43 protein-coding genes, 5 pseudogenes and 1 riboswitch (1 of these 49 running past the window's edge) are annotated in these 57,671 nt (G+C 72.5%); of the genes and pseudogenes, 16 read left to right on the top strand and 32 right to left on the bottom strand.

The features are described 5' to 3' along the window. On the bottom strand, nt 1-370 hold the 5' portion of the coding sequence (locus tag TU30_RS04750) for a helix-turn-helix domain-containing protein (RefSeq protein ID WP_042164972.1). The gene continues 11 nt to the left of window position 1, outside the view; 370 of the gene's 381 nt are visible here — the first part of the coding sequence; the start codon lies at nt 368-370; its stop codon lies off the left edge, out of view. 173 nt (nt 371-543) lie between these two features. Between TU30_RS04750 and TU30_RS04745 the strand changes: the two genes are divergently transcribed. The 3 genes and pseudogenes from TU30_RS04745 to TU30_RS04735 all read left to right on the top strand — a co-directional run bounded on the left by TU30_RS04745 (nt 544) and on the right by TU30_RS04735 (nt 3,201). Next, nucleotides 544-1,398, top strand: a complete 855-nt coding sequence (locus tag TU30_RS04745; protein WP_042164969.1) for an SDR family oxidoreductase — start codon at nt 544-546, stop codon at nt 1,396-1,398. Nucleotides 1,399-1,567: 169 nt separating this feature from the next. Continuing rightward, on the top strand, nt 1,568-2,656 hold the full coding sequence (gene rarD / locus TU30_RS04740) for an EamA family transporter RarD (RefSeq protein ID WP_042164967.1): 1,089 nt from the start codon (nt 1,568-1,570) through the stop codon (nt 2,654-2,656). A 102-nt stretch (nt 2,657-2,758) separates the two neighbouring features. Next, nucleotides 2,759-3,201 (top strand): annotated as a pseudogene (locus TU30_RS04735) (VOC family protein). 31 nt (nt 3,202-3,232) lie between these two features. Here TU30_RS04735 and TU30_RS04730 read toward each other — a convergent pair. Beyond that, a complete protein-coding gene (locus tag TU30_RS04730) occupies nt 3,233-4,690 on the bottom strand; it encodes a hypothetical protein (protein ID WP_042164963.1) in 1,458 nt (485 codons plus the stop codon). A 241-nt stretch (nt 4,691-4,931) separates the two neighbouring features. On the opposite strand from TU30_RS04730, the gene TU30_RS04725 reads away from it, so the two are divergent. Together TU30_RS04725 and TU30_RS04720 are read left to right on the top strand one after the other, a co-directional pair. Next, the gene (locus tag TU30_RS04725; protein WP_360617708.1) at nt 4,932-5,330 is read left to right on the top strand and encodes a hypothetical protein; all 399 of its coding nucleotides are present in this window, start codon (nt 4,932-4,934) and stop codon (nt 5,328-5,330) included. Between the two features lie 59 nt (nt 5,331-5,389). Continuing rightward, a complete protein-coding gene (locus tag TU30_RS04720; RefSeq protein WP_042164959.1) occupies nt 5,390-6,670 on the top strand; it encodes an amidase in 1,281 nt (426 codons plus the stop codon). A 269-nt stretch (nt 6,671-6,939) separates the two neighbouring features. Here the strand turns inward: TU30_RS04720 and TU30_RS36900 are convergent. The 3 genes and pseudogenes from TU30_RS36900 to TU30_RS04710 form a co-directional block, all read right to left on the bottom strand. Next, nucleotides 6,940-7,227, bottom strand: a pseudogene (locus TU30_RS36900) (ABC transporter ATP-binding protein); the annotation flags it as partial. Between the two features lie 141 nt (nt 7,228-7,368). Continuing rightward, nucleotides 7,369-8,625, bottom strand: coding sequence for an outer membrane lipoprotein carrier protein LolA (locus TU30_RS04715; protein ID WP_042164956.1), 1,257 nt, complete (start codon nt 8,623-8,625; stop codon nt 7,369-7,371). A gap of 255 nt (nt 8,626-8,880) precedes the next feature. After that, on the bottom strand, nt 8,881-9,891 hold the full coding sequence (locus TU30_RS04710; protein WP_042164952.1) for a polyprenyl synthetase family protein: 1,011 nt from the start codon (nt 9,889-9,891) through the stop codon (nt 8,881-8,883). A gap of 612 nt (nt 9,892-10,503) precedes the next feature. Then, nucleotides 10,504-10,666: riboswitch (cyclic di-AMP (ydaO/yuaA leader) on the top strand. A gap of 5 nt (nt 10,667-10,671) precedes the next feature. Here TU30_RS04710 and TU30_RS04705 point away from each other — a divergent pair. Beyond that, nucleotides 10,672-11,160 carry a transglycosylase SLT domain-containing protein gene (locus TU30_RS04705; RefSeq protein ID WP_042164950.1) on the top strand — a complete coding sequence of 163 codons (489 nt, stop codon included), beginning with the start codon at nt 10,672-10,674 and terminating at the stop codon, nt 11,158-11,160. A gap of 83 nt (nt 11,161-11,243) precedes the next feature. Here the strand turns inward: TU30_RS04705 and TU30_RS04700 are convergent, their stop codons facing one another. After that, nucleotides 11,244-12,113, bottom strand: coding sequence for an HAD family hydrolase (locus TU30_RS04700; RefSeq protein ID WP_042164947.1), 870 nt, complete (start codon nt 12,111-12,113; stop codon nt 11,244-11,246). Nucleotides 12,114-12,308: 195 nt separating this feature from the next. Here TU30_RS04700 and TU30_RS04695 point away from each other — a divergent pair, with 195 nt between their 5' ends. From TU30_RS04695 to TU30_RS04685, 3 genes are all read left to right on the top strand, one after another. Further along, the gene (locus TU30_RS04695; protein ID WP_234307780.1) at nt 12,309-13,379 is read left to right on the top strand and encodes a GNAT family N-acetyltransferase; all 1,071 of its coding nucleotides are present in this window, start codon (nt 12,309-12,311) and stop codon (nt 13,377-13,379) included. Nucleotides 13,380-13,492: 113 nt separating this feature from the next. Further along, nucleotides 13,493-14,869, top strand: a complete 1,377-nt coding sequence (locus TU30_RS04690; protein ID WP_052479746.1) for a glycosyltransferase family 2 protein — start codon at nt 13,493-13,495, stop codon at nt 14,867-14,869. Then, nucleotides 14,866-15,687 (top strand): polysaccharide deacetylase family protein, encoded by an 822-nt coding sequence (locus TU30_RS04685; protein WP_176726192.1) that lies wholly within the window; start codon nt 14,866-14,868, stop codon nt 15,685-15,687. The genes TU30_RS04690 and TU30_RS04685 overlap by 4 nt, the downstream gene beginning before the upstream one ends. A 52-nt stretch (nt 15,688-15,739) precedes the next feature. Here TU30_RS04685 and TU30_RS04680 read toward each other — a convergent pair whose 3' ends face one another. The 5 genes from TU30_RS04680 to TU30_RS33665 all read right to left on the bottom strand — a co-directional run bounded on the left by TU30_RS04680 (nt 15,740) and on the right by TU30_RS33665 (nt 23,406). Beyond that, the gene (locus tag TU30_RS04680) at nt 15,740-16,762 is read right to left on the bottom strand and encodes a glycoside hydrolase family 26 protein (RefSeq protein ID WP_234307779.1); all 1,023 of its coding nucleotides are present in this window, start codon (nt 16,760-16,762) and stop codon (nt 15,740-15,742) included. Nucleotides 16,763-16,923: 161 nt separating this feature from the next. Next, entirely contained in the window at nt 16,924-17,325 is a 402-nt protein-coding gene (locus TU30_RS04675) for a hypothetical protein (RefSeq protein ID WP_370626554.1), read from the bottom strand. A 23-nt stretch (nt 17,326-17,348) separates the two neighbouring features. Then, nucleotides 17,349-19,325 carry a glycosyltransferase gene (locus TU30_RS04670; protein ID WP_234307778.1) on the bottom strand — a complete coding sequence of 659 codons (1,977 nt, stop codon included), beginning with the start codon at nt 19,323-19,325 and terminating at the stop codon, nt 17,349-17,351. 219 nt (nt 19,326-19,544) lie between these two features. Further along, entirely contained in the window at nt 19,545-22,175 is a 2,631-nt protein-coding gene (locus tag TU30_RS04665) for a lipopolysaccharide biosynthesis protein (RefSeq protein WP_078878114.1), read from the bottom strand. After that, nucleotides 22,168-23,406, bottom strand: coding sequence for a DegT/DnrJ/EryC1/StrS family aminotransferase (locus tag TU30_RS33665; RefSeq protein WP_256082502.1), 1,239 nt, complete (start codon nt 23,404-23,406; stop codon nt 22,168-22,170). Before TU30_RS33665 ends, TU30_RS04665 begins: the two co-directional genes overlap by 8 nt. A gap of 365 nt (nt 23,407-23,771) precedes the next feature. Between TU30_RS33665 and fahA the strand changes: the two genes are divergently transcribed. Then, the gene (gene fahA, locus TU30_RS04660; protein ID WP_042164936.1) at nt 23,772-24,986 is read left to right on the top strand and encodes a fumarylacetoacetase; all 1,215 of its coding nucleotides are present in this window, start codon (nt 23,772-23,774) and stop codon (nt 24,984-24,986) included. A 270-nt stretch (nt 24,987-25,256) separates the two neighbouring features. Beyond that, nucleotides 25,257-26,204 carry a M56 family metallopeptidase gene (locus TU30_RS04655; protein ID WP_042164933.1) on the top strand — a complete coding sequence of 316 codons (948 nt, stop codon included), beginning with the start codon at nt 25,257-25,259 and terminating at the stop codon, nt 26,202-26,204. Between the two features lie 223 nt (nt 26,205-26,427). Here the strand turns inward: TU30_RS04655 and recQ are convergent, their stop codons facing one another. The 15 genes from recQ to TU30_RS04580 form a co-directional block, all read right to left on the bottom strand. Continuing rightward, a complete protein-coding gene (recQ, locus tag TU30_RS04650; RefSeq protein WP_042164931.1) occupies nt 26,428-28,479 on the bottom strand; it encodes a DNA helicase RecQ in 2,052 nt (683 codons plus the stop codon). A gap of 254 nt (nt 28,480-28,733) precedes the next feature. Further along, on the bottom strand, nt 28,734-30,383 hold the full coding sequence (nuoN, locus tag TU30_RS04645; protein WP_042164928.1) for an NADH-quinone oxidoreductase subunit NuoN: 1,650 nt from the start codon (nt 30,381-30,383) through the stop codon (nt 28,734-28,736). Next, nucleotides 30,380-31,951: an NADH-quinone oxidoreductase subunit M gene (locus tag TU30_RS04640; protein ID WP_042164926.1), complete on the bottom strand. Its 1,572-nt coding sequence runs from the start codon at nt 31,949-31,951 to the stop codon at nt 30,380-30,382. The genes nuoN and TU30_RS04640 overlap by 4 nt, the downstream gene beginning before the upstream one ends. A 5-nt stretch (nt 31,952-31,956) precedes the next feature. Then, the gene (nuoL, locus tag TU30_RS04635) at nt 31,957-33,930 is read right to left on the bottom strand and encodes an NADH-quinone oxidoreductase subunit L (RefSeq protein ID WP_042164925.1); all 1,974 of its coding nucleotides are present in this window, start codon (nt 33,928-33,930) and stop codon (nt 31,957-31,959) included. A 15-nt stretch (nt 33,931-33,945) separates the two neighbouring features. Then, nucleotides 33,946-34,245, bottom strand: coding sequence for an NADH-quinone oxidoreductase subunit NuoK (nuoK, locus tag TU30_RS04630; protein ID WP_003974374.1), 300 nt, complete (start codon nt 34,243-34,245; stop codon nt 33,946-33,948). Next, on the bottom strand, nt 34,242-35,084 hold the full coding sequence (locus TU30_RS04625; RefSeq protein WP_042164923.1) for an NADH-quinone oxidoreductase subunit J: 843 nt from the start codon (nt 35,082-35,084) through the stop codon (nt 34,242-34,244). The genes nuoK and TU30_RS04625 overlap by 4 nt, the downstream gene beginning before the upstream one ends. Then, nucleotides 35,081-35,740 carry an NADH-quinone oxidoreductase subunit NuoI gene (gene nuoI / locus TU30_RS04620; protein ID WP_042164922.1) on the bottom strand — a complete coding sequence of 220 codons (660 nt, stop codon included), beginning with the start codon at nt 35,738-35,740 and terminating at the stop codon, nt 35,081-35,083. Before nuoI ends, TU30_RS04625 begins: the two co-directional genes overlap by 4 nt. Then, on the bottom strand, nt 35,733-37,115 hold the full coding sequence (nuoH, locus tag TU30_RS04615) for an NADH-quinone oxidoreductase subunit NuoH (protein WP_042164921.1): 1,383 nt from the start codon (nt 37,113-37,115) through the stop codon (nt 35,733-35,735). The genes nuoI and nuoH overlap by 8 nt, the downstream gene beginning before the upstream one ends. Next, complete coding sequence (locus TU30_RS04610; RefSeq protein ID WP_042164920.1) at nt 37,112-39,637, bottom strand: NADH-quinone oxidoreductase subunit G; 2,526 nt, start codon at nt 39,635-39,637, stop codon at nt 37,112-37,114. The genes nuoH and TU30_RS04610 overlap by 4 nt, the downstream gene beginning before the upstream one ends. Continuing rightward, nucleotides 39,634-40,980: an NADH-quinone oxidoreductase subunit NuoF gene (nuoF, locus tag TU30_RS04605; RefSeq protein ID WP_042164919.1), complete on the bottom strand. Its 1,347-nt coding sequence runs from the start codon at nt 40,978-40,980 to the stop codon at nt 39,634-39,636. The genes TU30_RS04610 and nuoF overlap by 4 nt, the downstream gene beginning before the upstream one ends. After that, complete coding sequence (nuoE, locus tag TU30_RS04600) at nt 40,980-41,840, bottom strand: NADH-quinone oxidoreductase subunit NuoE (RefSeq protein WP_042164918.1); 861 nt, start codon at nt 41,838-41,840, stop codon at nt 40,980-40,982. Before nuoE ends, nuoF begins: the two co-directional genes overlap by 1 nt. Next, complete coding sequence (locus tag TU30_RS04595; protein WP_042164917.1) at nt 41,837-43,168, bottom strand: NADH-quinone oxidoreductase subunit D; 1,332 nt, start codon at nt 43,166-43,168, stop codon at nt 41,837-41,839. Before TU30_RS04595 ends, nuoE begins: the two co-directional genes overlap by 4 nt. After that, complete coding sequence (locus TU30_RS04590) at nt 43,165-43,914, bottom strand: NADH-quinone oxidoreductase subunit C (protein ID WP_042164916.1); 750 nt, start codon at nt 43,912-43,914, stop codon at nt 43,165-43,167. Before TU30_RS04590 ends, TU30_RS04595 begins: the two co-directional genes overlap by 4 nt. Beyond that, a complete protein-coding gene (locus TU30_RS04585; protein ID WP_042164915.1) occupies nt 43,911-44,465 on the bottom strand; it encodes an NADH-quinone oxidoreductase subunit B family protein in 555 nt (184 codons plus the stop codon). The genes TU30_RS04590 and TU30_RS04585 overlap by 4 nt, the downstream gene beginning before the upstream one ends. Nucleotides 44,466-44,478: 13 nt before the next feature. Continuing rightward, nucleotides 44,479-44,838: an NADH-quinone oxidoreductase subunit A gene (locus TU30_RS04580; RefSeq protein ID WP_042164912.1), complete on the bottom strand. Its 360-nt coding sequence runs from the start codon at nt 44,836-44,838 to the stop codon at nt 44,479-44,481. Between the two features lie 1,113 nt (nt 44,839-45,951). Between TU30_RS04580 and TU30_RS04575 the strand changes: the two genes are divergently transcribed. Then, entirely contained in the window at nt 45,952-46,821 is an 870-nt protein-coding gene (locus TU30_RS04575) for a C40 family peptidase (protein WP_042164910.1), read from the top strand. 369 nt (nt 46,822-47,190) lie between these two features. On the opposite strand, the gene TU30_RS04570 is transcribed toward TU30_RS04575, so the two are convergent. Next, the gene (locus TU30_RS04570) at nt 47,191-48,474 is read right to left on the bottom strand and encodes a geranylgeranyl reductase family protein (protein ID WP_042164907.1); all 1,284 of its coding nucleotides are present in this window, start codon (nt 48,472-48,474) and stop codon (nt 47,191-47,193) included. 98 nt (nt 48,475-48,572) lie between these two features. Between TU30_RS04570 and TU30_RS04565 the strand changes: the two are divergent. Beyond that, nucleotides 48,573-49,078 (top strand): annotated as a pseudogene (locus TU30_RS04565) (GNAT family N-acetyltransferase). A gap of 151 nt (nt 49,079-49,229) precedes the next feature. Next, on the top strand, nt 49,230-49,565 hold the full coding sequence (locus TU30_RS04560; RefSeq protein ID WP_234307777.1) for a PASTA domain-containing protein: 336 nt from the start codon (nt 49,230-49,232) through the stop codon (nt 49,563-49,565). A gap of 40 nt (nt 49,566-49,605) precedes the next feature. Here TU30_RS04560 and TU30_RS04555 read toward each other — a convergent pair whose 3' ends face one another. Continuing rightward, a complete protein-coding gene (locus tag TU30_RS04555; protein ID WP_042164901.1) occupies nt 49,606-50,301 on the bottom strand; it encodes a demethylmenaquinone methyltransferase in 696 nt (231 codons plus the stop codon). Between the two features lie 161 nt (nt 50,302-50,462). On the opposite strand from TU30_RS04555, the pseudogene TU30_RS04550 reads away from it, so the two are divergent. Then, nucleotides 50,463-50,958 (top strand): annotated as a pseudogene (locus tag TU30_RS04550) (hydrolase); the annotation flags it as partial. 174 nt (nt 50,959-51,132) lie between these two features. Here the strand turns inward: TU30_RS04550 and TU30_RS04545 are convergent. From TU30_RS04545 to TU30_RS04530, 4 genes are all read right to left on the bottom strand, one after another. After that, nucleotides 51,133-51,594, bottom strand: a complete 462-nt coding sequence (locus tag TU30_RS04545; protein ID WP_042164898.1) for a hypothetical protein — start codon at nt 51,592-51,594, stop codon at nt 51,133-51,135. Nucleotides 51,595-51,601: 7 nt separating this feature from the next. Beyond that, a complete protein-coding gene (gene mqnC / locus TU30_RS04540; RefSeq protein ID WP_042164896.1) occupies nt 51,602-52,801 on the bottom strand; it encodes a cyclic dehypoxanthinyl futalosine synthase in 1,200 nt (399 codons plus the stop codon). A gap of 186 nt (nt 52,802-52,987) precedes the next feature. Further along, nucleotides 52,988-53,767, bottom strand: a complete 780-nt coding sequence (locus tag TU30_RS04535; RefSeq protein WP_042164893.1) for an A24 family peptidase — start codon at nt 53,765-53,767, stop codon at nt 52,988-52,990. Nucleotides 53,768-53,774: 7 nt separating this feature from the next. Beyond that, nucleotides 53,775-56,771 carry a BTAD domain-containing putative transcriptional regulator gene (locus TU30_RS04530; RefSeq protein ID WP_078878111.1) on the bottom strand — a complete coding sequence of 999 codons (2,997 nt, stop codon included), beginning with the start codon at nt 56,769-56,771 and terminating at the stop codon, nt 53,775-53,777. A 478-nt stretch (nt 56,772-57,249) separates the two neighbouring features. Between TU30_RS04530 and TU30_RS04525 the strand changes: the two are divergent. Beyond that, a pseudogene (locus TU30_RS04525) lies at nt 57,250-57,671 on the top strand (IS5/IS1182 family transposase); the annotation flags it as partial.

The raw sequence follows: 57,671 nt of genomic DNA, 5'->3' as shown, positions 1-57,671 counted from the left end.
GGGCCTCGTCGCGCGTCCGCCGGGCCTCGTCGTACGCCTGGCGGGCTTCGTCGTACGTCTGACGGGCGGCCAGCACGTCGTCCATGCGCCGCTCGGTCCACAGGGCCAGCGCGCGCACCTGTTCGGCGGCCTCGCGCCCGAGGTCGGTGAGGGAGTAGTCGACGCGCGGCGGGATCACCGGTGTGGCGTCACGATGGACGAGGCCGTCGCGCTCCAGCGTCTGGAGGGTCTGGGTGAGCATCTTCTCGCTGACCCTGCCGATCGTCCGGCGCAGCTCGCCGAAGCGGTAGGACCGCTCCTGGAGCCGGATCAGCACGAGCACCCCCCAGCGGCTCGTCACGTGCTCCATGACCAGGCGCTGCGGGCACATCGCCTCCTGCGCGCTCCTCAGCGGTCCGGGAAAAGGCGCCGGTGCAGGCACCGGGGACACGGTCACACCCTCACTTACCGTCATACCAGTACCTTACTTCAAAGTGGGCACTTACGAAAAGTTAGCGATGGCTCTGGCGTTGAGGGCACCACACCCCACAAGGAGTTCTGATCATGAGCATCGTCGTCACCGGAGCCACCGGACACCTCGGCCGCCACGTCGTGGAACAGTTGCTGGAGAGGGTTCCGGCCGAGCAGGTCACCGCCGTCGTCCGCAGCCCGGAGAAGGCCGCCGATCTGGCGGAGCGCAGCGTACGGCTCGCGGTCGCCGACTACAGCACCCCCGAGACGTTCGACGGTGTGTTCGCGTCGGGCGACAAGGTGCTGCTGATCTCGGGCAACGAGTTCGACAAGGGCCGGGTGCAGCAGCACCGGGTGGTCATCGAGGCCGCCAGGGCGGCCGGTGTCGCCCTGCTCGCCTACACCAGCGCCCCCGGCACGCTGACCGCCGCGCTCGCCGACGACCACCGCGGCACCGAGAAGGCCCTGCTGGACTCCGGCGTGCCGTACGTCCTGCTGCGCAACGGCTGGTACCACGAGGTCTACACCGAGAACCTCGCCCCGGTGCTGGAGCACGACGCGGTCGTCGCCGCCGCCGGTGAGGGCCGTGTCTCCTCCGCCGCGCGCGCCGACTACGCCGCGGCCGCGGTCGCCGTACTGACCGGCGAGGGCCACGAGAACAAGACCTACGAGCTGGGCGGCGACGAGGCGTGGAGCCTCGCCGAGTACGCGGCCGAGCTGAGCCGGCAGACCGGCAGGGAGATCGCCTACAAGCCGGTCACGGTCGAGGAGCTCACCGGCATCCTGGGCGGTGCCGGACTGCCCGAGCCGATGGCCGCCGTCTTCGCGGGCGTGGACGCCTCCATCGCGAAGGGTGAACTGGTCGTCACCAGTGGCGACCTGGCCCGCCTGGCCGGCCGCCCGACCACGCCGCTCGCGGACGCCGTCGCCGCCGCGTTGGAGGGCTGACCTCCGCGCGGTCCCGCGGCCCGGACGCACCCCCCTGCCTGTCATGACCGTATTCCGATACGGGCATGACAGGCAGGGGGGTGCGGCGTTACCGTCGTCCGGGCGGGCGTCGGCCGCCCGGACGGCAGGCGTCGAACGCCCCGGACGCAGCAGGTGAGAAGGAGGACCCGTGACCGAGAAGTCGGCCAACGAGCGGCGCAAGGGACTGCTGAACGGCTTCGCGGCATACGGCATGTGGGGACTCGTCCCCCTCTTCTGGCCGCTCCTCAAACCCGCGGGGGCCGTGGAGATCCTGGCCCACCGGATGGTCTGGTCGCTGTTCTTCGTGGGCGCCGCCCTGCTCGTCGTACGCCGCTGGGCCTGGCTCGGGGAGCTGCTGCGGCAGCCCCGCCGGCTGGCCCTGATCACGGTCGCCGCGACGGTCATCACCGTGAACTGGGGCGTCTACATCTGGTCGGTGAACTCCGGGCACGTCGTCGAGGCCTCCCTCGGCTACTTCATCAACCCGCTGGTCACCATCGCCATCGGCGTCCTGCTGCTGAAGGAACGGCTGCGGCCCGTGCAGTGGACAGCGGTCGGGGTCGGCTTCGCCGCGGTGCTCGTCCTCACCATCGGTTACGGCCGCCCGCCGTGGATCTCGCTCTGCCTCGCCTTCTCCTTCGCCGTCTACGGGCTGGTGAAGAAGAAGGTCAACCTCGGCGGCGTCGAGTCGCTGGCCGCCGAGACGGCCGTCCAGTTCCTGCCCGCGCTCGGCTATCTGCTGTGGCTGGGAAGCCAGGGCGACTCCACGTTCGGCACCGAGGGCACGGGGCACGCGGCGCTGCTCGCCGCCACCGGGATCGTCACCGCGCTCCCCCTGGTCTGCTTCGGCGCCGCCGCGATCCGTGTGCCGCTGTCCACGATGGGGCTGCTCCAGTATCTGGCCCCGGTGTTCCAGTTCCTGCTCGGCATCCTCTACTTCAAGGAGGCCATGCCGCCCGAGCGCTGGGCCGGGTTCGCCCTGGTGTGGCTGGCGCTCATGCTCCTGACCTGGGACGCGCTGCGCACCGCCCGCCGCTCCGCCCGCGCGCTCACCAGGGAGCGGGCGAGGGTGGCGGCCGCAGCGGCGGCCGCCACGACCGGTGCAGTCGGTGCAGTCGGTGCAGCCACGACGGTCGTCGCCATGGCGACGGCGACGAGTCCTGTGGAGCCGGCGGGGGATGCGGCTGGCGCGGTGGAGTCAGTGAACACGGTGGATGCGCCGACAGTCGGACCGTAGGGCTGCTCGGGGCGCTTGAATGGCTCCATGACGCAGCCACCGGCATCAACCGCCCCCGACGGCCCCACCGATTCCGCCGGCCCCGTCGCCTCCGTGACTCCCGTGCGCCGGAAGCTCGTCATCGACGCGGCCGCCCCGCACGCACAGGCCGACTTCTGGGCCGCCGCCCTCGGGTACACGGTCGAGGACCACAGCGCCCTCGTCGAGAGGCCGCTCGGTCTGGGCGCCGTACCGGCCGAGCTGACCACCGAGCAGCACGGCCGCGCCGCCTGGCGTGACCTGGCCGCGGTGCGGCACCCCGACGACCCGTACCAGGAGGAGAGCGGCACCGGGCTGGGACGGCGACTGCTGTTCCAGCGGGTGCCGGAGCCGAGGACGGCCAAGAACCGGCTCCACCCCGACCTGCACCCCGGTGAGGGCGCCGCGAGGCGGAGGCGGCACGGCTGTAACGGCTTGGGGCGCGGGTGCTGCGGCGCGTGGAGGAACCGTCCGGTTCCTGGACGGTGATGACGGACCCGGAAGGCAACGAGTACTGCGTGCACTGAGGCCTTCACGGCCCGAGGGAGCCCCGCTCGTTCACCCGTGCCGGGCGCGGTCGGTCAGGCGGGCCATGCGGGCGTGGGCGGACTCCAGTTCCTCGATCTCGTCGGCGGCCGGACCGCCCTCGGTGGCGAGTTCGGTCCACCGCTCGATCAGGTCGCGCCCCAGTTCCAGCCCACGCAGCGGGTCGCGCACCGCGCGCCAGGCGGTGGCCGCGCTGCGGACGTTGCCGTAGGCGGCCTCCGCGTCGCCCGCCCGGCGGTGGATACCGGCGAGGTCGAGGGAGAGCCGGAAGGCGCGCAGCGGCTCGTCGCCGAGGTAGGCGATGTAGGCGGTCAGCTCGCGCAGCCGGAGCACCTCGGGGTGCTCCGGCCCCAGCGTCTGCGAGGCCTCGGTCAGCGTCTCCCCGGCCAGTCGGGCCGCGGTGTCGATCCGGCCCGCCCGGACCGCGTCGTTGATCAGGCCCATGGGCTCGGCCAGACGGGTCTCGCCCGGTACGGCCGGTGGCTCGTCCCCGAGGATCGCCTCCGCCACGGCGTCGAAGCCGCGGGGCGGGGTCGGTTGGGGGTCGGGATCGCTGCCGCTGCCGCTGCGAGTTTCGGTGCCGTACGCGGTTTCCGGAAGTGGTGCGGGCGTCCGGGGGCGGCCGGCTTGCGGCGCCGGGCCGGTCGGCGAAGGCAGCGGGCCCGGTATCCGGTCGACCGGAGGGAGCGGGTGTGCCGGGGGCCTCGGGGTTGCCGGCCGGGGCCCGGGGAGGCTGTCCGCCTCGGGGGCGTGGTGCGGGCGCGCGTCCATGGGCGGGGGCGGGCCGAACTCGCCGGTCGGCGGCGCGACCGTTCCCGGGGGTGTCGCTCCCGCCGCCGCCCCGGGCACCGGTCGCAGCCGGAAGGTGGGGGCGGGGTCCCGTACGGGGTCGGGTGCCGGCTCCCGGTCCGGGGCCGGTGCCCGTGGCGGGTCCGGTACGGGGCGCAGGACGTGGGCCGGCCGGTCGTGCCCGGGGCGCGGGGGCAGGACGGCGACCGGGCCCGGGGCCGGGACGGTGGAGAAGGGGACGGCGGTGTGCGGCGTCGCCGCTGATTCCTGCTGGGCCGTGTCCCGGCCCGCCGCATGGACCGGCGCCGGCTCCGGCTCGGACCCCGACGCGGGCGCCGGCCCCGGCTCCGGTTTCATCGGCGCCGGTTCCCCCGTGAAGTGGCTGGCACCGTCCGGGCCGACCTGGAGGGGGACGACGTAGCCGATGCGCTCGTCGTGGATGGTGGCCAGGACGGCACGCCCCGAGGCGAGGGCGATGCGGTGGAGCCGGTTCAGCACGGCCTGCTGAACCTCCTCACCGGGTCCGGCGACCACCAGCACCCCGTCGACGGACGCGCTCCGCGCACCCGCGCCGCCTCCCGCGGCAACGGGTATACGGACGTCGATCGGCACTGCCGCAAGGTGCGCCGCGTGTGCGGCCTGCTGCTGTTCCCGCTTCTTCTCACGGCTGAGTCGCGCCATCGTTCCCTCGTTCGGGTCGTGAACCTACCGACGAGTCTGTCCGCCGCCCCCCTGTTTCTCACGTCACCGCGTTGTCACAGGCTCGTCCCAACGGCCGGCATGAGGGCCGGGGTGGCGAGGCGGCGGAACGGGCATGCGTACCGGCATGCGGCAGGGACCGGAGATCTGGATCCGAGGAGCGGTGGGTGTGCCGGAACCGGGCCCGCCGGAACCCGCCCGCGCCCGGGCGACAACCCGGCGCTTGCCCTGGGCCGGCCTCCACGGCGGCGCCGGGGTCTCCACGCCCGCCGCGGTGCACGGTGGTCACGACAGTGGCCGCGCCCGGACCGGACCGGCCGGTCCGCAGGCGCTGCTGCTCGTCGCCCGGACCCACGCGTCCGGTCTGGAGACCGTCGTCCCGGCCGTGGAGACGTTCCGGCGCCGAAAGGTCCCGTACGGGCTCGATCTCGATGCCGTCGCCCTGGTGGCGGACGCGCCGGGTCGCCTGCCGCGCTCCCTCGCCCAGCGGCTCCGGCACCTCGAGTCGGTGATCGGCGTCCCCCGCGTGCCGTGGGTGCCCGAGTGGCGCCCGGGCGACCTGGGCGGCCCCCTGCCGCGTGGTGCCGAGCCACTGGCCCGTCCGACGGGATCGACGCGCTGAACGGCGGCCGGGACGCCACTCGGGCTTCGGCTTCGGCTTCGGCTTCGGCTTCGGCTTCGGTGGCGGAGATCGCCTCCGCGGTGCGCGCGGGAACGGTGCGGGCCGTCGATGTGGTCGCGGAGGCGCTGGAGCGGATCGAACGGGCCGACCCGGTGGTGTGCGCGTTCACCGAGGTGTGGGCCGAGGAGGCACTGCGGCGGGCGGGTGAGGTGGACGCCCTGATCGAGGCGGGCCCCACATCTGCCACATCTGCCACATCCGTCACGTCCGACGCGTCCCCCGCTTCCGCCGCGTCCGTCCGGCCCCGGCGTGGCCGAGGGTCCCGGAGCTCGCGCGGGCTGCCGCTGGCCGGGGTGCCCGTCGCCGTCAAGAAGGGGCGGCACGGGCTGCGGGCGGCGGGGCCGCTGCTCGCGGCCGGTGGTGTCGCGGTGGGTGCCACCGCGACACCCGGGCCCGGCACCTCCTGGCAGACCTGGGGTCTCGGGGCGCGCGGACGGACCGTCAATCCGTGGCGGGCCGACCGCACGCCGGGCGGTTCCTCCGCCGGTGCCGCGGTCGCGGTGGCGGCGGGCCTGGTGCCGCTGGCGACGGGCAGCGACGGCGCGGGGTCGGTACGCATCCCGGCGGCATGGTGCGGAGTCGTCGGCCTCAAGGCCACCAACGGCCTGCTCCCCTCACCCGACCGCACGGGTCTCGCGGCGCCCGGAGTCCTCGCCCGTACGGCGGCCGACGCGGCGGCCTGGTGGCAGGCGGTGTCACCGGCACCCACCGGCGTCGAGGCGCAGCCGCCTCTCCCGCGCACCGCCGTCTGGTCCCCCGACCTCGGCTTCGCCGGTCCCGGCCCGGAGCCCCTCGCGCTGGCACGGGCGGCGGTCGACCGGCTCGTCGACGCCGGAGTCGTACGGCTCGTACGGCCGTCGGCACCGCCGCTGCTCCTGGACCCTGCCCCGGCCTGGCTCGCCCTGCGCAGCCCCGGCACGACCTCCTCCGGCCTCGCCGGTGCCCACCGCGTCCGGGCGGAGAACGACCGGCGCCTGGCCGGCCTCTTCGCCGGCGCCGAGTTGCTGCTGACGCCCACGGTGCCCACCGCGCCGCACGGCCACGAAGGACCGGGGGACGTCTACTCCACCGCGCTCACCTGGGCGTTCAACCTGAGCGGGCACCCCGCGCTGAGCCTGCCCGCCGGGTTCGGCGCCGACGGCTGCCCGGCCGGACTCCAACTGGTGGCACCGCACGGGCGGGAGGCACTACTGCTCGCCGTGGCAGGGGCCGTGGAGAAGCCGTGCGGCGAAGGAGCTGAGAAGCCGAGCGACCGAGGAACCGTGCGGCGAAGGAGCTGAGAAGCCGAGCAATGAAGGAGCCGAGCAGCCGGGCGACCGAGGGGCGCCATCCGAATCCCCTCGGACATTGGCCTGCTCACGCATACGGCGCGCATACCTGCAATTGGCGCACGCCGACCATCTGGAGGGTGACCCTGACACGCCGTTTCCTCTTCGTCCCGGGGAGCGCCCGGCATGACGGCAACTCCGCATTGCCGGCCCGCCGAACAGCTGCCCGGCGGGTACGGGGTTTCGGCCGCGCCGTTCCCTCCGGCCCCCGGACGGTCTCGGCCCGCGACGTCGAGACCCTCCCCGGTCAGCGCCACGAACGCGTCCTCCAGTGAGGCCCGTTCGACCCCGAAGCCGCGGACCCGGACGCCGGCCGTCACCAGCGCGGCGTTCACCCCGGCGAGGTCGTGCTCGGGCACCTCACCGGTCGCCCGGTCGTCGGTGACCACGACTTCGCCGACGCCCTGTTCCTTCAGCGCCCGCGCCGCGTCCGCCGGGTCCGGTGCGGTCACCACCAGCCGGCCGCGGCTGCCCGCGGCCAGATCGGCGACGGGCCCCGGGGTGAGCAGTTCGAGGCCGTCGACGGCGAGCTGCCCGCCGCGGTAGCGCCCGGGGAGGGCACGGGGGACGATGACGCCGCCACCCGTGCCCCGCGTGGCGGACGCCCCGCCCCTCGTGCTCCCTCATTGCCTGTCGTGCCGCTGCCCGGGTTACTTCGCCTCGTCGGCCGCCTTCACCAGGGCGTCCTTGGTGACGGCGCCCACGTAGACCGTGCCGTCCTCGGTGAACAGGGCGTTGACCAGGCGGGTGCTGAACACGGTGCCCGTGCCGAACTCGCCCTTCACCTGGTCGCCGAGCGAGCCGAGGAAGCCGTCGAGGTCACCTCCTCCGGAGCCGGTCGGCAGACCGCCCTCGGCGCCGGTGCCGAAGGTGGCGACGGAGTTCCAGCCCTCGCCGAGCACCTTCAGTCCGTCGAGGCCCTTGGCCAGGTCCTCCTCGGACTTCGGGGCGCCCTCCGGCCTCCGGTGCTCCCCGCCCTTCTCGCCGCTGCCCTTTTCACCGCCGTCCAGCTCGCCCTCCTCGGTCACCTTGGCGCCCTTGGGCGGGGTGAAGTCGAAGGTCGAGGCGGCCGGCCGGTCGAAGCCGACCTTGGTGAAGCCGATGTCCACGACGGCGGCACCGCCGCTCGCCGGGGTCAGCGTGAACTTCAGCGGCGTACCGGTTCTGTGGTCCACCGCGATACTGATGGCGCCGACCGTGGAGCCGGCCTGCCGGGGCTTGACGACCAGCTTGTACGCGTCCCGGCCGGCCACCTGCGCGGTGCCGTCGACGGTGACGGACGTGGTGGCGTCGACCGACTTCAGCGCCTCTTCGGCGAAGTCCTTCGGCGTGGCCGGGGGCTGGTGCTCCCGGTCCTCGTCCCCGGCGGACTCGTCGGTGGTGCCGTGGAAGACCTCGTTGGACTCGCTGTCGTAGCCCCAGACGTCCTCGCCGTTGTGGATCAGGCTGTACTCGGACGCGTTCCCGAGCAGCGACACCTTCTGCCGGTCGGCGCCGTCGGCCGCGATGCGCAGGGTGTGCGTGCCGGACGCCAGCTCAGTGAGCCTGGCCGTCGGGTCGGCGGAGGAACCGCCGTCCCCGCCCCGGCCCATGGCGCCGGGGGTCAGGCTGCTCTCCAGGCCGCCGAGGTCCGGCAGCCCGAGGTCGGTGGTGATCTTCACGGTGCCGGACAGCTGCTCGACGTCCGACTGGGCCATTTTCTCGATGAGCTGCGCGGCGGTGATCTTCGGCAGGTCCGGGTCGCCGGAGTCGGCGAGCGCGGGGACGAGCCCGATGGTCGCGGCCGCCACTCCCATCACCGTGACCGGGACGACGTACCGCGCGGCCCTGCGCCGGCCCGCGCCCCGCTCGTCGGCCTCGCCGGCCTGACGAGCGGTCGTCGTGTCGTCGGATTCGTACGGTGCCATGTGTGCCCTACCTCCGTGGTCGGCGGCGGCCTGCGTCTCGTGTCGCTCGCACCAGTCACACCCTGAGCCGCCGTCCTCACCCGAATCGGTGAGGAGTGGTGATGTCCGTCGTGTTCCATCTGACCAAACCCGGCGGGCAGACGCGTCAGCCCCCGGACTCAACTCCGCGTACTGCTGCGGTATGACACGGGGCGTCGTTTCGGCCCTCGACCAGTAGGGGTCGGGGGCCGGGGCGACGGACGGGGTGGCGGCGGGTCAGCCGGCCCGGTGCACCACGGCGTCGCACAGCTCGACCAGGGCCGTCTTCGACTCGCACTCCGGCAGCGGGGCCAGCGCCGAGCGCGCCTCCTCCGCGTAGCGCACGGTGTCCTGCCGGGCCTGCTCCAGCGCGGGGTGGGCGCGCAGCAGCCGCAGCGCCTCGGCGTGCCGGGCGTCGTCGCCGAGGTCGGAGTCGAGCAGCTCGCACAGGGCGATGTCCTCGGCCAGCCCCAGCCGGGCCGCCCGCTCGCGCAGCCGCAGCACGGGCAGCGTCGGGATGCCCTCACGCAGGTCGGTGCCCGGGGTCTTTCCGGACTCGTGGGAGTCGGAGGCGATGTCCAGTACGTCGTCGGCGAGTTGGAAGGCGACACCGAGGCGCTCGCCGTACTGGGTCAGCACGTCCACGACCTCGCCGTCCGCGCCGGACATCATGGCGCCGAACCGGCAGGCGACGGCGACCAGCGAGCCGGTCTTGCCGCCGAGGACGTCCAGGTAGTGGTCGACCGGGTCCCGGCCCTCCTGCGGCCCCGCGGTCTCCAGGATCTGGCCGGTGACCAGCCGCTCGAACGCCTCGGCCTGCACCCGTACGGCCTCCGGACCGAGGTCGGCCAGGATGTGCGACGCGCGTGCGAAGAGGAAGTCGCCGGTGAGGACCGCGACGGAGTTGCCCCAGCGGGTGTTGGCGCTGGGCACCCCGCGCCGCACGGTGGCGTCGTCCATCACGTCGTCGTGGTACAGCGTGGCCAGGTGGGTCAGCTCCACGACCACGGCGGACGGGACGACACCGGGCGCGTAGGGGTCGCCGAACTGGGCGGCGAGCGTCACGAGCAGCGGCCGGAACCGCTTGCCGCCGGCCCGCACCAGGTGCTGGGCGGCCTCGGTGATGAAGGGGACCTCACTCTTCGTCGCCTCGAGCAGCCCTTCCTCGACAGCCGTCATCCCGGCCTGGACATCGGCCTCCAGAGCCTGGTCCCGCACGCTCAGCCCGAACGGCCCGACGACGGTCACGAGGGGTCTCCTGTCTGCTGGTGTCCACTGGCGCTCAGACGTCTTGCCCAGTTTGTCGATAGGTCGCTGACATCACTCGAGTCAGCGTATCCGGTCATGTTTCGATCACCGCCAGCACCCGCGTTCCCCGGCCCCACCCGCGCACGCGTGGACGGCGCCCTCCGGGGCCGGATCACCACCGGACCCTTTCCGTCCAGTAGGCAATACGGGATATTCGCCGCCTTTCGGGCGCAGCACCCCACCCTCAGGATGCAGCCCGGCACGCGGCCGGGCACCCGGTCCCGCACACGGGCCGCCCCACCCACTCCGGAGTCCGATTTGCCGCAATAAGCCATCGGATTCCCCTTGGTGACACATGTGCCCGCACGGTGCGGCCAGTGAAGTGAGTCACGCACACCCCGCCACGCCCACACCTCGCCCCCACCGGCACTTCCCCTTGCCCGAAAGCGAGTTGGCCCCCCGTGTCCGCAAAGGATCAAGTATCCCAAAACCCCCGGAACAAGATCAAGCGGAGCGATCCATGACGGTCGCACTTGTTTCCGACAAGTGCACTCGCATACGTTCCCGGCTTGTCGGGCGGACGCCGAATCCTGCCGCCGCCCGCGCCACCCATCGACGAACTCACTCACGCACGGCAGGAGCGGGGGACCCAGGTAGGCCGCCGGACCGGTTCGCACCCGGAACGGCTCGGGGTGAAGCCATGCCCGCAGGGGCACGGCCGGGCACTCTCCCGCCCGAACCCGACAGCTCACCTCGCAGGCGTAGGAGAGGAACACAGACATGACCGCATCCGGTCCGCCCCGCCGCTTCGGCCGCTCCCGCCTCGTCCGCTCCTTCGCCGTCGCCGGTGTCGCGGCGGTCGCCCTCCCGCTGTTCGGCGCCTCCGCCGCCTCCGCCGCGCCCACCGCCGCGACATCCGCCCCTGCCGCCGGCACCGTGACCGCGTACCCGGACAACCTCGACGGCTGGATCCGCGAGTCGCTGTCCGTCATGGCGCAGCACGGCATCCCCGGCAGCTACGACTCCATCCACCGCAACATCCTGCGCGAGTCGTCCGGCAACCCGCAGGCCATCAACCTGTGGGACTCCAACGCCATGGCCGGCACCCCGTCGAAGGGCCTGCTCCAGGTCATCGACCCGACCTTCCAGGCGTACCACGTGCCCGGCACGGCCTTCGACCCGTTCGACCCGGTCGCGAACATCGCGGCGGCCTGCAACTACGCGGCGGACCGCTACGGCTCCATCGACAACGTCTTCGGCGCCTACTGAGACACCTGGGACGTCCGATGCGTCCGGGCCCGTCGCCACACCGGAACGCCGGCCGCACCGGCCGCACCGGCGGACGCCGAGTCCTACCGGGACACCCTCCCGGACCTGGGGCGGGGCAGCACGTGCGGGGGCACGCGCGGCTCCGCTCCGCCGAACAACCGCTCGAGGACGACGGCCACGCCGTCGTCCTCGTTCGACGTGGTGACCTCGTCGGCCACCGCCTTGAGCTCGGGGTGCGCGTTGGCCATGGCGACTCCGTGGACCGCCCAGTCGAACATCGGGATGTCGTTGGGCATGTCGCCGAAGGCGACGGTCCGCCCGGGATCCAGCCCCAGGTGCTCGGCGGCCAGCGCGAGCCCCGTCGCCTTGGTGACACCGCACGGCTGGAGTTCCACGGTGCCCGGCCCCGACATCGTGACCGTGGCCAGCGAGCCGACCGCCGCACGGGCCGCCGCCGCCAACGCGTCGTCGGTCAGTTCGGGGTGGCGCAGCAGCACCTTGCTGATCGGCCGGGCCCACAGATCGTCCCGCCGTTCGACCCGCACGGCCGGCAGCGTCGGGTGCGGCATCAGATAGCCCGACTCGATCAGGGTGAGCCCGTCCGCCCCGTTCTGGTCGACCGCGGCGTACAGCTCCCCCACCTCGGCCTCGATCTTGCCGAGCGCGGTCTCCGCCAGTTCCCGGTCCAGGGTGACCGACCACAGCAGCCGGTCCGTGCCGGCGTCGTACACCTGCGCGCCCTGTGCGCACACCGCGAGCCCCGTGGACCCCAGGTCGTCCAGGAGCGGCCGCACCCGGGGCGCCGGGCGCCCCGTCACCACGAGGTGCCGGACACCGGCCCGCGCCACCAGCGCCAGCGCGGCGAGGGAGCGGTCGGAGAGGGTGTCGTCGCCACGCAGCAGCGTCCCGTCCAGGTCGGTGGCGATGAGCGAGCAATCGGTGGGTGCGGCCATGATCAGAGAATACGGACACCGCGCGCCCCCGGCTCACCACGCCCCGGGCACCCGTCCCGCGCACCGTCCGCGGCCTGTGCACCACTTGGCGGCAACCCGCTCCGCCACCTACCGTCCTCCTGGTCCCGGGCGGTACCTTCCAGGTGTCCAGGGGGGACTTGATCGGGGGGTCAGGTGAACAGCGGACGCACACGTGTGCTGAGGCTCGACGAACTCGGCGAGGGGGAGCGGGAGCGATGGCGTGAGCTGCGCGCCGTCTCGAAGGCACCGCGCAGCCCGTTCATGGAACCGGAGTTCGCCGCCGCCGTGTCCGGGGTGCGGCCGCGGGCCCGGGTCGCGGTGCTGTACGAGGGGGCGTCCGCCGAGCCGGCCGGCTTCCTGCCGTACGAGCGGGGCGCGTGGGGGCAGGGCCGGGCGATCGGGCTCGGGGTCTCGGACTGCCAGGGCGCCGTCCTTCGGCCGGGTCTCGTGCCGGAGACCGGTGAACTGCTGCGTGCCTGCTCGCTGTCGAGCTTCGCCTTCGACAACCTGGAGGCGGGCCAGGCCCTGTTCGTCCCGCAGGCGGCCCGGGAGCACGCCACCTTCGTCATCGACGTGGAGAAGGGCTACGAGACCTACGAGTCCGTGCTGCGCACCCAGTCGCCGAAGTTCCTGAAGACCACCCTGGCCAAGGAGCGCAGGCTCGGCCGCCAGGCCGGCCCCGTGCGGTTCGTGTTCGACGAACGCGACCCGGCCGCGCTGCGCGCCCTCATCGGGTGGAAGTCGGCGCAGTACCGCAGGACCGGGCGTCGCGACCGGTTCGCGCAGGAGTGGATCGCCCGGCTCGTGGGCCGCCTGGCCGGAACCCGGGCTGCGGAGTGCGCGGGCACGCTGTCCGTCCTGTACGCCGGGGACCGTCCCGTCGCCGCCCACTTCGGCCTGCGCTCGGCCTCCGTGCTGGCCTGCTGGTTCCCGGCGTACGACCCGGAGTTCGCGAAGTTCTCGCCGGGGCTCGTGCTGCATCTGCGGATGGCCGAGGCGGCGGCCGGCGAGGGCATCGGCCTGCTCGACATGGGACGTGGCCCGGCCGAGTACAAGGACGCGCTGAAAACGGGCGAACGCGCCGTCCACGAAGGTGAGGCGACGCGTCCCGGCCTGGGCGCCACGCTCCAGTTGCTGCGCCGCGAGCCCGCGCGCCGCGTGCACGGCTTCGTCGTCGCCCGCCCCCGTCTCGCCTCACTGGCGTCGCGCACCTTGAAGGGGGCGGCGCGGCTGCGCCGGCCCTGAGTCCGTCAGGCAGTCGGTTCGTCGGGGGTGTTCCGGTCGTGAGCACGGGAACCGCTCGGGACGGCCACGGACACGGCCGCTTGTGACCACCGTTCGTGAAGAGGGGAGGACTCATGTCCCGCACGGCACGTACGCAGGGGGAGATACGGCGGTTCCTGGACATCGGCGCGGTCCAGGTCGCCGAACTGGACCTGACCGGTGCGGAGGGGGAAGCTGCCCTGAGACCCGGTCCGGGCAGCCCGCCGGTGACGCACGGCGAGGTGTTCCTGCTGGTCAGGAGGGACGGCCTACCGGTGGGCACGCTGCTGGGAAGGGTCCCTGAGGGGGCCGATCCGACGACGGTCCTGGCGGCGCTCGCACGGCAGGCACACGGGCAAGAGCGGGGCCAGGGGCAAGGGCAAGGGCAGAGGCATGACACGGCAAGGGTGGCCGTGGGGGCCGCCGGGCCGCCCCCGCCGCCGTTCGCCTCGGTCGTCGTGGCCACCCGGGAGCGGGCCGGACAGCTCACCCGCGCCCTCGACTCGCTCCTCGCGCAGGACCATCCGCACTTCGAGACCGTCGTCGTCGACAACGCGCCCGTGTCGGACGAGACGCGCGACCTGGTGCAGCGGAAGTACGGGGAGCGTGTGCGGTACGTGCGCGAGCCGGTCCCCGGACTCGCGACCGCGCACAACACCGGGCTCGCCCACGCCCTGGGCGAGGTGATCGCGTTCACCGACGACGACGTCGTCGCCGACGCCCGCTGGCTCACCGAGCTGACCGCGCCCTTCGCCGCCGACCCGGGACTCGGCTGCGCCACCGGCCTGATCCTGCCCGCCCGGCTGCGCACCCCGGCCCAGGTCCTGCTGGAGAGCCACGGCGGTTTCGCGAAGGGGTTCACGCCGACGACGTACGACCCGCAGGACCCGCCCCGCGACGAACCGCTGTTCCCCTTCACCGCGGGCCGGTTCGGCTCCGGGGCGAACATGGCGTTCCGTACGGAGGTGCTGCGCGCGGTCGGTGGTTTCGACCCGGCCACCGGCGCCGGAACGCCCGCCCGGGGCGGCGACGACCTGTACGGGTTCGTCCGGGTCCTCGCCCAGGGGCACAGGCTGCGCTACACGCCCCGGGCGCTGGTGTGGCACCACCACCGGAAGACGTGGGCCGATCTGGAGACCCAGGCGTTCGGCTACGGCGCCGGCCTCACCGCCTGTCTCACGGCGGTCCTGGTCAACCGGCCCGCGCTGCTGCCGGCGTTCCTGGCCCGGCTGCCCCGCGGTCTGTCCCACGCCCGCGACCTCACCGCCGTACGGGACGCCGGGGACGCCGGTGCCGGCTCGGCTGCTCCGGGCGATCACGGCACCCGCACGCATCCCTGGCCGCGCCGCCTCTCACGGCTGCAGCGCAAGGGGATGCTGTACGGCCCGGTCGGCTATCTGCGGTCCCGGCGGGCTGCAGGCGGCACGACGGGGAAGGCCTCCGGCGGCCGGGCGGCCGGAGGCGCGCGATGACGGCGTCGCCCTCGCAGGCCCCGGAGCCTGTGGCCGTCCCGGTGTTCCTCTACCACGCCGTGATGGACGATCCACCCGGCTGGATCGCCGAGTTCACCGTCACGCCAAGGGAGTTCGCGGCGCATCTCGACGCCCTCGAGGACAGCGGCCGCACCCCCGTCACCATCAGCGCCCTCGCCGGCCATCTCACCGGGCGGGCACCCCTGCCGCCCCGGCCGGTGCTCCTGACCTTCGACGACGGCTTCGCGGACCTGCCCGGTCCCACCGCCGGCCTCCTGGCCCGGCGCTCCCTGCCGGCCACGGCGTACCTCACCACCGGTGCCATCACCCCGGGCGGCCGCAGCCTGCTGCCGCCGGCGCCGATGATGACCCTGGACCGGGTGGCGGAGCTGGAGGCTTCCGGAATGGAGATCGGCAGCCATACGGTCAGCCACGCCCAGCTGGACACGCTGACCGGGAAGCAGCTGCGCGCCGAACTGGTCGACTCCAAGGCCGTGCTGGAGGACGCCCTCGGCCATCCGGTCCCCCATCTCGCCTACCCGCACGGCTACAACAGCCCCCGGGTGAGGGCCGTGGCGTCCCGCGCCGGGTACGAGACGGCGACCGCGGTGCGGCACGCGCTCAGCTCGGACCGGGACGAGCGCTACCGCATCGCCCGGCTCATCGTCCGCCGCAGCCACACCGTCGCCGACGTCAGGGCCTGGCTGGCGGGCGGCGGTGCCCGCGTCGCCCCCTACCGCGACGGCCCGAAGACGATCGCCTGGCGCTGGTACCGGCGCGCCCGGGCGACACTCCGCGGACCGGAGTTCGCGGGCTGAGTCACGGGACGCACCGGGCGGACGGCCGGACGCGGCCTCCTCCCGTGTCCACTCACTCGGTCGGCTGGTTCAGATGCGGGTCGGCCGCCACCTTCCGCAGGGCCTCCCACGCCGCCTCGTTGGCCACGGCCAGGTCGCAGTGGGGCCCGGGGTCACGGTGGTTCCACTGGAGCGCGGCCTTGACGCCCTCCAGGCCCTTCAGCACGGGCGGCACCTGCGCGTACCACTCCGCCTGCCGTTTCGGCCGGGCCGAGTCGGCTGCGCTGCCGAACTCGGAGAGCATCATCGGCTTGTCGGCGGAGATGTTCTCGCGTATCCACTCGTGCGTGGCCGTCTGGGTCTGCTCGAAGGTCAGCCAACCGGTTTCGTGGCAGCGGTAGTAGTTGTACTGGTTGTAGCCGATCCAGTCGACGTACTCGTCCCCCGGATACATCCCCGTGAACAGGTCGCCGTGGTTCAGGTAGCCGGTGATGATCCAGGTCCACACCACGTTGTCCACGCCGAGTTCCCGGAACCGGTCGTGGATGTGCCGGTACGCCCGCACGTACTGGGCCGGTGTGCCGTTGGCCGGGGTACGCGTGTCCATCTCGAGGTCGAAGGAGAGGAAGACCTTCTTCCCCGTGCGCTGCCCGTAGTCCTTGATGCGCTGCGCCTGGACGTCGATCACGGTCGCGTCCAGGTCACCGGCGGCTATCTCCTCCCACCTCGGCTGCTGCTCCTTCGTGCCGCCCCACCACTTGCTCTCCCAGGAGAGCAGCAACATGTGCTCCTCGCCCACCCTTTGCTCCTCCGGGCTCAGCAACTGACCCTCCCTGCGAGTGCCTTCGGGCAGGGACATGTCGTGGTACGTGTAGACGATGTCGAGCTTGCGGCCCACCTGTTCCTCGTAGGCCTCCACCTTCTCCTCCAGGTTGGCCCGTTCGTGCGGCACGAAGGCCCCGAACCAGGCGCCGCACGGCGGTTCGAGCAGTTCCGTGGGCCGGCACTCCCCGTCCGCCCGGGCGGGCTCCGAGGTGTTCCGCAGGGCGAGGACGGCGACCAGCACCGCGGAGACGACCGCGGCCGAGGTGATCACTGCCCGACGGCGGTCCGCGGCCGGCCGCCCGGCCTTCCGCCTGCGATGCCGTCCGGTTCCCGCGGGGTATTCGGGGCCGGCGGGAGGGTCTGCGGTCGGGCCGGCTCCTGGTCGAACACCGCGCAGGGCGGCGGTGATACGGCGAAGCGGACGAGCGAACCTCACAGGACGGAACCCTTCCGTGTCCTCGACGGCGGGGAAGCACGCAGCCGCGGGCAGAACGCGGCGAGCGTGGTCGGCAGCGTCAGGGCCAGCAGCACCCGCTGGGCGCTGAAGGTGTGTGTGGCGATCAGCACCGTCGCGACGATCATCACCGCGGCGATGCTGACGAAGACGGCCAGCATCAGCCGTTCCAGCAGGTCGGAGTGGCGGACGAAGTCGGGGTCGCGCCGCTCGACGGGCTCCCGTGGGGACCGTGCGCGCAGCGCGGGACCGCAGAGGCCGACCAGTGCCGTGCCCGGCCCCGCCGCCAGGAAGACCACGACAGCCGCGCCCCGCAGCGGCGAGCCACCGGGCAGGGCGAGCGCGGCCAGCGCCAGCCAGCCGGCAAACGGCGGAAGCATCCGGATCACGAGAGCCTGCGGTGTCACCGCTCCACTCCCCCTTCCGCCTCGGTCCCCTCGGTCGCCTCTGCCCCTTCCGTTCTCCGCGGCCCCTGCGTTCCTCCCGCTTCCTGCGCCTGCCGCAGTGCGTAGACCGACCCCGCGCTGTTCTCCGCCACCAGCCGGAACCGCGGGGACGCGGCGACGGAGTCCAGGACGCTGCTCAACTGGGCGCCGGTGAGCTGACCGTTCATCTCGGAGTTGGCCAACTGGCCCTGGGTGAAGAGGAAGTAGGCCCGGCTCGGGCGGTCCACCCCTGCCATGTCGGTGGCGAGGGTGCCGGCCGGGTCCCGCACGATCTCGTCGACGTGACTCCGGTCGTCCTCGAGGAACCAGTAGTGGTCGATGCTTCCGTACGAGGCGTAGGCGAGCGGGTAGTTGCGGTTGGCGGCAACGACCAGCGAACCCTCGGGCGCCTCGTCGAAGAGCTGCCCCACCAGGGCCACCTCCTGCGGCGGGAAGTAGTTGACCCGGTCCTTGCCGGAGTAGCTCGGGACGAACGCCAGGGTCCCGGCGAGCAGCACGGGCAGCGGGCCCCGGACCCGGATGCCGAAGCCGGTACGGAACCGGGACCGGGACCGGTCACCGGTGCTGCCGCGGGCGGGAACCCGGTCCGCGTCGCGGAGCCGGGCGTCACCGCGGGCCCTCGCCGCCGCCTCCGTCGCCGCCTCCGTCGCCGCGAGGGTGCGCACCTTGGGCAGCAGGGCGGCGGCGGCGAAGAAGGCGACGCCGGGCAGTATGAACATCAGGACCCGGAAGATCATCTCGCTGCCGTAACTGCTCGCGACGAACATCGGCAGCGGTGCCGCCGTGATCACCAGCAGCGGCATCGCGCGGTACCGCAGTACGGGCTGGAGCCAGACCCCGGCCGCCGCCAGCAGCAGGACGCAGCCCGAGAGCAGCCGGGCCGCCCACGAGGTCGCGATCGCCCCGGCACCGGTCGGGGTGGCGCCGTAGCCCGTCTCGACGTTGCCGCCGACGTCGCCCACGGCACGGAGCATGTCCGGCAGCGCGGCGGACAGGAAGGGCAGCGCGGCCGTCAGGCACCAGGCCAGGAAGATGACGACCGTCGTGACCACCGGCACCCAGTCCCGGTGGCGGCGGAGCAGCACCAGCGCGAGCAGCGACACCACCAGCATGGCGGGGGTGAGCTGGTGCGAGATGACGATCGCCGTCACCAGCACGGTGAGCACGACGGTCCAGATCGCCTGCCCCCGCCGCCCGCTGTCCCCGGCCCCGCCCCCGCCCCCGCCCCCGCCGGAACGGCCGTACCGGCGCAGCACCACGGCCAGCACGCCGAGGTGCAGCGCGAAGGCCACGGACTGCGGGGAGAAGTAGTCCTGGCCCACCCAGTTGGCGACGGAGAAGAGCCAGACCGCGGTCCAGATCAGCCGTCGGTCCTCGGTGAAGGTGCGGTAGACCAGCAGCAGCGGGAACAACAGAAGCAGGCTGGACGCCAGCGGCCACCACGCCATGTACATCGCCGCCGAGTCCACGCCCAGCAGCCGCACCAGCGCCGCCTGCGCGGCGAAGAAGCCCGGCCACTGGTCGTAGACCGCCATGTCACCGATCCGGTCGGCGGTCTGGAGCCCGCCGGCGGTCAGCAGGTGGTCGACGACACCGTCGTGCTTCCACGCCCAGGCGTACAGCGGGGTCGGGTAGAGCACGGCCTGCGTGGCCCGCTCCATCACCAGCAGCCCGAGCACGTACGCCGCCGGCCAGCCGCCTGGCCGGCCGCGGTCGCGGACCGTGTACCAGAAGCCGGCGGTGAGGACGACGAGGCCGGCCCAGAAGCCCGGGTGGAGCGCGGTGACCAGACCGTAGTCGTCGAGCCGCGACACGTCGGTGTGCCGTACCGCGTACAGCCACAGGGCGAGCGCCGCGAGCAGCGGCAGGGCGGGCCGGAGCGCGCGGGCGCGGTGCACGGGCCAGAGGGGCGGCAGGTCGGAAAGGTCCGTCACGGGCTCATGGGCAAGGGCCGACGCCGACGACTCCGAGGAGGGGCGGGTCCGCGCCTCGGTCCGCGAAGGCGGCTCCGCAGAGGTGTCCGCAGGCGTGACGGGCGCCGATGTGCTCTCTGGCGCGGGCTCGGACGCGGATCTCTCGCGTGGAGTGGCTGGCGGACGCACGGTGGTTCCCCCCTGACGGTTCGGCTCCGAAAGCTCGGTTCGATCACTGGTTCAGCCGTTCGGCCGTCTGCGGCCGGGCGGCCACGACGCCGTTACGGCACGGTGGAGCGGCGGAAGTCGGAGAAGGAGCAACAGCAGAAGCAGCGCGGCGAGCAGCGGCGGCGACACGGGCGCGAGCGCGTCCCGCCCCACCCAGCCGGCCACGGCGACGAGATACACCGCCCCCCAGCGCCCCGGCCAGGACAGCCGGTCGCCACCCACCCGCTCGAGCAGCAGCCACAGCGCGACGAGGCACAGCACCTGGCACACCTGCGGCGTCCAGCGCAGCAGCGGTTCCGGACCGCCGGTTCCCGTCGCGTCCGCGAGGAGTTCGGCTGTCCGGACATACACCGCGCCGCCCACCGGCGAGGGTTCCCAGCCGAGCGCGACGGGTGCGGCGTACAGGGCGAGCAGGGCCGACCCCAGCGCGGTGCCGGGGAGCCAGGCGTCGGGCACCGTGCACAGCGTCACCGCGGCGACGAAGACCAGGAGCAGCACTCCGCCCGCCGCGAGCGCCACGAGCGGCAGCCCTTCCAGCAGCTGCCGTCCCGTCGGTTCGCCCCGTTGGTCCGGCGACGGTCCGCCGAGCCGGTGCAGCGGGCGCGTCGACGCCCAGAAGGCGACGGTGGCGAGGCCGAACAGCCCCCAGAGAACATCCCGCAGCCGCCGCTCGGACCGGTCGGTTCCGTCACCGCCGGCGGCCTCGTGGCGTCCGTCGCACGGGGGTGGGGTCTCGTCCCGGACCGGTGCGTGTGTGCTCCGTGGAGTGGGCTCCGCGTGATCGCCGGCCGCCTGGCCACCCGCCGCCCGGCACTCGCGCGCCTCGGCGCCCGGGGGCTTCCCCGGCTCGGCGCCCGGACCCGCGCCGACGTCCGCGACCGGCTCCGGGCCCCTGCCCGAGTTCCCGTCCGGGGCCGGTCCGGGGTCCGGGGCCGGCTGCGGGTCCCCGTCCGTGGGGCGGGGCCGGACGATGAACGCCATCGTGTCCGCCTGGAGGGCCTCCCGTTCGTAACCGGGGGTGCCGATGAACAGCGTGACGGTGTCCGCGTCGTCCTGCTCGCGGCCCTTGTCCTCGTACGCGGCCCGGCGCGCCCGGCCCGTGCCGTACCCGGCGGTGGCGTTCAGCTTCGCCCAGCGCGTGCCGTAGACGGGGCCGGGGGAGGCGCCCCCCGCCCGGCCCGGCCCGCTCGTCGTCCCGTCCTTGCCGCCGGCCCCGCCCGGCCGGTCGGCGGGCCCACGGCGCCCGCCGGGCCCACTGTGTCCACCGCGCGTGTCGCGCAGCGCCGAGCGCAGGCCGACCACCGAGACGGCGGCGACCACCGTCATGCCGGTCAGCACCGCCCACCCGGCGCCCGCGATGCCCGCCGGGGTGAACAGCACGGCCGCGCTGCCCAGGACCAGCACGCACATGGCTCCCTGGAGCACGGCGAGCGCACCGGTCCGCCCCTGCACCCGCAGCACCCCGATGTACAGCTCCACGACCACCCGCGGCAGCGCCCCGAGCGCCAGCAGCCGCAGCACCGTCGAACCGTGCTCGGCGTAGTCCGCGCTGAACGGCGTGAGGATCAGCGGTGCGAAGACCACCAGCACCAGCACGAACGGCACCAGGAGCAGCGTCATCCGGCGCAGCGCCCCCCGCACCCCGTCCGCGAGCCGGCGAGGGTCGTGCGAGGCGTGGGCGGTGAGCGACGCGGCCATGTTGACGGCCATGAACTCCATGGTTCCGCCGACGGTGTACGCCACGTAGAAGTAGCCGTTCTCGGCGGCGCTGAAGCGGACCGCGACCATCACCGGCAGCAGGTTGATCATCGCCAGGCTGAACAGCGCGCCGAGCGAGTCACCGGCGAGGAAGCGGCCCATGGTGCGGATCCCGGGAGGGTCCCGGTCGCGGTCGGCGGCGGCCTGACGCGGGATGAGCCGGCGGAAGATCAGCCAGCCGAGCGGCAGCGTGGAGAACGCGATCGCGACGGCCCAGGAGACGAAGATGCCCAGCACCGGCAGCGCACTCGCGAAGACGGCCAGCAGGACCAGCTTGCCGGTGGAGAAGACGGCGTTGCCGGCGGGCACCCACTCGGTCTTGCGCAGGCCCGTGAGCACCCCGTCCTGCAGGGTGAGCAGCGCCCAGGCCACGCACGCCGCGACGAACAGCGCGCCCGCCAGGGGGGTGCCCAGGGGTTCGTACGACGCGCCCCACAGGTCGAGCGTGAGCAGGAAGACACCCGCGGCCAGCGCGACGACCAGCGAACTCGCCCCGTACACGCCCCACACCAGGCGTCCGGTCTCGCGCCCGGCGCGCGGCACGAAGCGGACCACGGCGCCGATCATCGTGGTCGCGGTGATGCTCGCGAGCAGCCGCATCGCGGCGATGGCGGCGGAGCCCTGACCGACCGCGTCCTCGGAGTAGTAGCGCGCGGCCACGAGCCAGAAGCCCAGCCCGAGGACGGCGGACACACCGGTGCTGAGCATCAGGAAGTAGGCGTTCCTGAACAGCGAGTCGGAGCCGTCGGAGCCAGGTTTGCCGCCGGAGCCGGGTCTGCCGCCGGAGCCGGGTCTGCCCTCGGAGCCGGGTCTGCCGCCGGCGGGGCCGGTTCCACCGCCGCAGGTGCGCACCGCGGCGGGCTCGTGCACCTGGATCTCAGTCACGGGGCGGCCCCAGCCCTCTCGCCGTGGTCGCCTCCGGTGGCTCCGGTGCGTCCCGCGCGTCCGGCTTCTTCGGCGGCTCGGCCGGCCGGGCCCCGGACCGCTCCAGGACCTCTGTCGCCTCACGCGCCCGCAGCGGGTCCACGGGCAGCGCGTGCCGTGCGAACCAGCGGGCGTTGCCGGGGTCGGGCGACGGGTCCGTGAAGGCCGCTCCCGCGTAGTCGTCCAGGGGCGGGTCGTAGAGGTAGCCGACGACGATGCCGTGCCGGGCCAGGGCCGCCGTCGCCGCGTCCCGGTCCGCGACCAGCAACGGCACCCGGAACAGCGGTTGCACCGCGCCGTCCGCCGGCGGCCGGGCCCACGGCGTCGACAGCAGCAGCTCCGTGCCCGCCCGCGAGGCCCGTAAGACGTCGTCCAGCCGCCCGAGACTGCGGTGGACGCGGCGCAGGCGTACGGGGCCGGGCTCCAGCCGGTAGTCGTGCATGTCGACCCGCACCCAGGGGTCGTGCGCGGCCAGGTCCGGCGCGGAGCGCGCGGCACCGGCCAGCGCCTCCGGACGCAGCGGCATCCGGATTCCCTCGCGCTCCGTCAGCCCCAGCAGGCCCATCGTGGCCCAGACGGCCCGGCGCAGCCCCAGCCGCCGCACGGCGGCCTCGGCGTAGGGCCGTACCGCGTAGGTGAGTTCGGACGTCATGCGCCGCGGGGCGAGCAGTTCGGCGCAGGCCTCGCGCACGGTCGCGCTCCGGTCCGGGTCGGCCAGCGCGAGGATGCCTCCCGTCCGGGCGCCGGCATGCTTGGAAAGGCTGAGGACGGCGGCGTCGCCCCAGGCCCCGACCGGCCGTCCGCCGACCGCGCTGCCGATGGCGTGCGCACCGTCCTCGAACAACGGGATGCCCAACGCGTCGCAGCGGGCCCGCAGTCCGGGTGCCGGATCCGGATTGCCGTACAGGTTCGTGGTCAGTACGGCGGACAGCGAGCCCCAGGTCCCCTCCGGCACGGCGTCGATGTCGATGGACGCGTCGAACGGGTTGAGCGGCGCCTGCACCGGGCGCAGGCCCGCCGCGAGCACCACGAAGAAGATGACGTCGTCGTTGACCGGCGACATCAGCACCCTGCCACCCGGCGGGCACCAGTGGCGCAAGGCCACGAACAGCCCGAACCTGCACGACGGCACGTACACACATTCCCGGCCGAGCCGACCGCGCACGACATCTTCCAGCCTCTTCGGCTGCATGCCGGAGCGCGCCGGTCCCGGACCGGCCTCCCCAATGGCCATCCGTCCCCCTGGTGTGCCATCGGAAGGCCCCCTCCCCGAGGTCTTCCGGCACCCGCCCAGAGTCGCCCCGTTCGCACCGCTCCGTCAAGATTGCGTCGCGTCCCGTGGACGGCTTCCGGTACGCAAGGGGAGGCGGCGCACACGTCCTGCCGTCCCGGACACGTCACACGCCCCACGCCCCGGCCCCGTCCTCCGTCCCGACCCTCCGTCTCCGCCTCCGCCTCTGCCTCTGCCTCTGCCCAAGAGCACCGTGGCCCCCGTAACGTGTGGCCTGGCCACGGACACGTGGAGCACCTGCGCACACGAAAGCGAGGCAGCACCCGATGCCCCCCTTCGATGTCCCCGAGGGCGATCCCTTCGGCCCGCACAATCTGCCGTACGGCGTGTTCTCACCCTCCGGCTCGTCGGAGCGGAGGGTGGGTGTCCGGCTCGGCGACCACGTCCTCGACGCCGGCGCGGCCGCACACGCCCTGGGTTCCCCGTACGCCTCCCTGCTCGCCCGCCCGACCCTCAACCCGCTGCTGGCGGCGGGCCGTACGGCCTGGTCGGACGTCCGGCGCGCCCTCACCGCCTGGGTGACCGTCCCGGCGCACCGGGAGAGCGTCGAGCCGCTCCTGCACCCGCTGTCGTCGGTGACCCTGCACCTCCCCTTCGAGGTCGCGGACTACGTCGACTTCTACGCCTCCGAGAACCACGCCCGGAACGTCGGCCGGATCTTCCGCCCGGACGCCCCCGACTCCCTCACCCCGAACTGGAAGCACCTGCCGATCGGCTACCACGGCCGGGCCGGCACGGTGCTGGTGTCCGGCACCGACGTCGTACGCCCCTCGGGGCAGCGCAAGGCGCCCACCGATCCGGCCCCGGTCTTCGGCCCGTCGGCGCGGCTGGACATCGAGGCCGAGGTCGGCTTCGTGGTCGGAGCGCCGTCCGGGCTGGGCCGGCCGGTACCGCTCGGCGACTTCCGCGATCACGTCTTCGGCCTCTGCCTCCTCAACGACTGGTCCGCGCGGGACGTCCAGGCCTGGGAGTACGTTCCCCTCGGCCCCTTCCTCGGAAAGTCCTTCGCCACCTCGGTGGCGGCCTGGATCACCCCTCTGGACGCCCTGGAGGAGGCCCGGGTGGCGCCACCGGAGCGCACCCACGCGCTGCTGCCGTACCTGGACGACACGGACGAGGAACCCGGCGGTTACGACCTGCGGATCTCCGTGGCCGTCAACGGGCACGTCGTCTCCGAACCTCCCTTCTCCACCATGTACTGGACGGCCGCCCAGCAGCTCGCCCACATGACCGTGAACGGCGCCTCCCTGCGCACCGGGGACCTCTACGGCTCCGGCACCGTGAGCGGGCCCGCCGAGGGACAGCGCGGGTCCCTGCTGGAACTGACCTGGAACGGCCGCGATGCCCTCGAACTCCCCGATGGCAAGCGGACGTTCCTCGAGGACGGCGACGTCGTGACCCTGTCGGCCTGGGCCCCGGGACCGGGCGGAGTCCGCGTCGGCCTCGGCGAGGTCACGGGACGGGTGACGCCCGCGGTCTGACACCCGCCGCGGTCCGGCCGGTCCGCCGCCACGGGCACCGCGACGGGCGCCCTCCGCGTCCGCCGGCCGACGCCGCACCCCTGCCTCACGCCGCCCTTCGCCGTCATACTGGTCGGCGTCGGGCGGTGTGCGCCTCCCGCACGCTCCGCGCCGCGCACCCACGCCCGGACCCGCGCGTCACACGCCGGACGCCCTCCGCACGTCCCGCACGGCCGCACGTCCCCGCACCACCCGAAGCCGCCCCTTCCGACAGGATCCGGAGCCCGTGGCATGACCGGCACGACCCTCTGCCTGCTTCTGCTGAGCGTTGTCGCCGTGACGGCCGCCTGGCCCGTCCCCCGTGCGCTGACCCGGGCGAACTGGCCGGAGCGGGAACCGGTGGTGGCCCTGTGGGTCTGGCAGTGTCTGGTCGCCACGGTCCTGTTGTGCTGCCTGACCGCCCTGGCCCTGGGTGCCGCCGCCGTCTTCGGCACCGTCCGCGCCCAGCTCTTCGCCCCGGCCCCGCCCGCGGTGACCGCGGCGTACGACCTGTCCGCCGCCCCGCCCTGGGCGGCCGCCCTCACCCTGCTGCTGGCCTGCGGCGCGGCCTGGACCACGGCCGTGCTCGGGCGGGAACTGGCCGATGCCCGCCGGCACCGCGCCCGGGTCCGCGCACATCTGCTCGAGCGCGCCCCCGACCTGCCCGCCGGCCTCCCCGTCGCCCGCGGCCCCCTGCTGGTGCTCGAGGACGAGTACCCCGACGCCTGGTGGATGCCGGGCAGCCCGCCCCGGCTGATCGTCACCACCGGCGCCCTGCACCGCCTCACCGACCACCAGATCGACGCCGTCCTCACCCACGAACGCGGCCACGCCCGAGCCCACCACGACTGGCTGCTGCACCTCTCCACCGCCCTGGCCACCGGCTTCCCCCGGGTCCCGCTCTTCGCCCACTTCTGCGAGCAGACCCACCGCCTGGTCGAGCTCGCCGCCGACGACACCGCCTCCCGCCGCTGCGGCCACCTGACCACGGCACTGGCGCTGATCGAGCTCAACCGGCACCGCGGCGTCCTGTCCTGCGCCTCCAGCCACCGCCTGCTCGGCGAGCGCGTCGACCGCCTTCTGAGGCCGCCGCCCCGCTTCGGCCGCCGCGACCGCGCCCTGACGACGACGGCGGCGGCCCTGGTTCCCCTCCTCCCCCTCCTGATCACCTTCGCCCCGGGCCTCACCGCCCTGCCGTAGGGCCCGTCCGGCGGATCACGCCGAAGCCGGGGAGAGACCGGAACGCCCTCCCCGAGCTCCCGCGGCTCCTCCCCCTCCCGGCTCACTCGAGTGAGCCCGTGCGCGGGCCCCCTGCGTCGGGGGCGGCCCTGTCGCGTCGGCGCCCTTTCCCGTCTCGCAGCCGCACGCGTCGGCCCCCGCCGGTCACCTCCGGCTCCGCCGACAGGACCGGACGGCCGCCGGGTCACACCCAGTCGTCGGGCTCCGGCTCGGTGTCCCTCTCCGGCCAGTCGTCGTCGGACACGGCCCCGGCGTGGTCCCGGCCCGGGTCACCGGCGCCGGCCCGGCCGAAGCCGCCCTCCGCGGCCCCGGCCGGGCCCTGCGCACCAGCCGGTGCTCCGTCCGGTGGCCCGCCCAGCGCCGCGAGCACCCCCACCACGCCCTCCCCGTACGTCGTGAGCTTCTTCTCGCCCACCCCGCTGATCCCGCCGAGCTCGGCGACCGAGCCGGGCCAGACCGTGACGATCTCGCGGAGCGTGGCGTCGTGGAAGATGACGTACGCGGGGACGCCCTGCTCCCGGGCCTGTTCGGCACGCCAGGCGCGCAGCGCCTCGAAGGCCGGCAGGAGGTGTTCGGGCAGCTCGGCCGCCGCGGCCCCGGCCTTGCCCTTCCCGGAGCCCGATGCCCCCGGGGCTCCCGACCGGGAGGTCGCCGGCTTCTTCGGCTCCTTGCGCAGCGGCACCTCCCGCTCGCGCCGCAGCACGGTCCCGCTGTCCTCGGTCAGCACCAGCGTGCCGTAGTCCCCCTCGACCGCGAGCAGCCCCTGGGCCAGCAGCTGCCGGACGACGCCCCGCCACTCGGCCTCGCCGAGATCCTCACCGATCCCGAACACGGAGAGCTGGTCATGGTCGAACTGGATGACCTTGGCCGTGCGCCTGCCCAGCAGGATGTCCACGATCTGCACCGCGCCGAACTTCTGCCCGCGCTCCCGCTGCAGCCGGACCACCGTCGACAGCACCTTCTGGGCCGCGACGGTGCCGTCCCACGTCTGGGGCGGGGTGAGGCAGGAGTCGCAGTTGCCGCAGCCCGCCGGGTCGGGGGTGTCCTGGCCGAAGTAGGCCAGGAGCTGCCCGCGCCGGCACCGGACCGTCTCGCACAGGGCGAGCATCGCGTCCAGGTGCCGGCCCGCCCGCCGCCGGAAGGCCTCGTCCCCCTCGCCGGACTGGATCAGCTTGCGCTGCTGTATGACGTCGTTGAGGCCGTACGCCATCCAGGCGGTGGACGGCAGTCCGTCGCGGCCCGCGCGGCCCGTCTCCTGGTAGTAGCCCTCGACGGACTTGGGCAGGTCGAGGTGGGCGACGAACCGGACGTCCGGCTTGTCGATGCCCATGCCAAAGGCGATGGTGGCCACCACGACCAGGCCCTCCTCCCGCAGGAAGCGGGACTGGTGCGCGGCACGCGTCCCCGCGTCCAGTCCGGCGTGGTACGGCACCGCCTCGACGCCGCTTCGGCTGAGGAACTCGGCGGTCTTCTCCACGGAGTTGCGGGACAGGCAGTAGACGATGCCCGCGTCGCCCGCGTGCTCCTCCCGCAGGAAGTTCAGCAGCTGCTTTTTGGGGTCGGCCTTGGGCACGATCCGGTACTGGATGTTGGGCCGGTCGAAGCTCGCGACGAAGTGCCGGGCGTCCGGCATGGCCAGCCGCTCGGTGATCTCCCGGTGCGTGGCGTGCGTGGCCGTCGCGGTGAGCGCGATCCGGGGCACGTCCGGCCAGCGCTCGCCGAGCAGCGACAGGGAGAGGTAGTCCGGCCGGAAGTCGTGCCCCCACTGGGACACGCAGTGCGCCTCGTCGATCGCGAAGACGGAGATCTTCCCCCGTGACAGCAGTTCCAGCGAGCTGTTCAGCCGCAGCCGCTCCGGCGCGAGGTACAGCAGGTCCAGCTCGCCGGCGAGGAACTCGGCCTCCACGACGCGCCGCTCCTCGAAGTCCTGCGTGGAGTTCATGAACCCGGCGCGCACGCCAAGCGCCCGCAGCGCGTCCACCTGGTCCTGCATCAGCGCGATCAGCGGGGAGACGACGACTCCCGTGCCCGGTCTGACCAGCGACGGAATCTGGTAGCACAGCGACTTGCCGCCACCGGTCGGCATGAGCACCACGGCGTCCCCGCCCGCGATCACATGCTCGATCACCGCCTCCTGCTCACCGCGGAAGGCGTCGAATCCGAACACCCGCTGCAGGGTCGCCAGCGCCTCGTTCTCCGTCACTGCCATGCCACCACTACCGTCCGTCCCACCCATCGCCCTGCCCCCGTACGACCGCTCGCGGCCACCGCGTCCACCGCGGCCGTTCTCGACCACTGCGTCCACGATAGGCGCCCGGGCCGACATCCCCGGAGTTGTCCACAGATCGACGCCCCGGACCTGTCCACCGGCCCCCGGACCCGTCGTACCCGCGTACCGCTGTGCGCAGGGGGCGCGTTCCGCCGGGCACGGCAACGGCCCGGCACCCCCCGAGCGGGTGCCGGGCCGCCCTGCCGTCGGCGGGCGCCGGGTCAGCGCACGAACACCCCCGCGTTCCCCGCCAGCTCCAGGAAGTACTGCGGCGCGACGCCCAGCACCACCGTGACCGCCACGCCCAGCCCGATCGCCGTCATCGTCAGCGGTGACGGCACCGCGACGGTCGGGCCCTCGGGCCGCGGCTCGCTGAAGAACATCAGGACGATCACCCGGATGTAGAAGAACGCCGCGATCGCCGACGCGATCACACCGACCACGACCAGCGGGACCGCGCCGCCCTGGGCCGCCGCCTTGAACACGGCGAACTTCCCGGCGAAGCCCGACGTCAGCGGAATGCCCGCGAAGGCGAGCAGGAACACCGCGAACACGGCCGCCACCAGGGGCGAACGGCGGCCCAGCCCAGCCCACTTGGACAGGTGCGTCGCCTCGCCGCCCGCGTCCCGCACCAGCGTCACCACCGCGAACGCGCCGATCGTCACGAACGAGTACGCCGCCAGGTAGAAGAGGACGGACGAGATGCCCTCCGGCGTGGTCGCGATGACACCCGCGAGGATGAAGCCCGCGTGCGAGATCGCCGAGTACGCCAGCAGCCGCTTGATGTCGGTCTGGGTGATCGCGACGATCGCGCCGCCCAGCATGGTGACGATCGCGACGGCCCACATGACCGGCCGCCAGTCCCAGCGCAGGCCGGGGAGCAGGACGTACAGCACCCGCAGCAGGGCACCGAACGCGGCCACCTTGGTCGCCGCCGCCATCAGGCCCGTCACCGGGGTCGGCGCGCCCTGGTAGACGTCCGGCGTCCACATGTGGAAGGGGACGGCACCGACCTTGAACAGCAGGCCCGTGATCAGCAGGCCCGCGCCCACCAGGAGGAGCACGTCGTTGCCCATGGTGTTGACGAGCGCCGGGTCGACCTCCGCGATCGTGCCGTCGACGACCTGCGCGATCGTCGCGTACGACATCGAGCCCGCGTAGCCGTACAGCAGCGCGATGCCGAAGAGGAGGAACGCGGAGGCGAACGAGCCGAGCAGGAAGTACTTGACCGCGGCCTCCTGCGAGATGAGCCGCTTGCGGCGGGCCAGCGCGCAGAGCAGGTACAGCGGCAGGGAGAGGACCTCCAGGGCCACGAACAGCGTCAGCAGGTCGTTGGCCGCGGGGAAGACCAGCATGCCGGCGACCGCGAAGAGCAGCAGCGGGAACACCTCGGTGGTGGTGAACCCGGCCTTGACGGCCTTCTTCTCGCCGTCGCTGCCCGGCACGGACGCGGCCTGCGCGGCGAAGGAGTCGACCCGGTTGCCGTGCGCCTGCGGATCGAGTCTGCGCTCGGCGAAGGTGAACAGGCCGACCAGGGCGGTCAGCAGGATCGTGCCCTGCAGGAACAGGGCGGGTCCGTCGACGGCGATCGCGCCCATGGCCACGATGCCCGCCTTGGTGGTGCCGTACCCGTCGGCGGCGAGCGCCACGACCGCGGCGAACGCAGCGACGAGCGCGGCCGACGCGACGGCCATCTGTACGTAGTAGCGGGATCTGCGCGGTACGAAGCCCTCGATCAGGATTCCCAGGACCGCCGCACCGACGACGATCAGGGTGGGCGCGAGCTGCGCGTACTCGATCTTCGGCGTGTCGATCTTCGCGATCGGTTCGGCCGCGGTTGTCCACAGGCTGTGGACGGCTGACATGTTCACTTGGCCGCCTCCGCCTCGGGCCGGGGGTCCTTCTGCTGGACGTCGGACATGGTCTGCTTCACCGCCGGGTTCACGATGTCCGTGAGGGGCTTCGGGTAGACGCCCAGGAAGACCAGCAGCACGATCAGCGGCGCGGCCACGGCGATCTCACGCACCCGCAGGTCGGGCATCCTGGCGAGCTCGGGCCTGAGGGGGCCCGTCATCGTCCGCTGGTAGAGGACGAGGGTGTAGAGCGCGGCGAGCACGATGCCGAAGGTGGCGATGACGCCGATCACCGGATAACGCGTGAACGTGCCGACCAGGACCAGGAACTCGCTGACGAACGGCGCGAGCCCGGGCAGCGACAGCGTCGCCAGGCCGCCGATCAGGAACGTGCCGGCGAGTACCGGCGCGACCTTCTGCACCCCGCCGTAGTCGGCGATGAGCCGCGAGCCGCGCCGCGAGATGAGGAAGCCGGCCACCAGGAGCAGGGCGGCGGTCGAGATACCGTGGTTGACCATGTAGAGCGTCGCCCCGGACTGGCCCTGGCTGGTCATCGCGAAGATGCCCATGATGATGAAGCCGAAGTGCGAGATCGACGCGTACGCGATCAGCCGCTTGATGTCCCGCTGGCCGACCGCGAGCAGCGCTCCGTAGATGATGCTGATGACCGCCAGCACCATGATCGCGGGGGTCGCCCACTTGCTCGCCTCCGGGAACAGCTGGAGGCAGAAGCGCAGCATCGCGAAGGTGCCCACCTTGTCCACGACGGCCGTGATGAGCACGGCGACGGGCGCGGTGGACTCCTGCATGGCGTTGGGCAGCCAGGTGTGCAGCGGCCACATCGGCGCCTTCACCGCGAAGGCGAGGAAGAAGCCGAGGAACAGCCAGCGTTCGGTGCTCGTCGACATCTCGAGCGAGCCGTTGGCCCGCGCCTCGGCGATCTCGGTGAGCGAGAAGTTCCCGGCGACCACGTACAGCCCGATCACCGCGGCCAGCATGACCAGACCGCCGGCCAGGTTGTAGAGCAGGAACTTGACCGCCGCGTACGACCGCTGGGTCGCCGCCGCCTTCTCACCGTGCTGGTGGGCCCGGTCCCCGAAGCCGCCGATGAGGAAGTACATCGGGATCAGCATGGCTTCGAAGAAGATGTAGAAGAGGAAGACGTCGGTGGCCTCGAAGGAGATGATCACCATCGCCTCGACGGCCAGGATCAGGGCGAAGAAGCCCTGCGTCGGCCGCCACCTCCTGCTGCCCGTCTCCAGGGGATCGGCGTCGTGCCAGCCCGCGAGGATGATGAACGGGATCAGCAGGGCGGTCAGCGCGATCAGCGCGACCCCGATGCCGTCCACCCCCAGCTCGTAACGGACTCCGAAGTCCGCGATCCAGGCGTGCGATTCGGTGAGCTGGTAGCGGTCGCCGTCCGGGTCGAAGCGCACCAGGACGACGACCGCCAGCACCAGGGTGGCGACCGAGACCAGCAGGGCCAGCCACTTGGCGGCGGTGCGCCTCGTGGCCGGTACGGCGGCCGTGGCGATCGCCCCGATGGCCGGGAGCGCCGCCGTCGCTGTCAGCAGAGGAAAGGACATCGGTATCAGACCGCCCTCATCAGCAGGGTCGCGGCGACCAGGACGGCCGCGCCCCCGAACATCGAGACCGCGTAGGACCGCGCGAAGCCGTTCTGCAGCCTGCGCATCCGCCCGGACAGGCCGCCGAACGAGGCCGCCGTTCCGTTGACGACGCCGTCGACCAGGGTGTGGTCGACGTATACCAGGGAGCGTGTGAGGTGCTCGCCGCCGCGCACCAGGACCACGTGGTTGAAGTCGTCCTGGAGCAGGTCGCGCCGGGCGGCCCGGGTGAGCAGCGACCCGCGCGGGGCGAGCGCCGGGACCGGGCGGCGCCCGTACTGGCCCCAGGCGATCGCCACGCCGACGACCATGACCGCCACCGTGGACAGCGTGACCGTCAGGGCGCTGATCGGCGCGTGTCCGTGGTCGTGCCCGGTGACGGGCTCCAGCCAGTGCACGAACCGGTCGCCGATGCCGAAGAACGCGCCGGCGAACACGGAACCGAAGGCGAGCACGATCATCGGGATCGTCATGCTCTTCGGCGACTCGTGCGGGTGCGGGGGCGCGTACTCGCCCCGGGTCTGCGCGGCCGGCTCCACCACGGGCTCGGCCGGGGACGGTGTCGGAGCCTTCCGCCAGCGCTCCTCCCCGAAGAACGTCATCAGCATCACGCGCGTCATGTAGTACGCGGTGATCGCGGCGCCCAGCAGGGCCACGCCGCCGAGGATCCAGCCCTGGGTGCCGCCCTTGGCGAACGCCGACTCGATGATCATGTCCTTGGAGAAGAAGCCGGACAGGCCCGGGAATCCGATGATGGCGAGGTAGCCGAGCCCGAAGGTGACGAACGTGACCGGCATGTACCTGCGCAGTCCGCCGTAGCGGCGCATGTCGACCTCGTCGTTCATGCCGTGCATGACCGAACCCGCGCCGAGGAACAGCCCGGCCTTGAAGAAGCCGTGCGTCACCAGGTGCATGATCGCGAAGACGTAGCCGATGGGGCCGAGGCCCGCCGCGAGCACCATGTAGCCGATCTGCGACATCGTCGAACCGGCCAGCGCCTTCTTGATGTCGTCCTTCGCGCAACCGACGATCGCACCGAACAGCAGCGTGACCGCGCCGACGACGGTGACGACCAGTTGCGCGTCCGGGGCGCCGTTGAAGACGGCGCCCGAGCGGACGATCAGATAGACGCCCGCGGTCACCATGGTCGCGGCGTGGATCAGGGCCGAGACCGGGGTCGGGCCCTCCATCGCGTCCCCGAGCCAGGACTGCAGCGGCACCTGGGCGGACTTGCCGCAGGCTGCGAGCAGCAGCATGAGGGCGATCACGGTGAGCTTGCCCTCGTCGGCGGCGCCGGCCAGCCCGGCCTCGTCGTGGCTGCCGAGCACCGGCCCGAAGGCGAAGGTGCCGAACCACAGGAACATCAGCATGATCGCGATCGACAGGCCCATGTCGCCGACCCGGTTGACCAGGAAGGCCTTCTTCGCCGCGGTCGCGGCGCTGGGCTTGTGCTGCCAGAAGCCGATCAGCAGGTAGGAGGCGAGACCGACGCCCTCCCAGCCGACGTACAGCAGCAGGTAGTTGTCGGCGAGGACGAGGATCAGCATCGCCGCGAGGAACAGGTTCAGATAGCCGAAGAAGCGGCGACGCCGCTCGTCGTGCTCCATGTACCCGATCGAGTACAGGTGGATGAGCGAGCCGACGCCGGTGATCAGCAGCACGAACGTCATCGACAGCTGGTCGAGCCGGAAGGCGACGTCGGCCTGGAATCCCTCCACCGGGATCCAGCTGAACAGATGCTGCGTCAGGGTGCGGTCGTCGGCGGCGCTGCCCAGCATGTCGGCGAAGAGGACGACGCCGACCAGGAAGGACGCGGCGGCGAGCACCGTGCCGATCCAGTGGCCGACGGCGTCCAGCCGGCGGCCGCCGCACAGCAGGACCACAGCTCCGAGCAGGGGCGCCGCCACCAGCAGCGCGATCAGGTTCTCTGGATTAGTCACGGTTCTAGCGACCCCTCACAGCTTCATCAGGCTGGCGTCGTCGACCGAGGCCGAGTGGCGGGAACGGAACAGGGACACGATGATCGCCAGTCCGACCACGACCTCCGCCGCGGCGACGACCATCGTGAAGAAGGCGATGATCTGGCCGTCGAGGTTGCCGTGCATGCGGGAGAAGGCGACGAACGCCAGGTTGCAGGCGTTGAGCATCAGCTCGATGCACATGAAGACGACGATCGCGTTGCGCCGGATGAGGACACCGGTGGCGCCGATCGTGAACAACAGGGCCGCGAGGTAGAGGTAGTTGACCGGGTTCACTTCGATGCCTCCTCGGCCCGCTTCGACGGCGCCGGCTCGATCGCCGTGCGCTCGAGCCGCTCCTCGGAGCGCCGCTCCAGCGACCGCAGGTCGCTGAGCGCCTCCTGGGACACGTCCCGGATCTGGCCGCGCTCGCGCAGCGTGCTGCTGACCGTGAGGTCGGACGTGGTGCCGTCGGGCAGCAGGCCCGGGATGTCCACCGCGTTGTGCCGGGCGTACACGCCCGGGGCCGGCAGCGGCGGGAGCTGCTTGCCCTCGCGGACGCGCTCCCCGGCCAGCTCCCGCTGGGTCTTGGCCCGTTCGGTGCGCTCGCGGTGGGTGAGCACCATGGCGCCGACGACGGCCGTGATGAGCAGGGCGCCGGTGATCTCGAAGGCGAAGACGTACTTGGTGAAGATGAGGGCGGCGAGGCCCTCCACGTTGCCGTTCGCGTTCGCCTGCCCGATGCCGTTGAACTCGGTGAGCGCCGCGTTGCCGATGCCGCCGACGAGCAGGATGCCGAAGCCCAGCCCGCACAGCAGGGCGAGCCAGCGCTGGCCCTTGATGGTCTCCTTCAGGGAGTCCGCCGCGGTGACACCGACCAGCATCACCACGAACAGGAACAGCATCATGATCGCGCCGGTGTAGACGATGATCTGGACGACGCCCAGGAAGTAGGCGCCGTTGGCGAGGTAGAACACCGCCAGGATGATCATGGTCCCGGCGAGGCAGAGCGCGCTGTGCACGGCCCGCCGCATCAGGATCGTGCACAGCGCGCCGATCACGGCGACCGTGCCGAGGATCCAGAACTGGACGGCCTCTCCGGTGGAGGTGGAGTAGGCGGCGAGGTGCTCGGTCATCCCCGGATCACCTTCTCCGACGCCGGTTCGTCCTCACCGAAGGTCGAGTCGGCCTCCTGCACGGCCTCGCCCCCGGAGGAGGCCGCCTGCCGCTCGGTACCGGGGGCGGCCTCGGTGACCAGGCCCCGGTAGTAGTCCTGTTCGTCGGTGCCCGGGTACATGGCGTGGGGGCTGTCGACCATGCCCTCCTCCAGACCGGCGAGCAGCTGCTCCTTGGTGTAGATGAGGTTGGCGCGGCTGGAGTCGGCCAGCTCGAACTCGTTGGTCATCGTCAGCGCGCGCGTGGGGCACGCCTCGATGCACAGGCCGCACAGGATGCAGCGGGCGTAGTTGATCTGGTAGACGCGGCCGTACCGCTCGCCGGGCGAGTAACGCTCCTCCTCGGTGTTGTCCGCGCCCTCGACGTAGATCGCGTCGGCGGGACAGGCCCAGGCGCACAGCTCGCAGCCGACGCACTTCTCCAGGCCGTCCGGATGGCGGTTGAGCTGGTGCCGTCCGTGGAAGCGCGGGGCCGTGGTCTTCTGCTGCTCCGGGTACTGCTCGGTCAGCCGCTTCTTGAACATGGCCTTGAAGGTCACACCGAAGCCGGCCACGGGGTTCTGGAAGCCGGGCTTCGACTGCCCGGCCTCCTTGGGCTCCTTGGGCTCCTCAGCCATCGGACGCCTCCTTTCCATCCAGAGATCCGTCACTGTGGGTATCGGGCCCGCCGCTGGCGACGAGCTCCCGCTCCCGGCGCGGACGGCGTCGCGGCACCGGCGGGAGCTCCTGTCCGGGCAGCGGCGGTACGGGGAACCCGCCTGCCATCGGGTCGAAGGCGGCCGGTTCCCCGCCCGCTCCCCCGGCCCCCTCGGCGTCCTCGGCGTTCTTGCCCTTCGCCCGGAACATGTCGACGGCGAAGGACAGCAGCAACAGGGCAAGGACTCCGGCGGCGATGTAGAGGGCGATGTCCGCGAAGCCGTAGTTCTCGTTCCTCAGGACCCGCACCGTGGCGACGGCCATCAGCCACACCAGGGAGACCGGGATGAGGACCTTCCAGCCGAGCTTCATCAGCTGGTCGTACCGCACGCGCGGGAGCGTGCCGCGCAGCCAGACGAACATGAACAGCAGCAGCTGGACCTTGACGACGAACCAGAGCATCGGCCACCAGCCGTGGTTCGCGCCCTCCCAGAAGGTGCTGACCGGCCACGGAGCGCGCCAGCCGCCCAGGAAGAGGGTGACGGCGACGGCCGAGACGGTGACCATGTTGATGTACTCGGCGAGCATGAACATCGCGAACTTGATCGACGAGTACTCCGTGTTGAAGCCGCCGACCAGGTCGCCCTCGGACTCCGGCATGTCGAAGGGGGCGCGGTTGACCTCGCCGACCATCGTCACGATGTAGATGAGGAAGGAGACCGGCAGCAGCAGGATGTACCAGCGGTCGGCCTGCTGCTCGACGATCGTCGACGTCGACATCGACCCCGAGTAGAGGAACACCGAGGCGAAGGCGGCCCCCATGGCGATCTCGTAGGAGATCATCTGCGCGCACGAGCGCAGCCCGCCCAGCAGCGGGTACGTGGATCCGGAGCTCCAGCCGGCGAGGACCAGGCCGTAGATACCGATCGAGGCGACCGCGAGGATGTAGAGCAGCGCGACCGGCAGGTCGGTGAGCTGCATCGTGGTCCGCTGGCCGAAGATCGAGATCTCGTTGCCGGACGGCCCGAAGGGGATCACCGCGATCGCCATGAAGGCCGGGACGGCCGCGACGATCGGCGCCAGGATGTACACCGCCTTGTCGGCGCGTTTGACGACGACGTCTTCCTTGAGCATCAGTTTCACGCCGTCGGCGAGCGACTGGAGCATGCCCCAGGGACCGTTGCGGTTCGGGCCGATGCGCAGCTGCATCCAGGCGACGATCTTGCGTTCCATCACGATGGCGATCAGCACCGTCACCATGACGAAGGCGAAGCAGAAGACCGCCTTGATCACGACCAGCCACCAGGGGTCGCGGCCGAACATCGAGAGGTCTTCAGCGGCGAAGTACAAGCTCATGCCTCCACCTCCTGGGGGGCCTCGCCGGCGAGTGACGCCGGGCCGATACGGACGAGGGCGCCGGGCAGTGCCCCGGTGTCGGAGGCCACGCCGCCGCCGGCGGAGTTCAGCGGGAGCCACACCACGCGGTCGGGCATCTCGGTGACGCTCAGGGGCAGGTCGACCGTCCCCGCGGGGCCGGTCACGGCGAGCGGGTCGCCGTCCTTGACGCCGACCTCGGCGGCCGTGGCGGCCGACACGCGTGCGTGCGCGGCGTGCCGGGTACCGGCGAGCGCCTCGTCGCCCTGTTGCAGGAGTCCCTGGTCCAGCAGCAGCCGGTGCCCGGCGAGCACCGCCTCCCCGGCGGCCGGCCGGGGCAGCGCGCCCGCCCTCTCCCGGGGCTCGGTGGCCCGCGGGCCCTCCCAGGCGCCGAGCCGCTCGAGCTCCGCGCGGACGGTGCGCAGGTCCGGCAGGCCCAGGTGCACGTCCATGGCGTCGGCCAGCATGTGCAGCACGCGCGCGTCGGCCGGCGGCAGGGTGCGGGTCATCTGGTCGGGCTTGAGCGCCGACGCGAAGGGCCGGACCCTGCCCTCCCAGTTGATGAAGGCGCCGGCCTTCTCGACGACGGCGGCCACCGGCAGCACCACGTCGGCGAGTTCGGTGACCTCGCTGGGCCGCAGTTCCAGCGAGACCACGAAACCGGCCTCGGCCAGTGCCGCACGCGCGCGCGCCGGGTCGGGCAGGTCGGCGACCTCCACGCCCGCGACCAGCAGCGCCTGCAGCTCGCCGCTCGCCGCGGCCCCGACGATCTCGCCGGTGTCGCGGCCGTAGCGGTGCGGCAGGGCGGCGACGCCCCAGACGGCGGCGACCTCCTCCCGCGCGCGCGGGTCGGTCGCCGGGCGCCCGCCCGGCAGCAGCGACGGCAGCGCGCCCGCCTCGACGGCGCCCCGCTCCCCGGCGCGCCGCGGGATCCACACCAGCCGGGCGCCGGTCGCGGTGGCGATGCGTACGGCGGCGGTCGGGCCGCCCTCGACGGCGGCGATCCGCTCGCCGACGACGATCACCGCGCCCTCGGCCCGCAGCGCCTCGGCGGCCCTGGCCCCGTCGCCCTCCAGGCCGACCCCGCTCGCGAGTGCGTCCAGCCATTCGGTCTCGGTGCCGGGAGCCGCCGGCAGCAGTGTGCCGCCGGCCTTCTCCAGGCCGCGCGTGGCGTGCGTGGCCAGCGAGAAGGTCCGCTGCCCGTGCGTACGCCATGCCTTGCGCAGCCGCAGGAAGACGCCGGGCGCCTCCTCCTCGGCCTCGAACCCGACCAGCAGGACGGCGGGCGCCTTCTCCAGCGAGGAGTACGTGACGCCGTCGGTCGCGTCCCGGCCGGACGCGTCCCCGAGGTCACGTCCGCGGCCCGCGACCCGCGCGGCGAGGAAGTCCGCCTCCTCGACGCTGTGCACGCGCGCGCGGAAGTCGATGTCGTTGGTGTCGAGGGCCACCCGCGCGAACTTGCTGTACGCGTAGGCGTCCTCGACGGTGAGCCGGCCGCCGGTCAGGACACCGGTGCGGCCGCGGGAGGCCAGCAGGCCCTGGGCCGCGATCTGCAGCGCGTCGGGCCAGGAGGCCGGCTCCAGCGCGCCCTCGGCGTTACGGACGAGCGGGGTCCGCAGCCGGTCCCGCTGCTGCGCGTACCGGAACCCGAAGCGGCCCTTGTCGCACATCCACTCCTCGTTGACCTCGGGGTCCTCGGCGGCGAGCCGCCGCATGACCTTGCCGCGCCGGTGGTCGGTGCGGGTGGCGCAGCCGCCGGCGCAGTGCTCGCACACCGACGGCGAGGAGACCAGGTCGAAGGGGCGGGAGCGGAACCGGTAGGCCGCCGAGGTGAGCGCGCCGACCGGGCAGATCTGGATGGTGTTGCCGGAGAAGTACGACTCGAAGGGGTCGCCCTCACCGGTGCCGATCTGCTGGAGCGCGCCCCGCTCGACCATCTCGATCATCGGGTCGCCCGCGATCTGGTTCGAGAACCGGGTGCAGCGGGCGCACAGCACGCACCGCTCGCGGTCGAGCAGCACCTGGGTGGAGATCGGCACGGGCTTCTCGTAGGTCCGCTTCTTGCCGTCGAAGCGGGACTCCGGGTTGCCGTGCGACATCGCCTGGTTCTGCAGCGGGCACTCGCCGCCCTTGTCGCAGACCGGGCAGTCCAGCGGGTGGTTGATGAGCAGCAGCTCCATCACGCCGTGCTGGGCCTTCTCGGCGACGGGCGAGGTGAGGTGGCTCTTCACCACCATCCCGTCGGTGCAGGTGATGGTGCAGGAGGCCATGGGCTTGCGCTGGCCCTCGACCTCGACGATGCACTGGCGGCAGGCACCGGCCGGGTCGAGGAGGGGGTGGTCGCAGAACCGGGGGATCTCGATGCCGAGCTGTTCGGCGGCCCGGATGACCAGGGTGCCCTTGGGCACGCTGATCCCGGCGCCGTCGATCGTCAGCGTGACGAGGTCCTCCGGCGGGACCGCCGCCTCTCCCCCGCCGGAGGGAGAGCTGGTGGTCACAGTCATGCGTGCACCTCCGTACGGTCGGCCCAGGCCGTCGACTTGGCCGGGTCGAACGGGCAGCCACGGCCCGTGATGTGCTGCTCGTACTCCTCACGGAAGTACGCGAGCGAGGAGAAGATCGGCGAGGCGGCGCCGTCGCCGAGGGCGCAGAACGCCTTGCCGTTGATGTTGTCGGCGATGTCGTGCAGCTTGTCGAGGTCGGACATGTGGCCCTTGCCCGCCTCGATGTCGCGCATCAGCTGCACCAGCCAGTACGTGCCTTCGCGGCAGGGTGTGCACTTGCCGCAGGACTCGTGGGCGTAGAACTCGGTCCAGCGGGTGACGGCCCGCACGACGCAGGTCGTCTCGTCGAAGCACTGGAGGGCCTTCGTGCCGAGCATGGAACCGGCGGCGCCGACTCCCTCGTAGTCGAGGGGGACGTCGAGGTGCTCGTCGGTGAACATGGGCGTCGAGGAGCCGCCCGGCGTCCAGAACTTCAGGCGGTGCCCCGGCCGCATGCCGCCGCTCATGTCGAGCAGCTGGCGCAGCGTGATGCCCATCGGGGCCTCGTACTGGCCGGGGCGTGCGACGTGGCCGCTGAGGGAGTAGAGGGTGAAGCCGGGCGACTTCTCGCTCCCCATCGAGCGGAACCACTCCTTGCCCCGGTTCATGATGGCGGGAACCGACGCGATCGACTCGACGTTGTTCACCACGGTCGGGCACGCGTAGAGGCCCGCGACGGCGGGGAAGGGGGGTCGGAGCCGCGGTTGGCCACGGCGGCCTTCGAGCGAGTCGAGCAGCGCGGTCTCCTCACCGCAGATGTACGCGCCGGCGCCGGCGTGCACGGTGAGGTCGAGGCCGAGTCCGCTGCCCAGCGCGTTCTCGCCGAGGACGCCCGCCGCGCGGGCCTCGCGCACGGCCTCGTGCAGCCGCCGCAGTACGGGGACGACCTCACCCCGCAGGTAGATGAAGGCGTGGGACGACCTGATGGCGTAACAGGCGATGGCGATGCCCTCGATGAGGCTGTGCGGGTTCGCGAAGAGGAGCGGGATGTCCTTGCAGGTTCCGGGCTCCGACTCGTCGGCGTTGACCACCAGATAGTGTGGTTTTCCGTCCCCCTGCGGAATGAACTGCCATTTCATTCCCGTCGGGAAGCCGGCGCCTCCGCGCCCCCGCAGACCGGACTCCTTGACGTACGCGATGACGTCGTCGGGTGACATGGCGAGCGCCTTGCGGAGCCCCTCGTACCCCCCGTGCCGCTTGTAGACGTCCAGGGTCCAGGACCTGTCCTCGTCCCAGAAGGCCGACAGCACGGGTGCGAGCAGCTTCTCCGGTCCGGTGTCCTTGAGTTCGGGTGCCAAGGTCATCACTCCCCCTCCTCGGCTGCGGGTCCGGCCGGGTGCGTCGGATCGGAGGCCGACGTGTCCTGCGGCGCGTCGTGCGAGCTGAGGTGTTCCGCCGGTGACGGGTCGTGCGGCGGGGTCTCCCGGGGCGCCTCACCGCGCGGGTGCACCACGCGGGCGGGTGCGGTCTCCCCCTTGGCCAGCTTCAGGCCGGCCAGGGAGGGGGGTCCCGCGCTTCCCGTGGCCTCGACGGCGCCGTCCCGCTCGTCGGGGAAACCGGCCAGGATCCGGGCGGTCTCCTTGAAGGTGCACAGGGGCGCCCCGCGGGTGGGCGAGACGGGGCGGCCGGCCCGCAGGTCGTCGACGAGGCGCTTGGCGCTCCGCGGGTCCTGGTTGTCGAAGAACTCCCAGTTGACCATCACGACGGGTGCGAAGTCGCAGGCCGCGTTGCACTCGATGTGCTCGAGGGTGACCTTGCCGTCGTCGGTGGTCTCGCCGTTGCCGATGCCCAGGTGCTCCTGGAGCTCCTCGAAGATGGCGTCGCCGCCCATGACGGCGCACAGGGTGTTGGTGCACACGCCGACCTGGTAGTCACCGCTCGGCCGGCGCCGGTACATGGAGTAGAAGGTGGCGACGGCGGTGACCTCGGCCGTGGTCAGGCCGAGCGTGTCCGCGCAGAACTGCATCCCGGTGCGCGTGACGTGGCCCTCCTGGGCCTGCACGAGGTGCAGCAGCGGCAGGAGGGCCGACCGGGAGTCCGGGTAGCGGGCGATGATCTCGCGCGCGTCGGTCTCCAGCCGGGCCCGGACGTCGTCCGGGTAGGCGGGCGGGGGCAGGTGGGGCATGCCCAGGCTGACGCCCCGCTCCGAGGATGAGGTGGTCACCGGTCGACGCCTCCCATCACGGGGTCGATGGATGCGACGGCGACGATGACGTCGGCGACCTGGCCGCCCTCGCACATCGCCGCCATGGCCTGCAGGTTGGTGAAGGACGGGTCGCGGAAGTGGACCCGGAAGGGGCGGGTGCCGCCGTCGGAGACGACGTGCGCCCCGAGCTCGCCCTTGGGTGACTCGACGGCCGCGTACACCTGTCCGGGCGGTACGCGGAAACCCTCGGTGACCAGTTTGAAGTGGTGGATCAGGGCCTCCATGGAGGTGCCCATGATCTTCTTGATGTGGTCGAGGGAGTTGCCCAGTCCGTCCGGGCCCATGGCGAGCTGGGCGGGCCAGGCGATCTTCTTGTCGGCGACCATGACCGGTCCGGGCTGGAGCCGGTCCAGGCACTGTTCGACGATGCGCAGTGACTGGCGCATCTCCTCCAGCCGGATCAGGAAGCGGCCGTAGGAGTCGCAGGTGTCCGCGGTGGGGACCTCGAAGTCGTACGTCTCGTACCCGCAGTACGGCTGCGTCTTGCGCAGGTCGTGCGGCAGTCCGGTGGAGCGCAGGACCGGGCCGGTCGCCCCGAGGGCCATGCAGCCGGCCAGGTCCAGGTGGCCGACCTCCTGCATGCGGGCCTTGAAGATGGGGTTCCCGGTGGCGAGCGCGTCGTACTCCGGGAGGTTCTTGCGCAGCTTCTTCACCAGCTCGCGGATCTGGTCCACCGCGCCGGGCGGCAGGTCCTGGGCGAGTCCGCCGGGGCGGATGTACGCGTGGTTCATCCGCAGGCCGGTGATGAGCTCGAAGGCGTCGAGAATGAGTTCACGATCACGGAATCCGTAGATCATGATCGTGGTGGCGCCGAGTTCCATGCCTCCGGTGGCGATGCACACCAGGTGGGAGGAGAGCCGGTTCAGCTCCATCAGGAGCACACGGATGACCGAGGCGCGGTCGGGGACCTGCTCCTCGATGCCGAGGAGTTTCTCCACTCCGAGGCAGTACGCCGTCTCGTTGAAGAACGGCGTCAGGTAGTCCATGCGCGTCACGAAGGTGGTGCCCTGGGTCCAGGTCCGGTACTCGAGGTTCTTCTCGATGCCGGTGTGCAGGTAGCCGATGCCGCAGCGGGCCTCGGAGACCGTCTCGCCGTCGATCTCCAGGATCAGGCGGAGCACACCGTGCGTGGACGGGTGCTGCGGGCCCATGTTGACGATGATGCGCTCGTCGTCGCTGCGCTGCGCCGTCTCGACGACCTCGTCCCAGTCTCCGCCGGTGACGGTGTAGACGGTGCCTTCCGTGGTCTCGCGTGCGGAGGCGGCGGACGTGTTCGACGTGCTCATGAGTACGACCTCCGCTGGTCCGGGGCCGGGATCCGGGCGCCCTTGTACTCGACGGGGATCCCGCCGAGGGGGTAGTCCTTGCGCTGCGGATGCCCCTGCCAGTCGTCCGGCATCAGGATCCGCGTGAGGGCCGGGTGACCGTCGAAGACGATGCCGAAGAAGTCGTACGTCTCGCGCTCGTGCCAGTCGTTCGTCGGATAGACGGAGCACAGTGACGGGATGTGCGGGTCGCTGTCGGGAGCGCTGACCTCCAGGCGGATCAGCCGGTTGTGGGTGATCGAGCGCAGGTGGTAGACGGCGTGCAGCTCGCGGCCCTTGTCACCGGGATAGTGCACGCCGCTGACGCCGGTGCACAGTTCGAAGCGGAGCGCGGGGTCGTCGCGCAGGGTCGTCGCGACCCGGAGCAGGTGCTCGCGCTCGATGTGGAAGGTGAGTTCGCCGCGGTCGACGACCGTCTTCTCGATGACGTTGCCGGGGAGCAGGTCCTGCTCCTCCAGCGCGCCCTCCAGTTCGTCGGCCACCTCGTCGAACCATCCTCCGTAGGGGCGGTTCGAGGCTCCCGGGAACCGGATCGAGCGGACCAGGCCGCCGTAGCCGGAGGTGTCGCCGCCGTTGTCGGCGCCGAACATGCCGCGCTGGACGCGGATCTCCTCACCGCCCTCGCCCCGCTGGCCGGGGAGGTTCTCGGCGGAGAGGTCCCTCTCGGGGTTCGTGCCGTCGCCCGCGGTGTCGTTCGCGTCGCTCATCGCAGCAGCCCCTTCATCTCGATGGTGGGCAGGGCCTTGAGCGCCGCCTCCTCCGCCTCGCGGGCCGCCTCCTCGGCGTTCACCCCGAGCTTGGAGCCCTGGATCTTCTGATGGAGCTTGAGAATGGCGTCCATCAGCATCTCGGGCCGGGGCGGGCAGCCGGGCAGGTAGATGTCGACCGGGACGACGTGGTCGACGCCCTGGACGATCGCGTAGTTGTTGAACATGCCGCCCGACGAGGCGCAGACCCCCATGGAGATCACCCATTTGGGGTTCGGCATCTGGTCGTAGACCTGTCGCAGCACCGGCGCCATCTTCTGGCTGACCCGGCCGGCCACGATCATCAGGTCCGCCTGCCGCGGCGAGCCGCGGAAGACCTCCATGCCGAAGCGCGCCAGGTCGTAGCGGCCGGCGCCGGTGGTCATCATCTCGATGGCACAGCAGGCGAGTCCGAACGTGGCCGGGAACATGGACGACTTGCGCACCCAGCCCGCGGCCTGCTCGACGGTGGTCAGCAGGAATCCGCTCGGCAGCTTTTCTTCGAGTCCCATGGTCAAAGGCCCTTCAGTCCCATTCCAGGCCGCCGCGGCGCCACACGTACGTGTAGGCGACGAAGACGGTGAGCACGAAGAGCAGCATCTCCACGAGCCCGAAAATCCCCAGGGCGTCGAAGCTGACCGCCCAGGGATAAAGGAAGACGATCTCGATGTCGAAGACGATGAAGAGCATCGCCGTCAGGTAGTACTTGATGGGGAAGCGCCCGCCGCCGGCCGGCGTGGGGGTCGGCTCGATACCGCACTCGTAGGCTTCGAGCCTGGCGCGGTTGTACCGCTTCGGACCGATCAGCGTGGCCATGACCACGGAGAAGATCGCAAAGCCTGCCCCGAGGGCTCCCAGTACGAGGATGGGCGCATACGCGTTCACCGCTCCTCGCTCCTCTCAGTCGGCACTGACTGCTGGCGAGCCGGGCTCACTTGCGCCCCACGCGTCCCGCGAACCACGCCCGCCCCGGCGAAGATCGAGAACATGTGAAGCAGGTCACAAGCCCAACCGCTCCGCATCCTATGCCCGTCGGTCTGTGATCTGCGACACGGGGTATTGCACAACCTTTGTGATCTCCACCACCTGACGAACGATCATGAAGCCGGAGGAGCGGTGATCTTCGCACGCGAAGCGTCCGTGCGGTCACCATAAGTGACATTCTGCCGCATCGGTGCAGGCCAGGAGGGTGACCCCGGTATCAAGAGTGTTCCCCTGCATGCAAATTGGCGCTGGACGCGCTCGCTTGCTAGAGGACGCGTTCACACGTCGGAGGGGGTGCGGGGCGCGATGTGGACGTGTGCACGCGTTCACGAAGTCCGAGGGACCCGGAGTCCGCGGCCCGCCGCGGGACCGGGCCGCCGGTCGCACACCACGGCCCCGTCCCGACCGGCCGCCGACAGCACCCGCCACACCCCGGCCCTCCGCATCCAGGACCCCGCCCCGGACGCGGTCGCCGCATCCCCGGGCCGGACCTCGGGCCGGGTCCGGGACCCACCCGGATCCACGCGGCGCCCGCTCCGAAACCCCTCCCCCGCCCGACCCCCCGGACACCGCCCCGGACCCGCCCCGGACCCGCCCCGGACCCGCCCCTGGACCCCTCCCCCGGGAACAGCCCGGAACGCGGTGCGGACACGGCGCGACCCCGACCCGGGCCGGCCCGGACGCAACGCCCGCCGCGGACCGGCCGAGATCCCGGTGCGGGCCGCCCGCAATCCGCCCGGAATCCGCCCGGAGCTCGCACACCGGACGCGACGAGAGGGGTGACCGTTCCGTGACCTGCGCCACATCCACAGGGAGGGCACAGAAAGAGGGCTTGGCCAATCGTTTCAACCGATGGTAGGCGTGGGGCAATTCGGACGTAAAGATGAAAGACCGTGATCACGGGCCCATTACGCCGCGCCCGCAATGTCCGTTACGGCGTCAATAAAGAGCGACACACCCGGCATTCGGCGTCACGATTGAACAACTGTGGCGCAGCACACGTTTCTTGTGGATATGAAGGAGCCCCTGGTACCGGTTGTTCCCATGTCCCACACCGCTCACATACGAAGCCACCGGAAACCCCGCCGCAGCGCCCAGACCACGATGGCGATGCGGGCCGGAGTTGCCGGTGGCGTCCTCGGCACTCTGGCAGTGGCCGGGGCGTCGGCCTCGGCGGTCGCCGCCGAGCCGGTGACCCAGACCCTCGAACTGCCCGCCCTGACGGCCGACCTGTCCACTCAGGTCGCCCAGTCCGCGGAGGCCACCCAGCAGGCCGCCGCGAACTACCAGCTGCAGGCCGAGCGTGACGCCGCCGCGGCCAAGGCCGCCAAGGAGGCGAAGGCCGACCTCACCGAGGCCAAGGAGAAGGCCGAGGCGAAGAAGAAGGCGGCCGAGGAGGCCCGCAAGGCCGCCGCCGAGCGGGCCACGCGCGACGCCGAGCGCGCCACCCTCACCGCCGACTCGGGCACCACGACCACGGCGGCCACCACGGCCACCGCCTCCGCGGCCACCGCCTCCGCGCCGGCCGGCGGCAGCGTCGCCACGGTGGTCTCCTTCCTCAAGGCGCAGGTGGGCGACGCCTACGTCATGGGCGCCACGGGCCCCAACGCCTGGGACTGCTCCAGCCTGGTGCAGGCCGCGTTCCGCCAGGTCGGCGTCGACCTCCCGCGCGTCTCGCAGGACCAGTCGACGGTCGGCACCGACGTCTCGCTGTCCAACCTCCAGGTCGGCGACATCCTGTACTGGGGCGGCAAGGGCTCCGCGTACCACACGGGCGTCTACATCGGTGACGGCCAGTACCTGGACGCCGCCAACCCGTCCAAGGGCGTCGTCATCCAGGACCTTTCCGGCTACCCCGCGTCGGGCGCGGTGCGCGTGCTCTGATCCGGGCGCTTCGGGCGCACCGGCCGCTCCGCCCGGGGGTTCACCCTCGTCGCACCGAAAACGCCCGATCGCCCGAATTGTCCTCCGCGCGGGGCGTGCTGAGGGGCCGCCATGCCCGCGCGAAGCGCCGTGCCGCCTTGCGGCGACCCCCTGCGGCGCCCCGTGCAGAGGCCGGACGGCCAGGGCCCGCCCCTCGGACTCCGGCCGCCCACAGCGCCGCTCAGAGCCTCGCGCCTCGGGGGCACCGTCGGTCCGCCGCGTGCCGTTCGTACCGGTTCCGGTGGAGCCGGACGCGCAGCCGGAGCCGTCGAGCACGATCCGGGCGGAGCCGTTCGCGGGGATCGCTCACGCCGGCCCCCGCGGCGAGGGTCACGCCTTCGGCGCCACCTTGCTCAGGCCGTTGATGATGCGGTCCATCGCGTCGCCGCCCGTGGGGTCCGTCAGGTTGGCCAGCAGCTTCAGGGTGAACCTCATCAGCATCGGGTGCGTCAGGCCGCGCTGGGCGGCGATCTGCATGACCTTCGGGTTGCCGATGAGCTTCACGAACGCACGGCCGAGCGTGTAGTAGCCGCCGTAGGTGTCCTTCAGGACGCGCGGGTAGCGCCGGAGGGCGATCTCCCGCTGGGCCGGCGTCGCCCGCGCGTGGGCCTGGACGATGACCTCGGCGGCGATCTGCCCGGACTCCATGGCGTAGGCGATGCCCTCGCCGTTGAACGGGTTCACCAGGCCGCCCGCGTCACCGACGAGCAGCAGCCCGCGCGTGTAGTGCGGCTGGCGGTTGAAGGCCATGGGGAGCGCGGCGCCGCGGATCGGGCCGGTCATGTTGTCCGGGGTGTAGCCCCAGTCCTCGGGCATCGACGCGCACCAGGCCTTCAGGACCTCGCGCCAGTCCAGTTCCTTGAAGGAGTCCGAGGTGTTGAGCACGCCGAGACCGACGTTGCTCGTCCCGTCGCCCATGCCGAAGATCCAGCCGTAGCCGGGCAGCAGCCGGTCCTGCGGGCCGCGGCGGTCCCACAGCTCGAGCCAGGACTCCAGGTAGTCGTCGTCGTGGCGCGGCGAGGTGAAGTACGTACGGACCGCGACGCCCATCGGACGGTCCTCGCGGCGGTGCAGGCCCATGGCCAGGGACAGCCGCGTGGAGTTGCCGTCGGCGGCCACCACCAGCGGGGCGTGGAAGGTGACGTCCCGCTTCTCCTCGCCGGTCCTGGCCTTCACGCCGGTGATGCGGCCGGTGCGGTCGTCGATGATCGGCGCGCCCACGTTGCAGCGTTCGTACAGGCGCGCGCCGGCCTTCTGGGCCTGCCGGGCGAGCTGTTCGTCGAAGTCGTCGCGCTTGCGGACCAGGCCGTAGTCGGGGAAGGAGGCGAGTTCCGGCCAGTCGAGCTGGAGGCGGACCCCGCCGCCGATGATGCGCAGGCCCTTGTTGCGCAGCCAGCCCGCCTCCTCGGAGATGTCGATGCCCATCGACACCAGCTGCTTGGTGGCGCGCGGGGTGAGCCCGTCGCCGCAGACCTTCTCCCGCGGGAACGCGGTCTTCTCCAGCAGGAGCACGTCGAGACCGGACCTCGCCAGGTGGTACGCGGTCGCGGAGCCGGCCGGCCCCGCGCCCACGACGATCACATCGGCGGTGTTGTCGGAGAGCGGCTCGGTCACGGCGGGTTCTCCCCAGGTTCGAAATCTGCGTGCCGGCGGGCACTGGACACGGGCAGTCTATGCAGCGGAACCGATCACCCTGCCGAAGGGCCGTCCCGATGGATCCGGTCCCGCCCGCCGTACGGCTCCGTGTACCCACCCACGAGGACGCCTTCACCTGGCACCGGATCTTCGCCGATCCGGACGTGAGGGAGTTCCACGGCGGCAGGGCCGCGGAGTTGTCGGTCCACGAGGAGCTCACCGCCCGCCGGCGGCGGCACGACGCCGAACTCGGCTCCTGCCTGTGGACCGTGGTCGACGGGGCGGACCGCGTCATCGGCTTCACGGGCGCCCAGCCCTGGGAACGGGACCGGGGCCCGACCGGCGAGATCGAGATCGGCCGGCGCCTCGGCCGGGAGCGCTGGGGCAAGGGGTACGCCATCGCTGCCGGACGCCGGACGCCGGAGCGCGTGCGCGCCACGGCGTGCGTGACGTGGTCGCGATGGCCGACGCCCGCAACACCCGCTCGGCGGCGGTCACCCGGCGGCTCGGGATGCGCCTCGACGAGACGTTCACGGTCCCGGCCTCGCACCGGGAGAGCCACTGCTACCGGCTGACCCTCTGACAGTGGAAGTGACAACTCCCACTTCAGTCACCTGTTGTGACCGATTGTCACGGATAGCCACAGAATGCTTCCTTCCGGCCCGTGGCCGTGCCTACGCTGCCGGTACCGCTGGGGGGTGACATCCGTGCCGGTGCGACCCAGAACACCCGAGGTGCGCGTTCCTCGCCTGGTCGGCCTGATGGCCGTGGACGCGCGCGAGTCGGCTCGTGCGCGTGGCCTGTCCCTCGAGGCGCCGGACCGGCCGGACTTCCACCTGACCGTCGTCGAGTACGTCGTGCGCCAGTATCCGCAGCCCGGCACCGAGGTGCCGCGGGACTCCGCGGTGCACGTGTGGTTCGACTTCGGGGAGGGGGACGGCGGAGGAGGGGTGCGTGAACCGCGCGGGCCGGTGCCTCCCCGCGGCGGCCTCCGGCGGGAACTGGACGAACCCGGAGCCCCGTACACGGCCGCGCCCCGCACGGCGACGGCGCTCCTCGGCCCGCCCTGACTCCGCCCGCGCGCCCTGTGCGCGACCTCCGTGGCTCGCCTCAGCCCGCCTTGCGGCCCCGGTGCAGTGCGACCACACCGCCCGTGAGGTTGCGCCAGGCCACCCTCGTCCAGCCGGCCCCCTGGAGCCGCTCGGCCAGGGCGGGCTGGTCGGGCCACTCCCGGATGGACTCGGCGAGGTAGACGTACGCGTCGGGGTTCGACGACACCGACCGGGCGACCGGCGGCAGCGCCCGCATCAGGTACTCGGTGTACACGGTGCGGAACGGCGCCCAGGTGGGCTGCGAGAACTCGCAGATGACGAGGCGGCCGCCGGGCCGGGTCACCCGGTGCATCTCACGCAGCGCGGCGTCCGTGTCCTGGACGTTGCGCAGTCCGAAGGAAATGGTGACGGCGTCGAAGGCGTCGTCCTTGAAAGGCAGCCGGGTCGCGTCGCCGGCGGTGCAGGGCAGCCAGCTCCGGCGCTGCTTGCCGACCTGGAGCATGCCGAGGGAGAAGTCGCAGGGGACGACGTAGGCGCCGGCCTGCGCGAAGGGCAGCGAGGACGTCGCCGTACCGGCCGCCAGGTCCAGGACCTTCTCGGCGGGGCGCGCGCCGACCGCCTTGGCCACCTCCCTGCGCCAGATCCGGTCCTGGCCGAGCGACAGCACGTCGTTGGTCAGGTCGTACCGTGCCGCCACGTTGTCGAACATCGAGGCGACTTCGTGCGGCTGCTTGTCCAGGGATGCGCGGGTCACGGCCCCATTCTTGCAGCCCGCTCCCGGGGCGGGGGTCCCGGCTTCCCGCCCGCGTCCCGCGGCGCCCCTGCTCCGTGCGCCCGCCGACACGTCACCGCCCACCCGTCCCCGGCGGCGAGCTCCGCCGACGCGTCACCGCCGACGGGGCCCGTCAGCCCGTCCTGCTGCAGGAGGAGCGTACGGAGCTGGACGTCTCCTTCACCGTCCCGGTGATGCCCTCGGGCCTCGACGAGAACGTCCTGGACCTGCCGGCCTCCGCCAACCACCACGGCGTACGGGTCCGCACCGTCAACCTCATGACGATGAACTACGGGGAGTCGTACGACGGTGACACGGGCGACTACGCCGTCACCTCGGCCGAGGCCGCGAACGTCCAGTTCATGGAGGTCTTCGGCCTGTCGGGGAGCGCTGCCTGGCGGGGCAAGGCGCTCACCTCGATGATCGGCGTCAACGACGTCGGGGGCGAGACGTTCACCCTGGCGGACGCGGCACAGGTGCACGCCTTCGCGGAGGAGAAGGGCATCGCCCGGGTGTCGATGTGGTCGTCCTTCCGGGACCGGCCGTGCGCGGAGGGCTCCGGCGCGGAGGATGCCGCGACCGACTGCAGCGGGGGTGGAGCAGGAGGCGGGTGCCTTCGGGAGGGCCTTCGCGGGCTGACCGGCACCGGGTCGGTCTGCGCCCGGTCGGACGGCACCGGGCCTGCCGACACCGGCCCGTCGACGTGACCGGACACCACCAGGACTGCCCGCACCGAGCAGGTCGACACCAAGCCGATCCGCATCGAACGGTCACCACCGGACCCATCGACGTGACCGGACAACACCAGGCCGGTCAGCGTCGGCGGTGCACCAGGCGTCCCGCGCACACGGTCGCGACGCAGGCACCGGTGCCGTCGAAGACCGCCAGGTCCGCGCGGCCGCCGACGACGAGCGTCTCGGGGCACAAGGACGTCAGGACGACGACGTCGTTGCGTCCGGCCGCGGCGCGCAGTCCGGGTGCGGCGGCGTGCTCCGCCAGGACCGCCACCGCGCCGCGCTTGAGCACCTCGTGGACGCGTTCACGCGGGCTCGGCGCCTCCGGGAGCGGCCCCCGGTGGATCCGCCCGGGCCCCAGCGTCCCCGGCCAGCGCCGGACCCGGGCGCCCGGGAACCGGCCCTCCACCTCCGACGGCGGCCCGACGGCGACGATCCGGCCGCCGTCGACGGCGACGGCCCCGCCCGTCAGCGGCTCGGCGGCGTCCGCCGGGGTGTCCCAGGTGAGGCGCACCGCCTCCGCCGTGTGAATCGTCAGCACGGGCGGGTCAGTTGGAGGCGAGGAGCTTCAGCTCCGGGTGGGCCGTGCCGCCCTCGATCGCCGTGGAGGAGATGTGGGAGGCCACCCGGTCGTCGACGGGGTCGTTCGCCGGGTCGTCGTGCACGACGAGGTGTTCGTACGTGGTCGACCGCTGGGCGGGCACCCGTCCGGCCCGGCGGATGAGGTCGATGATCTCCATGCGGTTGGAGCGGTGCCTGGCGCCGGCGGAGGAGACGACGTTCTCCTCGAGCATGATCGAGCCGAGGTCGTCCGCGCCGTAGTGCATGGAGAGCTGGCCGATCTCCTTGCCGGTGGTCAGCCAGGAGCCCTGGATGTGGGCGACGTTGTCGAAGAACAGCCGGGCGATGGCGATCATCCGCAGGTACTCGAAGATCGTGGCCTGGGTGCGGCCCTTCAGATGGTTGTTCTCGGGCTGGTAGGTGTACGGGATGAAGGCGCGGAAGCCGCCCGTGCGGTCCTGTACGTCCCGGATCATGCGCAGGTGCTCGATGCGCTCGGCGTTGGTCTCGCCGGTGCCCATCAGCATGGTGGACGTCGACTCGACGCCCAGCCCGTGCGCGATCTCCATGATCTCCAGCCAGCGCTCGCCGGACTCCTTCAGCGGCGCGATGGCCTTGCGCGGCCGCTCGGGCAACAGCTCGGCACCGGCCCCGGCGAAGGAGTCGAGCCCGGCCGCGTGGATCCGGGTGACGGCCTCCTCGACCGGCACCTTCGAGATCCGGGCCATGTGCTCGACCTCGCTCGCCCCCAGACTGTGGATGACGAGCTGCGGGAACTCCTTCTTGATGGCGGCGAAGTGCTTCTCGTAGTACTCGACGCCGTAGTCCGGGTGATGGCCGCCCTGGAACATGATCTGCGTGCCGCCGAGTTCGACGGTCTCGGCGCAGCGCCGCAGGATGTCGTCGAGGTCGCGGGTCCAGCCCTTGGCGGTGTCCTTCGGCGCGGCGTAGAAGGCGCAGAAGCGGCACGCGGTGACGCAGACGTTCGTGTAGTTGATGTTGCGCTCGATGATGTACGTCGCGATGTGCTCGGTCCCCGCGTACCGGCGGCGGCGTACAGTGTCGGCGGCGGCGCCCAGCGCGTGCAGCGGGGCGTCGCGGTAGAGGTCGAGCGCCTCTTCGGGGGTGATCCGCCCACCGGCGGCAGCACGGTCGAGGATGGGCTGAAGGTCGGCCTTCTCGGTCACCGGGCGTCCCTTTCGTAAGGTTCGTAAGGGTTGTGGACGGGCTGAGCCAGCCTACGCCAGCGGCCCGGGGCGCCCGACGTCAGGCCGCATCGGCACCCGTCGGCCCCGCACGGCCCGTCGGTCGTCGGTCGCATCCGTCACATCGGCTGCGTCAACCGCACCGGCCTCCCCGCACCTGCCCGGGCGTCACGCCGTGTACGCCCCGATCAGCAGCCCGACGAACGCGCCGGCGATCAGGAACGGCCCGAAGGGGATCGCCGTCCTGCGGCCCGCCCGCCGCGCGACGACGAGGGCACCGCCGTACAGCGCCCCGAACAGGAACCCGGCGAAGGTGCCGAGCATCACGGTGGGCCAGCCGTACCAGCCGAGGACGGCCCCCGCGCCGAGGGCGAGTTTCACGTCGCCGAAGCCCATGCCGGCCGGGTTGATCAGGAACAGGACGAAGTAGCCGGCGCCGAGGACGAGGGCGCCCAGCAGGGCGGTCGTCCAGGTGCCCGCGTGCTCGGGGAGCAGGGCGACGACGCCGAGCAGGGCGAGGGCGGCCGCGGCGAACGGGAGGGTGAGCGGGTCGGGCAGCCGCTGCACCCGGAAGTCGACGACCGCCAGCAGCACGCCGACGGGCGCGAGCAGCAGCCAGACGGCCAGCTCGGGCCGCGTCCCGGTGGCGGCGGCGAGGGCGGCGCACACGAGCGCGGCGGCGGCCGCGGGGGCGGCGGGTCCGGGACCGTACGGCGCCCCGGCGGCCCCTTCTCCCTCCCCGCCTGCGCGCGAGGCGCACGGTCCGCACCGCGCCCGGCCGAGCCACCCGCGCAGCGGATGCCCCTCGGGGCACCGGGCGCGCCACTCCTCCCCCGCCGGGACGGCGAACCGGTGCACCGCGCGGGGCAGCAGCGCGCCCGCCGCCGCGCCCCACAGCGCGGCGACCAGGACGACGGCCGCGACCGGCGGCACCGGCAGGTCGCTCATGCCCCGCTCACCCCGCCGCCGCTGTCGCTGCCGCGACCGTGTCGCGCCAGGCCGGCAGCAGTTCGTCGAGCAGCGCCTCGGTGCGCGGCGGCAGCCCGCGGGCGCCGCTGCGGCCGACGAGGTCGGTGGCGAGAGCGGTGAGCCGGGAGGGGTCGTCGAGGGCGTGGGTGGCGCGCAGCAGTTCGTTCCACAGCCGCTCGTCGGCCGGGGCGGTGCGCAGGGCCGCGTCGAGTGCCTCGATGGCCTTCTGGGCACGGCCCTTCTCCATGTGGAACTCGGAGAGGGCGAGTCCGGTGTCGGCGACGAGCAGCGGAAGCTGGGCGTCGACGATCTCGTGGGTGAGCCAGCGGTAGCGGCCCTCGGGCCGGTCGGCGAGCAGCGGGCCGCGCACCAGCACCAGCGCGTCGGTGAGCAGCCGCCCGCGGACGACGCGGCTGTCGACGCCCTTGCCCTGGGTCGCCTCGTGGTACAGCGACCGCAGCACGTCCAGGTCGGAGACGACGGACTGCGCGAGGGTGAGCCGCCCGGTGCGGTCGGTGCCGAGGCGCGGTGTGCCGTCGGCGTCGGTGCCGAGCCAGGCGCGCAGCCGGTCGAGGAGCGCCTCGCGCACGTCGTCGGTGACACCGCGCGGCCACAGCACGGAGGACAGCACACGCGGGTGCACGCCCTCGCGGTGCAGGAGCAGCAGGGCGAGCGCCTCGTGGAGCAGGACGCTGCGCTCGCCGTCCGGGGTGTCGAGCCCGATGATCTCGTACGGCCCGACGAGACGCGCGTACACGGCCGGCCGGCCCTGTTCGCTGATGTCGACGAGGAACGGAGGGGTGCTGACCGGTCCGTCGGGACCGCGGTCCGGGTCGGCCTCCACGAACAGTTCGACGACCGCGCGCTGTTGGGCGGCGGGCAGGAGCTGGGCGTCGAGTTCGAGGCCCAGCAGGGGCGCGAGCAGCTTGCCCTCGCCGGTGATCTCCATCTCCCAGGCGGCGCCCGGCAGATCGCCGCTCCCGGTGCCGACAAGGTAGCCGATGCCGAGGCGGCTCGCGTCGGCGGCGAGTTCGGCGAGCCGGACGGCGTCCTCGGCGGACGGCTCGGCGGCGAGCAGGACGAGCTGCGGGGCCCAACGGGTGTGCCGGGCCGGGCCGGTGCGTCCGGTGAGGACGGAGTCGTGCCCGGCGGCGCCCAGCGCGCCGCGCCGCTGCCGGGTCTCCGCCTCCATGGTCTCGATGAGCGCCTCGATGCCGTCGAGGTGGCGGAGCCGGTTGGGGGCGAGCAGCGTCAGGTCCTCACCGAACCCGACGAGAGTGACGGTCATCCGGTCCGACCATCCGTTGGTCGCCAGCTCGGCGGCGACGGAGGCGAACACGGCGGCCCGGTCTGCCTCGCTGCCGCTCAGCGAGACGATGCCGGGGACGGACTCCAGGTTGAGCAGCAGCCGCGAGTCGTCCAGGGTGCCGAGGCTGACCAGACCGGGGTACGGGGCGGCGGTGTCGACGTCCTCGTACTGGCCGGCGTCGTCCTTGGCCAGCGTCCAGAACGTCTGGTCCTGCCCCGGCCGCCACGGCGCCGGGGGCTTGCCGGCCGGCTGGGCGAGCTGGAGGTGCAGGTCGCCGTCGCTGAGCCAGGCGGCGTAGACGGTCGGCAGGGCGCGCGACTCGGCGGCGAGGGAGGCGGCGAGCCCGCGCAGGGACCGGTCGAGCAGCCGTACGCCCTCGGGGTCGGCGCCGACGAGCAGCGCGTCCTGGACGTCCTGGGCGTCGCCTTCCGGCGTGGGCGGCTCCATCCCGCGCCGCCCGCCGATCCCCCCGAACGCCGACTGCCACAGCGCCTGCCGACGCCGGTGCCCGAGGGCGCCGAGGAGGCCGGCGGCGAGGAGGGGGGCGGTGAGGAGGGCTTCGGGCAGGCCGAAGGAGGAGGTGTCCCGGGCGGGGTCGGCGTGCTGCGGGGCGGGGGCGGGCCGCTGGTGACCGGCGTGGTCGGCGGCGGGCGCGGGCCGGCGCTCGGGGGCGGGCCGCTGTTCGGGCACGGAGACGTGGGCGGCGCCTCCGCCGCTGCCCCGGGCGTGGTCCCCGGTCCTGGCGTAGTCGTGGATCTGCCGCTGCACGTCCGGCGAGACCTCGGGCGTCTCGTCCGGCATCTCGACGAGGTCGCCGCCGCGCGCGTCGCCGGGCATCTCCATGATCCAGCCGGGCCGGATGAGACTGGCCTCGGAGAGCTTGGAACCGTCGGGCTGGGCCCGGTCCTTGTTGAGCGCGAAGATCTCCTTGTACCGGCGTCCGTCCCCGAGGTGCCGCTCGGCTATCTCCCAGAGGGAGTCGTGGTGACGCCCCTCGGGTGGCTGGATCCGGTAGAACTTCGTGTCGTCCCGCTGGGCGGTGCTGCCCCCGGCGTCGGCGCGGGCGGCGGCGTCGGAGGCCTGCTCGGCGAGAGCGGCGGCGGCCCCGGCGGCCTGCTCCTGCTGTTGGGCGAAGAGCCCCGGCGTCTGCTGGGCGGTGGCGGCCGTGGCCTGCTGGTTCCCTTCGACTCCCTGTCCCAGTTGCGAGAGCCCCGGCGTGAAACTGGCCGCGGCGGCGCCGACGAGCATCAGTGCGGCGACGAGTTGACGCGCGAGCAGCTGACTGGGCCCGGCCCCGGGCACCCGCCCCGGCACCCCGACACCGGAGAGCGCGGCCTTCATCTCGACGAGCACGCAGGCGGTGAACTGGGCCCAGGCGAGCCAGACGAAGAAGACCAGGATGTTCTGGAAGGTCTCGACGGAGACCTCCGTCCTCAGCCACTCCATGGGCTCGAACGTGCTCGGCAACGGCCGGCCCGCGACCACGGCGAGCGCGGCCGGCACCCCCACCACCAGCACGAGCAACGCCACGAAGGCGAAGAACGCCTTGACGAGGTCCCCGACGGTCCGCCGCCGTATCCGCACGGGCTGAGGCGTCCGGTTCCGCGGAGCGGCGGAGCCTCCGCTGCGGTCTCCCGTCGCGCTGGACGAGCTTGGACTACGGCGTCGTGGCATGGCGGGTGTCCCGGTCGTGTGGTGGGGGAGGAGTCGAGGTGACGGCGTGGAGTGAGACGAGATCAGGTACGGACGGAAGGACGTACTGAGCCTACAGAGATCCTATGGACTCGCACCGACCCCGCAGAAGCCCGCCTCCGCACCCCCGCGTTCCCGTCGCACCGCCGCGGGGCCGCACCACACGTACGTGCCCCGGCCACCGTCCCTGGCAGGCGGCTGCCGGCTCCGGAGGTCCGCGCAGGCACGTACCGGGGCGCGCCGGAGCGCTTCGAAAAGAGCGAGTGGCGAGCTCGTAGGTCGTGTTGCTCGCGAACCGGCTTTTGATCGGCGCACACTGAGCTGTTCCCAGTAACCGTCGGCCACCGTCCGTGAGCGGGAGGCGCGTCGCGCGGTCCGCGGTATCCCCCAAGTCCGGGCAGGCGTAAGGCCCCTGGTAGGAACGATCTTGCGACAGAAAGATCCGACCGAGGGGCCTCACGTGCCGACCAGTGTCACATGCACCGCCGTGCTCGATGTGAGGCGGTCCACCGCCGAGCACCCGGCCGGTCTCCTGCGCGACCACCGAATCGTGGCCAGGACCCGCAAGGGGCGACGCGCGCTGGGCTGCTTCAAGCAGGCCGTGCTCGTGCTGTGCTGGTTCCTCGACGGCACCCGACTGGCCCAACTCGCCCGCGACAACGGCCTGTCGGTCTCCACCTCCTACCGCTACCTCCACGAAGGACTGGCCGTCCTGGCCGCCGGCGCACCGGACCTGTCCACCGCGCTGGAGCGTGCGAAGGCAGCCGGGCTGACGCATCTGAACCTCGACGGTACGGTCATCCGCACGGACCGCGCCGCCGCCCCGGGCCCCAACGGCGCAGACCTCCGGTGGTCCGGAAAACACAAGCACCATGGCGGGAA

Origin of the sequence: Streptomyces sp. NBRC 110035 (assembly GCF_000829695.1) — a bacterium.
Classification (GTDB): domain Bacteria; phylum Actinomycetota; class Actinomycetes; order Streptomycetales; family Streptomycetaceae; genus Streptomyces.
This window is presented reverse-complemented; position numbering and strand designations above follow the sequence as displayed.

Bases quoted from the DNA above. Each gene is read 5' to 3' on its own strand.
- TU30_RS04745 (WP_042164969.1), top strand. From the start codon at position 544: ATGAGCATCGTCGTCACCGGAGCCACCGGACACCTCGGCCGCCACGTC.
- TU30_RS04730 (WP_042164963.1), bottom strand. From the start codon at position 4,690: ATGGCGCGACTCAGCCGTGAGAAGAAGCGGGAACAGCAGCAGGCCGCA.
- TU30_RS04715 (WP_042164956.1), bottom strand. From the start codon at position 8,625: ATGGCACCGTACGAATCCGACGACACGACGACCGCTCGTCAGGCCGGC.
- TU30_RS04705 (WP_042164950.1), top strand. From the start codon at position 10,672: ATGACCGCATCCGGTCCGCCCCGCCGCTTCGGCCGCTCCCGCCTCGTC.
- TU30_RS04700 (WP_042164947.1), bottom strand. From the start codon at position 12,113: ATGGCCGCACCCACCGATTGCTCGCTCATCGCCACCGACCTGGACGGG.
- TU30_RS04690 (WP_052479746.1), top strand. From the start codon at position 13,493: ATGTCCCGCACGGCACGTACGCAGGGGGAGATACGGCGGTTCCTGGAC.
- TU30_RS04685 (WP_176726192.1), top strand. From the start codon at position 14,866: ATGACGGCGTCGCCCTCGCAGGCCCCGGAGCCTGTGGCCGTCCCGGTG.
- TU30_RS04675 (WP_370626554.1), bottom strand. From the start codon at position 17,325: ATGCTTCCGCCGTTTGCCGGCTGGCTGGCGCTGGCCGCGCTCGCCCTG.
- TU30_RS33665 (WP_256082502.1), bottom strand. From the start codon at position 23,406: ATGCAGCCGAAGAGGCTGGAAGATGTCGTGCGCGGTCGGCTCGGCCGG.
- fahA (WP_042164936.1), top strand. From the start codon at position 23,772: ATGCCCCCCTTCGATGTCCCCGAGGGCGATCCCTTCGGCCCGCACAAT.
- TU30_RS04655 (WP_042164933.1), top strand. From the start codon at position 25,257: ATGACCGGCACGACCCTCTGCCTGCTTCTGCTGAGCGTTGTCGCCGTG.
- recQ (WP_042164931.1), bottom strand. From the start codon at position 28,479: ATGGGTGGGACGGACGGTAGTGGTGGCATGGCAGTGACGGAGAACGAG.
- TU30_RS04640 (WP_042164926.1), bottom strand. From the start codon at position 31,951: ATGTCCTTTCCTCTGCTGACAGCGACGGCGGCGCTCCCGGCCATCGGG.
- TU30_RS04625 (WP_042164923.1), bottom strand. From the start codon at position 35,084: ATGACCGAGCACCTCGCCGCCTACTCCACCTCCACCGGAGAGGCCGTC.
- nuoI (WP_042164922.1), bottom strand. From the start codon at position 35,740: ATGGCTGAGGAGCCCAAGGAGCCCAAGGAGGCCGGGCAGTCGAAGCCC.
- nuoH (WP_042164921.1), bottom strand. From the start codon at position 37,115: ATGAGCTTGTACTTCGCCGCTGAAGACCTCTCGATGTTCGGCCGCGAC.
- TU30_RS04610 (WP_042164920.1), bottom strand. From the start codon at position 39,637: ATGACTGTGACCACCAGCTCTCCCTCCGGCGGGGGAGAGGCGGCGGTC.
- nuoF (WP_042164919.1), bottom strand. From the start codon at position 40,980: ATGACCTTGGCACCCGAACTCAAGGACACCGGACCGGAGAAGCTGCTC.
- TU30_RS04595 (WP_042164917.1), bottom strand. From the start codon at position 43,168: ATGAGCACGTCGAACACGTCCGCCGCCTCCGCACGCGAGACCACGGAA.
- TU30_RS04590 (WP_042164916.1), bottom strand. From the start codon at position 43,914: ATGAGCGACGCGAACGACACCGCGGGCGACGGCACGAACCCCGAGAGG.
- TU30_RS04585 (WP_042164915.1), bottom strand. From the start codon at position 44,465: ATGGGACTCGAAGAAAAGCTGCCGAGCGGATTCCTGCTGACCACCGTC.
- TU30_RS04575 (WP_042164910.1), top strand. From the start codon at position 45,952: ATGAAGGAGCCCCTGGTACCGGTTGTTCCCATGTCCCACACCGCTCAC.
- TU30_RS04535 (WP_042164893.1), bottom strand. From the start codon at position 53,767: ATGAGCGACCTGCCGGTGCCGCCGGTCGCGGCCGTCGTCCTGGTCGCC.
- TU30_RS04530 (WP_078878111.1), bottom strand. From the start codon at position 56,771: ATGCCACGACGCCGTAGTCCAAGCTCGTCCAGCGCGACGGGAGACCGC.